The organism is Shewanella sp. SM23 (genome assembly GCF_025654295.1).
Taxonomy (GTDB): domain Bacteria; phylum Pseudomonadota; class Gammaproteobacteria; order Enterobacterales; family Shewanellaceae; genus Shewanella; species Shewanella oncorhynchi.
The window spans coordinates 57,672-115,342 of sequence record NZ_JAKKRM010000011.1 but is presented as its reverse complement, the minus strand read 5'-3'; the positions used below and the strand labels follow the sequence as shown (position 1 = coordinate 115,342).

Sequence of the window (57,671 nt, the reverse complement as noted above, 5' to 3'; positions counted from 1 at the left end):
TTTCTTAGGTCTTTTTGCTTGGGTTTATCAAAGCGAAAATAGCCAATTACAAATCCAACAACAGCAAGAACTGGATAGCTTTAAAACCAGTTTAACCCGCTACCAACAATGGCAAGGTGATGGCGCCGAACTCTTCAAAAAGCTTTCTGAAAATTACCCATTCCAATTTTTCCAATATATTGATGATACAGATGGCCAACTGAGTTATACCGAAGGTCGTTTAGACAGCCAACATCCTCATCCTTTAGCCCGTTTATTTTCTATTGAGCTCAGTCATACACAAAAATTGGCAACCGGTCGTTTACAAGTCAAACTCAGTGCAAACCAAGCGATTGAAACTTCGATTAGTCATACTCAAAAGCTCGGTGTCATGTTACTGGTGGCTTACCTTATCTTGCTGTTAGTGTTTATTCTGTTAATGTCAAAACATAGGGCGGCGATACGTTATGCTGCTGATTATATTTCAAAAATACCTGAGTTAGGGTTTTCTGCTGTCGCATCATCAAAACTCACAGGTGAGCTCAACCCCATTGGAATATCCCTTGAAGAGTGTCGTCTTCAACTTAAAGCCCAAATCGATAAACTCAATCAAGAGAATGAAAAGCTGCATAAAGCGGCCTATCAAGACACAGTGACGGGTTTTGGTAGTCGCCAGCGCTTTACCCAAAAATTAGAAACCATAAGTAATCCCGATATTCCTCAATTGGGGCTGATGGCAATGGTTAAGGCCACAGAGCTTGCGCAAATCAATCAAAAACAAGGGCGAACTGCGGGGGATGATTATCTTTCAAGGGTGGCAAATTGTATCCGCAAAGCCTGTAGTAAGTATTCAGATGCAGAATGTTTCAGGGTATCGAGCGCTGATTTTGCCATCTTTATTCCTGATGTCATGCTGAAGGATGCGCCAAAATTTTTAGATCAATTAAAAATTTATCTTGATGAATATTTGCAAATGACAAAAGCGGAATCTGTTGCCCATATCGGTTTAGTTCCCTATCACCAAGGCACCGATGCGGTTAATTTACTGACGATTGCGGATACCGCAGTCAGCATAGCGCAGACCCTTGGGCCTAATAGCTATCATATCCAAGAAAAACTCAATGGTGACGAGCAGTTTGGCGATGATCGCTGGAAAATGGCGATCAATGATTTAGTCACTCGCCAAGCATTAAAATTCTACCAACAGCCAATTCAGCCCTGCCGAACTGATGTAGAGGTTTACCGCGAGTTGTTGGCGCGCTTTTACAATAGCGAAGGTAAGTTTTTACCGACCACCACAGTGATCGCTATGGCAGAACGTCACGGTATGAGTTCTGAATTAGATAAACTGGTGGTGATCAGTGCATTAAGAATGCTTAAGGAAAACCCGACCATTTCGGGTAATTTCGGCATCAATATCAGCGCATTTTCTGCGCATCAGGATATGTTTGTCGCTTGGCTAAAGGACATTTTAGGCAAGCAAAAATACATCGCCTCGCGCTTAGTATTTGAGATCAATGAGTCAGGTATGCAGTCTAACTTAGGGGCAAGCTATAAGTTCGTTCGCGAAATACATAGCGTTGGATCTCGAGTGTCGATAGAGCGTTTTGGCATGAGCTTTACGTCCTTCAAATTCTTCAGCGAAGTGCGCCCAGACTACATAAAGCTTGATGGCAGCTACACATCGAACATCGATGAAGACAGCAATAATAAGTTCTTCGTCCGTATGATGGTGGATGTTGCAAGACGGATAGGCATTCGGGTTATTGCGACCAGCGTCGAACGCCAAGAAGAAAAACTCACCCTCGAAAAACTCTTAGTTGATGGATTACAAGGCTATTACATAGCACAGCCCCAAGCCATGGCGATTACAGATCAAATTTAATACTTTAACGGGTTAATTCGTCGCCAAAATTTACAGTAAAGATAGTTAACCCTGCATTCTATATGTTGTTTATGCAAACGGAAAAGTCGATAATACGGCCAAGATCCGTTTAGAAAAGTATTGAGATGACTGAATATCTCCTCTTGTTGATCAGTACAGTACTGGTCAACAATTTCGTTTTAGTGAAATTCTTAGGCTTGTGTCCTTTCATGGGGGTCTCCAGTAAACTGGAGTCCGCTATTGGCATGTCTATGGCGACCACTTTTGTGCTGACGTTAGCCTCGATTCTCAGTTACCTCGTCAACCAGTATCTACTATTGCCCTTTGATCTGAGCTACCTGCGAACCATGAGCTTCATTTTAGTGATTGCGGTTGTGGTGCAATTTACTGAAATGGTGGTGCAAAAAACCAGTGCTGCACTGCATCGCGCTTTAGGCATTTACCTGCCGCTGATCACCACTAACTGTGCGGTGTTGGGTGTTGCCCTATTGAACGTTAACGAGAAGCACGATTTTATCCAATCGGCTATCTATGGCTTTGGTGCTGCGTTAGGCTTCTCATTAGTGTTAATTCTCTTCTCGGCGATGCGCGAACGTTTAGCTGCCGCAGATGTCCCCTTACCTTTCAAAGGCGGCGCCATAGCGATGATCACCGCAGGTCTTATGTCCCTCGCCTTTATGGGATTCACAGGATTGGTTAAGTAAGATGTCCGGAATTTTAATTGCAGTCATATTGTTGACCCTATTGGCATTAGTCTTTGGACTATTACTCGGTTTTGCCGCCGTTAAATTTAAGGTTGAAGGCAATCCGATTGTCGATGAACTCGAAGCGATTCTGCCACAAACCCAATGTGGTCAATGTGGTTACCCGGGCTGTCGCCCTTATGCTGAAGCGATTGCCAACGGTGATAAAGTCAACAAATGCCCTCCCGGCGGCACAGCCACCATGGAAAAATTAGCGACCCTGATGGGTGTAGAGCCAGAGCCGCTGAATGCCGAGGCACAATCTCAAGTGAAAAAGGTCGCCTACATACGTGAAGACGAATGTATTGGATGCACTAAGTGTATTCAAGCCTGCCCCGTTGATGCGATTATCGGTGCAGGTAAGCTTATGCATACTGTGCTGACGACCGATTGCACAGGTTGCGATCTCTGTGTTGAGCCTTGTCCCGTCGATTGTATTGATATGATCCCAGTCACCCAGAATCTTAAAAATTGGAACTGGCGCTTAAATGCCATCCCAGTGACTCTCATTCAAGAGATTCAGAACCAAGACCCACAGTTAGAAGAGGAAAAGCGGTGTTAACTTTATTAGATCAATTAGATAAAGGAACCCTTTGGCGCTCACCCGGTGGTATACATCCACCCGAAGTCAAATTCCTCTCGAACGCGACGCCGATTAGCCAACTGCCCTTAGCCGCTACGTATTTAGTGCCCATCCCTCAAGTCGGTGAAAACTGCACACTTGCGGTAAACATCGGCGATAGCGTATTAAAAGGCACACCGTTAACTAAAGGTACCTCCATTTGGCATTTACCTGTGCATGCGCCGACATCAGGCACTATCGTTGCCATTGAGCCAAGGGCCAGTAACCATGCTTCAGCATTGCCAGTTAACACTTGCGTTATCCAGGCCGATGGCAAAGACACTTGGTGTGAGCTGGTGCAAAATGATCTTGATGACTTAAGCCATCAACAGATGATCGATAAGATCCGTGCCGCTGGCATTGCAGGCATGGGCGGCGCGGCGTTTCCAACTCATATTAAGCTTAATCCGGTCAGTGAAATTGATTTAGTCATTATCAACGGTGTCGAATGCGAACCTTATATCAGCGCCGATGACAGATTAATGCGCGAATACAGCCAAGATATCCTCGCCGGTATTGGCATTATTCATCGGTTATTAACGCCAAAACGCATTGTTATCGCCATTGAAGATAATAAGCCAGAAGCGGCCAAAGCCATGCAAGCTGCAGTCGTCCAATGTGGGCTCCCAGCGGACAGCATTCGGGTAACGGTCATTCCGACAAAATATCCTTCTGGTGGTGAAAAGCAGTTAATTCAAATCATTACTGGCCGCGAAGTGCCCTCGGGCGCGATTCCCGCCAAACTCGGTATCGTCGTGCATAACGTCGGCACTGCCTTTGCAATTCATCAAGCGGTTACCCAAGGTAAACCGCTGATTGAGCGCGTTGTGACTGTGACGGGCAAAAATGTCGGTAAACCTGGGAACTACTGGTTACCGATAGGCACACCTGTTGAGCATGTGCTGGCTGCGACTGAGTTCACGCCTGAGCCTGAACAAAAGGTGATTATTGGCGGGCCTATGATGGGCCATGCGTTGGCGAATATCCAAGTGCCTATTTTAAAAGGTACTAACTGCATTCTGGTGCCAAGCAGCCAAGAAATAGGAACTACGCCAGAAGAAAAAGCCTGTATCCGCTGCGGCGAATGCGCCAATGCCTGCCCTGCACTCTTATTGCCACAGCAACTCTTTTGGCATGCCAAGGCAGAAGAATATGACAAAGCTGCCAGCTACAATCTAAAGGATTGTATTGAATGCGGTTGTTGTAGTTACGTCTGCCCGAGTGATATTCCCTTAGTCGAGTATTACCGCATTGCCAAGTCCGCACTTAAACAAGCCGCCGATGAAAAGCAGCAAGCGGAGCGCGCTAAACAGCGTTTCGATGCCCGTTTAGCGCGTCTTGAAGAAGAAAAGCTTGCCCGTGAAGCTAAGGCCAAAGAAGCCGCAGAGCGCAGACAAGCAACTATGACTGGCACAGATAAAAATGCCGTCGCCGAAGCCATGGCACGGATCGCCGCGAAAAAAGCCGCAGCGGCACAATCAGCAACTGAAGAGTTGTCGACTGAAGAATCATCGAATCATCAATCAAACGTAACAAGCACTGATACGACAGACGCGCCCAAGGGTAAAGCTGCCGTTGCCGCAGCCATCGCCCGCGCTAAGGCGAAGAAAGCTGCCCAAGTGAATGTTGATGCCAGTGATGAATCCCTCTTAGCAACAGATGCAATCGCGCAAGAAGCGCCATTATCTCAGAAGGACAAAGTCGCCGCGGCCATTGCTCGCGCCAAAGCTAAAAAGGCGGCTCAGCAAGCCGATACCGCGCCGCTTGAAACGGCTGACAGTACACCAGAAGCCAGCGCTGCCGATGATAAAAAGGCCAAAGTAGCTGCCGCAGTCGCGCGGGCAAAAGCCAAGAAAGCGGCGCAGCAAGCAGAAACCGCCGCTAGTGATATTGAAGTTAGCAATACTGAAATTATCGTTAGTGACGTTAATGATTCAGAAGCGATTAAGAAAGCCAAAGTAGCCGCCGCGGTTGCCCGTGCTAAAGCGAAAAAAGCCGCGAAGCAAGTTGAGACAAATGCTGACAATGATTTAACTCAGACCGCGACTCCGGCAGTTGATTCCGCAACTAGCGTTCAAGCAGATGTGAATGATGATAAAGAAGCTGCCGCTACTGACGTTAACGACGCTGAAGCGATTAAAAAGGCGAAAGTGGCTGCCGCAGTTGCTCGTGCCAAAGCGAAAAAAGCAGCGGCGTCAATTGTTGAGCCTAAGTCTGATTTAGAGGCAGAGTCCACGTCAGTTGACGACATTCAAACTAAAACGAACGTGGCATCGCCGTCGATAGCAGCACTTGACGCCGTCGCAGCTAAACCCGAAGCCGTTTTACCATCCGCAGAACAAATTGCAGAACCCATTGAAACGGCAGCCTTATCAGGCGATGAGCTTAAAAAAGCACGGATTGCTGCGACCATAGCCAAGGCAAAAGCCAAAAAAGCGGCTCTCGCTCAACAAACCGAAGCTTCGAGCGATTCAAGTGTTGCTAATGATTAAGAACAGAATGATAAAAAGGGAACACAATGGCGTTTAAAATAGCCTCATCACCCCATGTTACACGTAATTTGCATACCTCAACTGTGATGCAAAGGGTGATTTTATGTTTACTGCCGGGCCTTGTGGTGCAATGCGCCTTTTTTGGCTGGGGCACGCTTGTTCAAGTGCTGCTTGCGATTATAGTTGCCCTAAGCTGTGAGGCTGCGGTGATGAAACTTCGCAATCGTAATATCAAAGCCAGCCTTAGCGATAACAGCGCCATGCTGACCGCAATCTTGATTGGTGTCGCCATTCCTCCCCTAGCACCTTGGTGGATGATCGTCATGGGCACCGCCTTTGCGATCGTTATCGTTAAGCACCTTTACGGCGGTTTAGGCCATAACCTGTTTAACCCTGCAATGGCGGCGTATGTATTGCTGCTAATCTCATTCCCAGTGCAAATGACCACTTGGATAGCACCGAGTACCGTTGCGCTGCATTCGCCTAGCCTAGCTGAGAGCTTGCAACTTATCTTCAACATTGGCGCCCACGTTAACTTGGAACAGTTTCGTTTAGGGATAGACGGCATCGCAATGGCGACGCCACTCGATACCCTTAAAACCAATTTATCCCTAGGATTAACCACCACCGAAAGCCTGACTAAAGCCATTTTTGATGGCAGCACAGGCGTAGGTTGGTTCTGGGTGAATTTAGCTTATCTGGCTGGTGGTTTAGTGTTACTTAAACTAAAAGCCATTCGTTGGCACATCAGTACTGGCGTGTTATTGGGGCTCTTTGTTGCATCGAGTATCGGTTTCTTACTGTCGCCCGATACCCAAGGCAGTCCCCTATTACATTTGTTTTCTGGCGCGACCATGTTAGCGGCATTTTTTATCGCAACCGATCCCGTCACAGCAGCAACCAGCCCCCGTGGTCGCATTATTTTCGGCGCGTTAATTGGTGTGTTGGTGTACATCATCCGCATTAAAGGCGGTTACCCTGACGCCTTTGCCTTTGCCGTGTTATTGGCTAACCTCTGCGCCCCCTTTATTGACTACTATGTGCGGCCACGCACCTATGGTCATTCAGCTAGCTAAGGCCATTTAGCGGACTACCGTCATGCTACAAGATAATGTCATTCTGCTGGCAACGAGAGCTTAAGGAAAAAGAGTTGAAAAATCCGATGATTAAAAATGGTTTTTTATTGGCACTGTTTGCCTTGATCTGCACGGGTTTCGTCGCCGCGGTCAATCAACAAACCTTTGACAAGATTAAGCAGCAAGAACAACAGGAATTGATGCGAGTATTGCAACAATTAATCCCTGATGAAATACATGATAACGAGCTTACCGCTCAGTGTACCTTGCTTTTAAACAAAGAAGCATTAGGCACGGATAGTCCAATGCCTGCCTATATTGCTACCCATTCAGGCAAGCCTGTCGCTATCGCCATGGAAGCCATAGCACCCGATGGCTATAGCGGTAATATCAAATTAATTGTTGGAATTAATATCCAAGGTGAAGTCTTAGGCGTACGTACCTTGTCCCACCAAGAAACCCCTGGGCTGGGTGACAAAATTGAACTACGTAAATCGAATTGGGTCACTCAGTTTGTTGGTAAAGTGTTGGGCTCTGCAGATGATAAGCAATGGTTAGTTAAAAAAGATGGCGGCGATTTTGACCAATTTACCGGTGCAACCATCACCCCGCGCGCTTATGTTAAAGCAGTCAAAAACGCGGTATGGTATTTCAGCACTAACCAAGCACAAATTTTCAGCCAGCCGCTAAATTGTGAGGCCAACCATGACTAATTATCGCGAAATTGCGTGGCAAGGACTGTGGAAAAACAACCCAGGCCTAGTGCAACTGTTAGGTTTATGTCCGCTACTTGCGGTTACAGCAACGATCACTAACGCCCTTGGCCTTGGTCTAGCCACTATGCTGGTGCTGATTGGCTCTAACATTTTGGTGTCACTGGTGCGCGACTATGTGCCCAAAGAAATTCGTATTCCTGTGTTTGTGATGATCATCGCCGCGCTAGTCACCACAGTGCAACTGCTCATCAATGCCTATGCCTACGGCCTGTATTTATCTCTTGGGATCTTCCTGCCATTAATTGTGACGAACTGCATCATCATCGGCCGCGCCGAAGCCTTTGCCTCCCGCAATAATGCGTTTAGTGCCGCCTTCGATGGTCTAATGATGGGCCTTGGTTTTACTTTAGTGCTTACAGTGCTGGGCGCAACGCGGGAAATCTTAGGTCAAGGCACACTGTTTGATGGTGCGGATCAACTGCTCGGCCCATGGGCTAAATCGTTAACCATGCATCTATGGCAAGTCGATACCCCATTTCTCCTTGCTATGCTGCCACCCGGTGCATTTATTGTGATGGGATTATTGATCGCATTGAAAAATGTGATTGATAAAAAAGTCAAAGAACGCCAACCTCAAGTCGCCGCAGAACCGAGCGTTACCCGCGCACGGATCACTAAGGTAGGTTAGGCTTTCAAGTAACGACAGGCATTATGGCGCTCGTGTTAACGCGTTTAATGTGTGCCTAGCACATGATGAGCGGCAAAACTCAAAGCATAAGAAAATCAGCGAACGTGGGTTGTAAACTCATCAATCATCATTAATAGGATATTAATAATGAACGGTTGAGAGTTGAACCCCACCACAGCGCAGGAATCGTACATGAATCAAGAAAAACGTATCCAGATCCTCACTCGTCTTCGCGATAACAATCCCAAACCTGAAACCGAACTCAATTTTTCAAGTCCCTTCGAACTACTAGTGGCTGTGACGTTATCGGCCCAAGCAACAGATGTGAGTGTCAACAAGGCAACAGACAAGCTCTTTCCTGTGGCAAACACAGCCCACAGCATTTATGCCCTTGGCGTAGAAGGTTTAAAGCAATACATAAAAACCATAGGCTTATATAACAACAAAGCCATCAATGTGATCAAAGCCTGTGAGATCTTGATTGAAAAGTACAATGGCGAAGTACCAGAAAACCGCGAAGCCCTAGAGTCTCTGCCCGGCGTTGGCCGCAAGACGGCTAACGTGGTACTAAACACTGCGTTTGGTTGGCCAACCATCGCCGTCGACACCCATATTTTTCGCCTCGCCAATCGCACTAAATTCGCGCCCGGCAAGAACGTAGTCGAAGTGGAAGAGAAAATGCTAAAAGTCGTGCCAGCTGAATTTAAAGTCGATGTACACCACTGGTTTATCTTGCACGGACGCTACACTTGCCTTGCGCGCAAACCCCGCTGTGGCAGCTGTATCATTGAAGACTTGTGTGATTTTAAAGAAAAAATTTATCCTGAAGAATAAACCCAAGCAGGAATTAACTGTGCCACCCACACAAAAAAATCTGCAAAATTTCTATGGGCACCTCATTAAATTTCGTAGCTCTGATGGCGCTGCCCTGCGCAAAATCACAAGAAACATTACTGGTATCATTCACCCAAAAGGTAATTCTTAAAGTGGGTGGCACCGTTAATTTTACTTGCAGCTTCAATGTCTTAATAAGCGCTAATTAAAGGTTCAAACAAGACTTTTTGTCAAAACCGGCGTTTTGACATAATTAATGCCAATTTCCATCCCGAAAGTAAAGTTGCCCATCAATGCCGCAGGGATGAGTTAACCCCCTTATAAAACTGTAAAATTAGTTTTTTAGTTCACTTATTGAAACACATACCGTTTTTTAGACAAGCGGGTCAACACCTGTCCAAAAGTGATGCTATGCCGTTCTGACAAATCTTTAAGTTCATTGCCATCTATAACGGTAACGTCTAATTGATTTGCAATATCTCTGGCACTTTTTGCAAGTTGAGTAGCGTTAGTCACAAAGATTAGTTTAGAAATCTCTCTACCTAAGTGCTTTCCGTAAAGCACTTTTGCATTCGATATTTCTTGAACGGCACTATGACCTTTGTATGCGCCGTGCTTGTGTTTAGCTTGAATAAGCATCGATTGATTGCTAGTTGCCAATATACCGTCTGCGCCAAAATCTGAGCCGTCTTTAGTGAGCCAAGCGCTATCGGCTTGGTACTCTCTTGCAAGCACCTCGAGCGTATAGGCTTCAAACTGTTTCCAGCTCAATCGTGGCATATCGTCAAAGGTGATTATACTATCAACGCCAAGGTGATTTCCGCCTGATCCGGTTGGATTAGGCATCACTTCACCAGGCGTGACCACGGCATCTTTTAACATAGACTTTTGAGATAACAAACGGTGCAGATTCACATCAAAAGATTCAAATGATGGATGATGAAGTATCGGCACATATATATTTACATCTTTCTTCTGACCAATACGGTACACCCTGTCAGTAGCCTGAGCCTCTTTAGCTGGATTCCAGTGTCTTTCGAAGTGGATGACATTATTTGCACCGACAACAGTTAATCCAACCCCTGCAGCAACTGGCGACATAATGATGATGTTAAAACCGTCTTTCGCCTCAAAATCGGCAATCAACGACTTACGGCTTAAATCGCCTTGTCTCTTAACAACTGCTTTTGTATCACCATTTATTACATGCAGAGGCCCCAAGCCAAAGTAACTTCCAAGCGCAATACTCAAGAAACGCTGAAGTCGTTTATTCACTGCGAAGATGATGCATTTTTCTTTTCGAGATTGGATCTCAGACAGCACTTCAATAGTTTTAGCCATTTTGGCCGATTCATCGAAAAGAGCCTGTATTTCGCGTTTAGAAGTTGGAGGATCGAGTCGACCACTATCAGCCAAACGTGGGTGAAGCGAACTATCGCGCAAGCGCATCAACGTTGTAAGCACATGACTGTCTTCATCTTCCAACTGTGCCTCAATCGCACCTTCGTATACTCTTTGCTGGTAAGCGGTCATAACGGAATGTAATTTTGGTTCATACAGCCAATCGGTAGATTCGATGCCAACCAATATGGTCTTCTGTGGTAATCCTTCCAGATTGTCTTCTTTGACACGACGTAGCATTAAAGCACCGACTTTTTCTCTCAACTGGCGACCCAAAGTAGCTCTTACGCGATCTACCTCGTCACCTGCGGCTTGCAAAATCGGCGTTATATAGGTTTGTCGGAAATCCTGATAAGTTCCGAGATAGCCTTGACATGCTGTATCCATCAGACACCAAAAGTCGGCAAGACTATTTTCGACCGGAGTACCTGTAGCAAGTAATTTGAACTTCGCTTTCAGACCTTTAGCTGCGCGAGTTTGTAACGCATTAGGATTCTTGGTGTTTTGTGCCTCATCAAAAATCGCTAAACCCCAGTCGATTTGAGACAACGAGAACTGATAATCGCGCAATGTCTGGTAAGTCGTGATCACTAATCTTCGAGGCAGATCTAATCGTTCAAGGCCATGCTGCTCACCAAACTTTAGCGAGTAACGAGGCTCTATGGTTTCCTCATCAAAATTAGATGCTCTAATTTCAATGCTGCCATCTCGAAAACGATTTAGCTCCCCATCTGATTGCAAGATGACAATATCTCTAAATGGTGACTCGTGAAATGTGACGCCAACTTCGTCTTTCCAATTCTCTAAAAGACTTAAAGGCGCAACGATCAACGTGGGTCGGCACGTTTCACCGTTGTCATCGCATATTCGGTAATAATGCTCAACGGCAGATAAAGACATAAAGGTCTTACCCAAGCCCATGTCATCTGCCAGCAAAGCACCATTAACAAGCTCTTTTTCGCGCGCCATTTCCTCAAGGCCAAGTATCCACTGTACTCCGGTTAGCTGATGCGGGAATGGCTGTCTTTTGTGGTTGCTCCAATCTAACTCTTCTTTGTAAAGCACATCGTTAAGTGCTTCTTCAACGATCTTCGACGGGCTATCTAATTCGTCGTCATTTAAAGCAATATCAATAACAATAGGACCATCATCCGTCAGATCTGGCTCATCAGGTTCAGTAGGACCGCTTGGCTCGCCGTCCCCATCGCCATCATCAGGTTGACTCCGAAGTTTGTAGCCCAGCTTTTCTAAAGTTTCATTTACTTCAGACTCACTACCGATATCATAGATTTTTCCCTCGAAGACTACTTCTGTAACACCAGTTGCTCTTGCATCGCTAATCACTTGCTGTAGCTGCTGCAAGTCCTCTAAAGTTTTCACAACTTTCGTCACTGCACTAATAGGCAGAATCGTTCCTGAAGCCTGACTTTGGCCAAACCAATTGATCCCCGATTCATCAGTTTCACCAAAATATGCGTGTTTAAAACGTGTCGCTCCTTTTACTCGTAAAGCAAATCCAACATCAAGATCGACTAGGCTCGCATCCAGAAATGCACCAGGAGCCTTCAAAAATTGTTCAACTTGAGATTTAGGTATTTTTCTGTGGGAGATAATTTCTTTGACTGCTTTGGCCGTTTTCTCGTCAAAGAGAATAATTTCGTTCCCAACTTTCAACGTTCGGCCCGCCTCAGACTGCAATTGCCCCAGCACTCGTTGAAGTTGATCGTGACCTGTTGTCTGCCCCATATTTGGGGTCAAAATCAAGTTGCCCCATTCATCAAGTTCAGCTTCTACAGTTATCTTATCTGGGACATGGATATTGAGCTTGTCGAAGTGACTAAGTGAAAGTTTGGCACCTGCTTTCTGTGCCAGTTGAAATCGATGAAGTAAAAGCAGATTATCTGATTCACTTTTGGCAGAATTCGCATGACTCTCCAACGCACTAAAAACATTGAACATTGGTGCCGTGAGAGTAAATTGACTATCACCAAATGTCAGGATGCTGCCCGATCTCTTGTAAACAGCCGTCATCCGCCCCGAAGGCGCAGTTACATCAATACTGACACTAAAAGACTCACTACCAGTAGTACCTCTGATATCGACTTCAGCACCATCATCCCATCTCTCTGGTAACTGTATTAATTGGAATACATCTTCATCCAGTGAAACAATAACTTCATGTGGCACAACAAATCCATTTGGAATTGCTTCAGCATTTCCCTCTTCAGCCAGCATTTGCAAGGCAACAAATTGAGCTGTGATAAATTCGTCGGCGTCACCTTTTTTTATCTTATTGAACTGATATTGATCGCAGAAAAAATCAATACTATCTTTGCTAATATCAATAGAAAATTTAGTATCGGACTCTTTAACCCCAAAAAAAGACGAAATCCAATTCTTCACTAGCTCACTCCATACAATCGTTTGTAAATTCGATAATCGTCTTCGGTTAGAACACCAGCGGCTCTGATCTTCCCACCTAACTCGTTAACAGCTTTGATTGAGCGTCGCTGCCAGCTGAAGTTTGCAGGTGAATGCGTAAAGTTATCGTGTGCTTCACAACCATACTCGTACATTTTCTCGTTTAATCCCGCCGTTAGCGAACGATACCCAACTCTTTGCTTACCAAACTGAAGCACTTGTGCTGAATCATGTAAGTTCCTGTAAAACCAAATCTGGCAGTTGTGGCTGCCTTCAATCATATGGCCATGGGTAAGTTCGGCATAAATAATAGAACGGTCACCATCCTCTACGATTGAGTAATCAGGAACATGCTCAGGTTTGTAGTTTTTGCGGATATACCAATCTGCTTTCTTTGAAAGATATAACTTGGTATGAACAATTGCGCCTGCCTGATGCAACCCTTCTAAGAAGTGCTTCCTAGAAGGAAACATTCTCATCATGTCAGCGTCTCGCGAACTATTCGAGTAATCTTCAAGGGCCTCAAGAAACAACTTGAGGTCTAATTTAGAAAGCCAACCTTGCACTTTCTTACTTTGCTGTGGCGACAGTTGGCTCCACCACTTAATAAAGCGAGGGTGGCTTTTAGGGATTCTGGGGTCGCCAGCGATGGCAATGACGGCGTTTTGCCAACTTTCATGCACTTGCTGTGCAGGTGCTCTATCAATCAAGATTCGAAGAGCTACGTGCCCGATAAGTTCGTTTGCATCATAACGACTACTTGCAACAAACGGCTTACTGATTTCTTCAAGTAACTGATGCGGTTTATTTACCGGAATGTTTTGTAATTGTTCAACAAAATAGACCGATTGTGCTCTTTTGAGGAAATCACCAGAGGCGTAACCATCTAATTTCCAGTGATTGATTTGCTGCTCGAATGTTGCACCTCTATTGATGGCTTGTTTGGCAAGAAACGTTGGACCATCTGCACATAATACTTTTTCTTCTTGAAGTTGATTTAACCCCTTACGCTTTCTCTCTCGGCAGAGCCAGTCGCCAATAACATCTGGGTCATTAATTGAGTCAAAGTCACTGAGAAAAAATTGGAACAATGATTCAATAAAAAGGTTACTCCCTTTCGGAATTATTGCAGAGACATCACTGAGCAAATGTCTTTCGATTCTAATGGCCTTACGTAAACCTAGTTGTTCCGTCAAGGCAATCGACAATGCCCGCGCATCAAAGCGATTTTCAATTTTGAAAAGATCAAACCTGTCACGGGAAAGTAAATTCAGTAATCGAGCCCAAGCGGTTTCAAACTTTGGGTTGTCTGTACCCGCCCTTTTAGCAATCGACTTTTGCTCTTGGGTGAGTTGCTCCATAACCTCAATGTTTTTTCGATAACTCGTATCAATTAAAACGAATTTCATTATAAACCGTCCTCAAAATGACAAACCTCAAACATCTTTAGCCTTTTTATAGTCCTCGATCTTAGGTTTTTTGACGGTAAAACGAATATCTATCCTGCGGTTTCGAGCTCGTTGATCTTCACTTTTCTCAACTAAATCGACTCTCCGGGTGTCGGCATAACCGCTTACAGAAAATAGCAGTTGGCCATTAAAGTTTTTTAGCTCGTTTAGTTTGGGTAACAAAGAGTTTTTTTCTTGCCAGAGCTTCCAGATTGATACTGCCCTGTCAGTTGAAAGACCCCAATTGCCTTTTCCGCGATACCAAATATTTACGCTGTCCGTATGCCCCTCAACAAAGACTGTATCTAAGTACTTCCAACGTTCCTCTTTGGTAATAGCTTTATGCAGAGCGTCACCAATGGCAGCAACTTCAGTTTGTGTTTTCTCGTCTTCGGGCAAGGTGTCTTTTGCTGATTTAAATGACAATGTACTTTCAGGGATCCGTAATACAGTGTCATTTTCTACAATCTCAACAATAATATTTTGTTTGGCTAAATCTTCTTTAATATCGACCAGTATATTGCGGCGAGCCTCTTCAGCCCGCTGAAGTTCCTGAATACTCGCATCAATTTTTTCAGATTTTTGTGTTAATTCAATAATCAATGCTACTGTCGCTAAAATGAAGATAACAAGTAGCGCCGACATTAAATCGGAAAATGACATCCAGTAAGGGTTCTCTTCATCTACGTTAGAATTTCGACGCGAGGATAGTCTGTCCATCTGTTACCCCAGCTTTGCTTGAATTTCATCAATAACACTCGATAACGCTTTCACTGCGTTATTCATTTGTGTCGAGTAGGCTGTTACAGAACTCGACCATACATTAAGGTGTGCTGCAGTTTGGCCATTAGCTTGCTCTGCATAATCTTTAAGTAACCCAGTCATTCGCTGATTTAAGCCCTCTACTTCAACTTTAAGGTCTCCAATAAACTCTTTGTGTGACCCTTTCAGCTCGCTAAATGTAGAACTTGCGCTGGAAATTAAGCCATTTAACTGTGCAGTAAGCTCGCCGAATCGAGAAACGTCACGAATCAATTCGTCACGCAGTTTCTCCATACGTTGCGCAGTCAACTGATTTTGACTTGCAAGATCAGAGGTACTCTCAACGGCATTACGAATAGCTCCTGAGAGCTTGTTTCCTGCTTCATTAATATGTGAACTTAAAACCTTCATGCTATCCGCAGAAACACGAAGTTCTGTTGAGGATTCCTTCATAGCTTGAGTAGCCTGAGCACTCGCTTCCACCGAAGAATTGATGCTGTTTTGAAGCTTTTGCCCTTGCACAAGAAGCTGTTCAACAGCCTTTACCTGTTGCGACACAGATTTTTCTACTGAACTCAGAATCTCAGTTGATAATTGTGCAATAGAGTTTGATTGCTGTTCAATTCTCTCATTGCGGGCAGTTTCTAACTCAGATGCACGCATTTCTCTGTCATCAAAGGATTGCACCAACCCACCTAGCTGCGACTCTACAAAACTACTCAATCTTTCGCCTTGGCTTCGTGAATTCAAGATGAGCTCATCGACTTGAACTTTAATCGTTTTAACTAACTCTTCATCTCGTTTGGCAGAGGCCGCCTCACGACTTTGCATTTGTGAGGTCATCTCACTAATCTGGCCTTCGACAAACGAGGTTAGTTTTTGATGAATTGATTGGGACTGCGTGGATAGGCTGTTTACTTGATTCGCGATGTCAGCTATCAGCGCTTTTTCGCGATCTCCCGATGCGGCTTGCGAATTTTGAAGCTGTTCAACAAAACTAGACATTGTTGCCTGCATTGCTTCAACAGATTTATTTACTCTCTCGGACACATCATCAAGAGCGTCGCGTTGTTGGTTTCCTGCCTGCCCAAAGCCCTCCATGAAACTTTGCAGAAGGCCCTCAAGCGCCTTTTGATTGCCTTCGGTTGTCGAGTCAACAAGCTTATTAATCGCAGGTGCCATAATTTCCGACAAACTTTGTTCCAAACTTGTTTGAATCCCTTGTGTGGCAGAGACTAAAGCTTCTTGCATTTTTTCGCCGATTTTTTCTGCCAAACCTTGCAAGACTTCTCTGGATTCAGAACTGTTGTCAGAAATGATCTGTAACTGTTCTTCAGGTCGAATACGAGGAAACAGCCAATCAACTAAAAATTCAATATTTCGAATTTTACGGCGAATTAATTGCTCACAAAGCTTTTCGAAAAAATTGAAAATAACACTTAATGCAACCCCCCACACCGAGGTTAAAAACGCAATTTTTGCACCGTTGACGACAGCGGCAACACCTTCTTGCATTTCATTGACATCGACACCGGCACCAAGCTTTAGATCTGCTAAACCTAATTGCAGCCCCATGAAGGTACCGATGACACCTAATGCAGTTAGAAATCCTGGCACAGCAGCTATAAGTCGGTTTTCGGTAACACTTCCCGCCAGTGTATATGGGTTAAAAAAATGACCGGCATCTAACGTATTTCGAATCTCAATTCGTCCATTCCTACAAATTTCGACCAAAGTTTCATCAAACTCCATCCACAAGAATCCAATACTCTTTTCCTTACTTTTTGCTTTTAAAAGTAGCGGCTCTCGTTGCTCAACAATATCTTTTCTATTTAGTGGCTTTAATACCTTCTCTAGCCAGCTCAGTCTGAACCAGGTCGAAACGCATTTTATGGCAAAAAATCCAGAAAATATAATAGTGACTACAATTAGTCCAAAAACAAAAAGTGTACTGAGTTCATCACCAGTTGTGGGAATCAAAGTTAATTGATTGAAATCTGGAATTAGCCAAGAAAGCTCGATTTTCTGCTCAGTAGCCATTTTTAGTCCTTTAATTTTTTAATTATTTTGAATTCTTAGATAGTGAATGCAAACACCACTTAAATGCTTAACAAAAGATGCTTAATCATTCGACTACATTCCCTCAGAACTTATGAAGAAAATATAAGCAGGCGAGACGGACTGCATTAGTCGGTAAGTTATGTTATTGATTACACCAAAATTCACGCCATCTGTCACTCATTTGAACATATTCAAACATTTTCTACATAACCAAAGCGCTCTATGTTGTCGATGTACTACCGCATCGATGCAAATACCTATTCATCGCTTATTGACGGAGCAAAACATTGGGTGACGACAAATGCCATAACTCGCTGTCTTTCAGTTGTTATTGCTGACCAGCACCAGGTTTGAGAAGCTACACGACAACAGAATTGGTAACCATCCTTTTGCCGTTATGGTAGGCAGCGCATCCTGTAGCCAGTACAAAGAGCACCGAAACTTAACGGTGCTACACACAAAAAAAATCCGCTAAATTTATCTGTGCGGCTCATTAAATGTCGTAGTTCTGATGGCGTTGCCATAAGCAAAATCACAAGAAACATTGCTGGTATCATTCACTCAACAGGTAATTTTTAAAGTGTGTTTTAAAGTAGCCCGTTAATTTGCTATTTCAGTTTCGCTAAACATCATCTTCAAATCCTAGTGAAGTTTTACGTGCACTGAATCACAGACAAACAAAAAGCCGCAATAGCGGCTTTTTGCTTAACTTGGAACTGGGTTAACTCAAACTTGTATTAGTCGTTAAAACATTGAAACAAAGAACGCACTGAAAAATAAAGCAATAACAACTGTGGTGCCTAAAGCCATTTTAAGTTCGGTGTTCATCATTCACTCTCCTAGTTAGTATGGCTACATTATTATCAACCCAGTGATAAAAACCCATATTTGTCTCTGTGTTTTGTGAGCGATAGCCAATTTATCGGCAATTTTCTCTCCTAAATCCTGAAAATTCCTCTTACAGACAATCATTTCCCTATCCTAAGCGTTAATCTGGGTCAAGCGCTGTAAAAACAATGGCTGACATTTAGCGAGGTCCATCTACGGATTTTTGGTATACTCCACCCCGTAATCTATTTAGAGAGAGGACCTATGTCGCAACTATTACATACTATGATCCGCGTCGGTAACTTAGAACGCAGTATTGCTTTTTATACTGAAGTGCTCGGCATGAAACTACTTCGCACCTCTGAAAATCCAGAGTACAAATATTCTTTAGCTTTCGTGGGTTATGGTGAAGAATCCACAGGCCAAGCCGTGGTTGAACTGACCTATAACTGGGGCACTGACAAATACGATTTAGGCACAGGCTTTGGCCACTTAGCGATTGGTGATGAAGATATCTACGCCCGTTGCGCAGCTATTGCCGCAGCCGGTGGCAAAGTGACTCGCGCCCCAGGTCCTGTCGCAGGTGGGACCACTGAGATTGCCTTTGTTGAAGATCCAGACGGTTATAAAATTGAGTTTATTCAAATGAAATCAGCGACCCAAGGTTTAGGTTAAGTCCTGCCAACTGAACCCGAAAAATAGCTGAGCAAGACTATATATTCAGCGAAAAATGCCGGATCTTCATTCGGCATTTTTGTTTTTATAATTTATATCTTGCGTTAAGCACAAAGAAACATAAATCAAGCCAGTGATTTACTGCTCACGCCATGCGTCTAAACCGACTTTATCGAAGCTTTATCTTGTGTCAGCTTTCGCTCAGTTTTGTTCGCCACTTTACGGCTGAAATGACGTTTAAACCAAGGCGTGCGCCACAGCAGCAACACACTAAAACCTACGATATACAGACTCGGTTCGATGATTTCTGATTTTACCGACCAGTAAAAATGGATTGACGCCAATATAGCGACTAAATACACCCCATTGTGCAAGGTTTGCCAACGACGTCCCATCTTACGCATCAAGGCTTTAAACGAAGTTATCGCCAAAGCGGTGACGATAAGATAAGCCACTGCGCCGACTAAAATATACGGCCGTTTTACCACCTCGCTAAACAGTAATTCCCAAGCAAACAACAGATCTAAACTAAAAAAGGCCAATATATGTAAAGTGGCATAGGCAAACACATATAACCCCACTAAACGGCGGGTCTGCATCAACAGCCCTTGTTTGGTCAACTTGGCAATCGGTGAGATCAGCAAGGTCGCCGCTAGTGCATTTAATGCGCCTATGCCTGTGTAGTGAATAATGTACTGCACGGGATCGCCACCCGCACGGCCAAGCACCACTGTGAGCACAAGGTAGACGATGGGCACTAAACCCAACAAATGAAATAACGCCTTTAGCCAAAACAAGTGCTTAGCGGTTAATCTCAACATACCTTGTCCCCGCTTAATGGCGAATATCCAAACAACAAACCAATCATCAATAGTATTTCCTCAGATCCATGCCGTCATACAGTGAAGCCACAAACTCGCCGTAACCGTTGAACGGCTGGGTATCGATTCGGGTTGCTGAAAACAATCCCCCCTCGCCGATACGACGCTCTGTGGCTTGCGACCAGCGTGGATGATCCACCGCCGGATTAACGTTGGCATAAAATCCATACTCGTGTGAGGCAAGCTGATTCCAGCTGGTCGGCGGTTGTTTATCCATAACGCGAATTCGCACTATTGATTTAATGCTCTTAAAGCCATATTTCCACGGCACCACTAAGCGAATGGGCGCGCCGTTCTGCGGTGGCAAGGTTTTACCGTACAAACCCACCGACATTAAGGTTAAATCGTTCATTGCTTCGGCTATCGTGAGGCCTTCAACATAGGGATAATGAATACCACCGCCCATTAATCGGCTCTTCTGCCCCGGCATTTGCTCGGGATCAAAAGCGGTTTCGAAGGCGGCATACTTGCCCTTACTGGTGACGCCAACCTTTTTTAATAACGCCGCCAGCGGGAACCCCACCCAAGGGATCACCATAGACCAAGCTTCAACGCAGCGCAGGCGATAGTTACGCTCCTCAAGCGGGAACATTTTAGTCAGATCATTAAAATCTAAAGTCATGGGCCGTTCAACTTCACCTTCGATACGCAGTTGCCAAGGATCGACTTTATAGCCTTGGGCATTATTGAAGGGATCTTGTTTGTCTGTACCAAATTCGTAGAAATTATTATGCTGCGTCACCTTATCAAACGGGGTTAACACATCGGCGTCACCGTACTGCTTATTGGATTGAAACGTCAGTGGCGTAGTGATAAATGAGGACTTAGGTTGATCGCCAAATAGATCGAATAATCCGGCCTGAACATAACCGGGCACGCTGGCACCGATAGCACCGAGTCCCATGGCTTTTACAATTTGCCGACGCGAGCGAAATACCGCTTCGGGCGTCACTTGATTGTCTTGAATGTGCCACTGCGCTTTTTTAAGAATACCTGGGGTAAAACGGGAATGTTTAGCCAATTGACACCTCTACCATCCAATGATTAAAGCCACCGAGTCGCGATAAAAACCTTCTCTGGCGCTCGTCTGTATCGCTCACTCTTATATAGACAGGTAAAAGCCAGAAAAACTTTCCACCCGTGAATAAATTCACCTTAAACGTATAAGACTTGCTCATTCAAGCATTAAGCGCAGATATAGTTGATTAAAGGGCTTGAAGCCTGTTGGGGGGCATGCGAACCTAAGCGCCAAAGCTAAAGGAGTGCTATTGATCATGCCATTTTCTCAATCTTTTTCTGTCGCCGAAATCATCGGCCTTCTCGCCATTGCCTTCTTAGGCCTGTTGATCGGTGCTCTGCTCAATCAAAGACTCACCCGCCAACGCTGGCAACTACACAAAGACCAACTTGAGCAAGAAATGCGTCAAGTCAATGAAGATGCAGAATTATCCTTAGCACAACAGCAAATTTTGGTCGATGACAAAGAAGCGCAATTACGTCAATACCAGCAACGCCTTGAGCTCAAAATTGAACAACTGGGCAAAGCCGAGGCCTTAGCCGAACGCGTTCCCACCTTAGAGCAGCAATTAAATGATAGCCAGCGCCGTCAGTTAGAGCTCCAATTAGCCCTTTCGAAATCCAATGCCATGCAGCAAACCATTCAAGCCAAGGCCGATGCCCAGCAAGAATCGCTGCAGGATAAAATTGCCAGCTTAGAATCGGCCGAAGTGCGTTTACAAACCCAATTTGAAAACCTCGCAAACCGTATTTTTGAAGAGCGTAGCGAAAACTTTAAGCACCAAAATGCCAGCCAACTCGAAGGCGTACTTGGGCCATTAAAACAACAGCTTGAAGGATTCAGACAGCAAATTCGTGAATCCTACACCCACGAACAATCCGAGCGCAGCGCCCTCAAACATCAGCTTGAGCACTTAAGGGAGCTCAATCTGAAGATGAGCCAAGATGCTATCAACCTGACCAAAGCGCTCAAGGGCGATAACAAGCAACAAGGTAATTGGGGTGAAGTGATCCTCGATCGCGTACTGCAGGAAAGCGGCCTACGTGAAGGCCATGAATACCATACTCAGCAAGATTTCAAGGATGATAGCGGTAAACGCTTTAAGCCGGATGTGATTGTGCATCTGCCAGAAAATAAAGATGTGGTCATCGATGCTAAGATGTCGTTGGTCAGTTATGAGCGCTACTTCAACAGTGAAGATCCGGCACTGCGCCAACAGGCCATTAACGAGCATGTCATTTCAATTCGCAGTCACATTAAAGGCTTAAGTCAAAAGGATTATCAACATCTGCATGGCCTTAAGAGTCTCGATTATGTATTGATGTTTATTCCTATCGAACCGGCATTCTTACTGGCATTGGAGCATGATCCTAGCCTAGTCAATTTTGCCCTTGAGCAAAATATCATGCTCGTTAGTCCAACTAATTTGTTGGTGGCCCTGCGCACAATTAACAATATTTGGCGCTACGAATATCAAAATCAACACGCACAAACCATTGCAAAACAAGCGGGTCGAATTTACGACAAGTTATGTGGTTATATTGAAGATATGGAAAAACTCGGCCGCGCCTTAGATAATGCAGAAAAAACCTATCACAGCGCAATGAACAAGCTGTCATCGGGCAAAGGCAATTTAGTGCGTCAAGCCCATTTAATGCAGCAGCTCGGGGTCGATACCAGCAAACAACTGGATAAAATGCTGCTAGAAAAAGCGCTCAATGAAGCCCAGGACGATAACGACACTCAGGATGACGACGCTGAACTTAATCTGTCGCATACCCGCGATCCTAAGGACACAGAACTCGAGCCTGTCGAGTGCAATGATAGATAACAAGAATTGAACACCCATTAATTACCTCAAATCGATACGGACATGTCGATTGATACCTTGATGCCCGGAGGCAAACGCTCCATGTGCAAAGCAGTTATAAATGTGGTTATATCCAGTGCAATATTGCTCGCAGGCGCATTGAATGCCCCTGCCGCACTTGCGTTAACGTCAACGCAGAAAACCTTTCTTGAGGCCGAAAAAGCCCTGAAGAAGCAAGATTATGCAACCTATAAACCCCTACGGGCAAAACTAGGTAATTATCCGCTCGCGATTTATTTAGATCATGATATCGACATAGGTGCTCTTAATGCCTTACAGGGTTATGCAGCTAAAGCCTTGATTGAAAAATATGAAACCACACCCATGTACAATAGGTTACGGTCTAAATATTTAAACAATGCTGGTAGCCAAAAACGCTGGAATGATTATCTTGCGATCACCCCAGAAGCGCCTACCGACATCCGCCTGCAGTGTTATTACTATGAGGCGAAACTCGCCAAGGGCGATCTAAAAACGGCTTATGCGGCCGCACAATCACTTTGGGTATTTGGGGGTTCGCGACCAAAGGAATGTGATCCTCTTTTCAACACATGGACCAAAGCGGGCAAACGCACACAAGATGTCGTATGGGCGCGAATGATGCTGAGTTTCGAGGCTGGCGAAACGAGTTTACTGAGTTTTTTATCCCAAAAAATCACCACCCATAGTAACGAAGCTAAGCGTTTAGTCGCCGTCTATAAAGATCCCAATAGCCTGCGCCATACCGAAAAGTTTAAAGATAAAAATCCCATTGTCGGTGACATTGTTGCCGCAGGATTAAAACGCCTTGCCCGTAAGGATCTCGACCAAGCCATTAATTTGTATGAACGGTATCAAAAGGCCCATCGTTTTACCCCAGAACAAGCGCAGCAGCTGGATAAATACCTTGTTCGCCGCATTTTAATTGAACAAGATGATAACTATAAAAACTATGTCGACAATGTGCTCACTGAGCTGAAAAATGACGACCTATTTGAGCGCCGTTTAAGATGGGCTATCCGCGATCACGACATGCGCAGTATTGCCCGTTACTTGAACCTACTCCAACCAGAAACCTTAGCAAAGGAACGTTGGCAATACTGGCTTTATCGCACCAATGCCAAAGAAGCGCCTGAAAGCGCCATAAAAGCGCTCGCGACAATCAGTAATGAACGTAATTTTTACGGTTTTGCTGCTGCGCAGTTCTTAAATAAACCGGTATCACTCAATCAAAGCCCTGAGCCTGTTGTTGATGCCAATAGCCAAAAGTTAACCGATGATCTGGGTTTTGTGCGCGTGCAAGAGTTAATGGCGCTCGACCGTTATTTTGATGCTCGCTATGAATGGATGTCGCTACTAAAACGCAGTGACAATACGATGCGAGCACGCTATGGACGCTATGCCCATGAACAGGGCTGGTACGATTTTGGTGTTGAAGCCAGTATTCAAGGTAAGTTGTGGGATGATATTCCCCTACGCTTCCCTATGGCACACCAAGCCGGTTTTGAGCACGCCAGCAAAAAGCATAGGGTTAACATCGATGAGATCCGTGCGATTAGCCGCCGCGAAAGTGCATTCTATCTTTATGCGACCTCGGGCGTAGGTGCCCGTGGCCTAATGCAAATTATGCCTGCCACGGCCAAAGCTACCGCCAAAAAACACGGGGCCAGATATAGCGATCCAAAGGATCTCTACAGCGCAGAGCTTAACCTCAATCTTGGTAGCGCTTACTATGCCCAGCTGTTGAAAGAGTTTAACCAAAACCGCATCCTCGCCACGGCGGCCTATAACGCGGGTCCCTCTCGCGTGCGTCGCTGGTTATCAAACTCAGATGGCAAACTCGATGCCATGGGCTTTATCGAGGCCATTCCCTTTACTGAAACCCGTGAATATGTTCAAGCCGTCCTCAGCTATCGATTGATTTATGAGGCGCAAAAGCAAAAAGCACAGCCATTATTCAGTGAAGCTGAGCTTAAGTTTGCTTACTAACTCGTGACATGAAAAGGAACTCGATACTCAGCTGCATCGAGTTCCTACTTTTCAGCATACCCTAGGGTAACGCTCATGCTTTAACCACCAAAAATTCTAAATGATATTCTCTAAATTCAAATAATTAGCAAAGCGAATAATTATTCAGCAATCACGCCGTTTTATCGAAAACTTGTTTGCACTGAAGGGCGTTAAATGCGAATAATTAGTATTAAAGCATTAAGAATCCCATTACACCCATGATTAACCTTAGTTCGTTAACCCTTAGCTGCGAATACCAACCCTTTGTCAATCCTCATACTTTAGCCATCGACGGCTATGAAGCCTTAGCGCGTTTTTACTTGCCTAATGGTGATGCGGTTGCACCTAATATTGTGTTCGAGCAGTTGCATGAATCCACAGAAATACTCGCTGCAGTTGAATATCAAGCCAAGGCATTTCAACTCATCCATGCGCCGAGTCAGCAGCGAATTTTTATCAATGTTGATCCCCACGCCGTCGATGGACCACATACCGCCAAGCTCATTCGTTTGCTGTCCCACTATGAACGAGTCACGGTCGAGATCATCGAAAACACCTGCATTAACGATGCCCAGCTAGCCAGTCAATTATTCACTCAATTTAAACAAGCTAAGATACATGTGGCGCTGGATGATATTGGTGCGCCCCACTCCATGCTCAGTGTCGATCTGATGATGAATGTGGATTATCTTAAGTTTGACCGCCATTGGTTAACACACATAACACACCCCGAGGGAGCCCAATTATTAATTGCATTGGTCAACTTTGCCAAAAAGACCCACAAACAGTGCATTTTAGAAGGCATAGAAACTGAAGCTCACTTAGCCTTTGCGCGGGATATCGGTGTCGACTTTGTCCAAGGCTTTTTGTTTAAATCCTGGTTTATTCGCCCCACCAGCAGCCAAGCACTGTGCCTTACGTAAGATCAGGCTAAAACGGTTTACATTCGCGCCACCAGCCCACTCAAGACCAAACCTAATGCTGTCGAGTAATTGATTTAGCACTAGAAATGCCACTGGATATACGGGCGATGATCCGCCATAGTGATAACGCACATCAGCTTGCAAATACACCTTAAGCACACTTCCAAATGTATTAGGAGTCGCCCGTGGCACAATCTGGGATCAGCGAATTACTACAACAACTCGAACAAGTATTGCTGGGCAAGCCTAGGCAAATTCGTCTCGCTTTAGCCTGTATTCTCGCCCGTGGGCACCTGTTGATTGAAGACTTACCCGGCATGGGTAAAACCAGTATTTCCCATGGTATAGCCCAAAGCTTAGGTTTGAGCTATCAGCGGATCCAATTCACCAGTGACATGCTGCCCGCTGATATTCTCGGGGTGTCGATTTTTGATAAACATCAAGCACAATTTATCTTTCATCCTGGACCGATTTTCAAACAGATGATTTTGGCAGATGAAATTAATCGCGCCAGCCCTAAGACACAAAGCGCTTTACTCGAAGCGATGGCCGAACAACAAATTTCCGTCGATGGCATCACCCACAGATTGCCCAATCCTTTCTTTGTGATCGCGACTCAAAATCCCACCGATCAATCCGGTACATTTTCGCTACCAGAATCGCAGCTCGACAGATTTATGATGCGTCTGTCTATTGGTTATCCTAGCCACGATGCTGAACTCGCTATGCTTAAGAGCAATCATAACCACTTAACCTTAGATCAATTGCCCCAATGCCTGACACCGATGGCCTTAATGCAACTACAAGAGCAGTGCGACAAGGTCAGCGCTTCCGATGCCTTACTCAATTATATTCTAGCCTTAGTGAGTTTTTCCCGTAGCCAAAGTGACAGCGTGGGGTTATCACCGCGTGCCACCAAAGCGCTATTACAAGCGGCTAAGGCATGGGCCTTTTTAGAAGGTCGACATTATTTAGTCCCCGAAGATGTGCAAGCGGTATTTTGTTGTGTAGCGGAGCATAGACTCAGAACCAGTAGCCAATTACAGGGTGAAGCCCTATCTGAGCGAATTCTCGCCAGTGTTAACCCTATTATGTAGCAAGATACTGTAATGAGAAGATATCGCTAAAGTATGCAGTTAACGCATTAAACTAAGGAAATAACTCAGAAGTGAAACGACTGATACTCCCGACTTTCATTCCGACGTTAGTCCCGATTTGGCAACGTTGGTTAGCAAGACGCTTGCCACCGAGTCCCGAAATAACCTTAAGCCATAGCAGCATTTTTATTCTGCCGAGCGGTTTTGGGTTAGTTTGGCTCGGTCTGGTTTTACTTTTATATCTATTCGGCACTAACTATCAAAATAACTTAGTCATTGGCCTCAGCATCTTACTCCTAAGCCTTTTTAATACCTGCATTCTCTACAGTTACAAAAATCTGGCTGGCTTACATTTACGGGCCACGGCGCCGCCCGAAGTCTATGCGGGCGAAACCTTAACCTTTCCCGTCCTCATCAGCACTCACCATAGTGGCCATAACATACAACTTAACTATCCGAATAATCGCACTTATACGGTGCAGAACCTTGGTACAGATGAACAACAAGCGCTCGTGCCCTTTGAGTATCATCAGCGGGGTCAAGTGTCACCGGGTCGGCTCAAAATTGAATCCTTCTATCCCTTAGGGCTTTGCCGCGCATGGTCCCATGTGGATTTAGCCATTAGTCACTTAGTCTTTGCCCAGCCGATTGAAGCGCCGCTACAGCTTGAGGCTGATCATACTCAGTCTGAGCAAGATCCCCTGTTACTCGCGGGTAAACATGTATCGGGGATTGATGAGTTTAAAGGCCTTAAACCCCATGTGCTCGGCGAATCCCTCAAGCAAGTGGCATGGAAACAATGGGCACAGGGTCGCGGCATGCTGACTAAAGAATTCCAGCAGCCTCAAGGTGATCCCGTCTGGTTAAGGCTCAGACCCGATGCCAAACGCCTCGAAACCCAATTGGGTCAGTTAAGCTGGCAAGTCAATAAACTCACGCAACTTGAGCAGTATTTTGGCTTACATCTGCAAAACCCAATGGGAGACGATGTCCTGATCGCGCCCGCGATAGGCAATCACCATAGGATCGCCTGTCAAAAAGCCATTGCCTTATATCCACAATTAGCGCCTTCAACGGCGAAGCCCCCATATCAGTCATCAGCCGCTAATCAGCCACAAAAAACGAATCAAGCTCCCCGCAAGCAGCATCATATCCCTACTTTGAGGGAGCAAGTATGAAGTTAACGGCCAATAGCACTACACCGCAAATCGGCGACAATATTAGCCGCCAGACACTTTTTTGGTTATTGATCACCAATATTGCGGTATTAAGCCCACTATTTGATAAAACCACGCCTTGGACCTTAGGCATTTGCGCTATCTGTTTGCTGTGGCGTGTGGGGATTTATGTCGGCAAAGTGGCAAAACCACCGCGTTTTTTGGTGACCAGTCTTGCGATCGGCGCCGCAACCACACTGGCACTCGTCTCAAAGGAAATAGGCTTACTCAATGCGCTAGTGAATCTGCTGCTGTTAGGTTATGCCTTAAAATACATTGAAATGCGTAATCAAAGGGATGTGCGTGTTGTCGTCCTCGCGGGCTATTTTATTATCGCGCTGACCTTTATCGACCATCAATCCCTGCTTAATACCGCGCACTTGTTCGTGGTGACACTGATCAATACCTGCGTACTCGTGACTTTGTATCAAGATAAGCAATCCTTAAAACACACGGCTTGGCAAGGTGGCAAATTTTTACTCCAGAGCCTTCCTCTCGCGCTGCTGTTATTTTTAGTGTTACCGCGTCTTGCACCGCTCTGGTTAGTGCCCAACATGAAAGAAGCCCAAACGGGCTTGTCCGATAGCCTGGCGATTGGTGATATAGGTAAGCTTACCCGTTCGACTGAACTTGCCTTTAGGGCGAGTTTTACCAATGCAAAGCCCATTAATGCCGAGTTATATTGGCGCGCCCTCGTGATGGAGAACTATGATGGTGTCACTTGGCGCCAAGACGCGGGGATTAAACAGTTGCAAAAAGATGCGCTGCTGTTTCCTCCCTCGCGGCCCAGCCCAGCATTGATGGTCAATAATCCTGATCCCATGAGCAATAGTCCTGCTTCGATAAGCAGCGAAGATCAAGAGATGGCATCAAGTGCGCAAGATAAGCATAGTATTCGTTATCAAGTGATTGCTGAGCCGAGCCACCAGCCGTGGTTATTTGGTCTCGATGTGGCCTACAGCCAAGATGATAGCGTGGTCAATATGCCCGACTATCGACTGTTAGCGCTGCGCAATGTCGATCAGCGAATGAGTTATCAAGTGGAGTCTTGGCCTAAGGCTAAAATGGATCTCAGGCTATCGGCGCGGCAAAGACAGATTAACCTCGAACTGCCGAGCCAAAGTAATCCACGCACTTTAACGTTAGCTGAGCAGTTTAAGACTCAGTATCCCGCGCCTAAGCTACGACTATGGGCCATGATGGGCCACTTTAATACCGAGCCTTTTTTCTACACTCTCACGCCGCCTCCCCTTGGGCCACAGCAAGTGGATGATTTCTTATTTGAAAACAAAGCCGGTTTTTGTGTGCACTATGCCGCTGCCTTCATTTTTATGGCGCGGGCCACAGGCTTACCCGCGCGTATGGTCACAGGCTATCAGGGCGGTGAATTTAATCCGCAAGCGGGTTACTACAGTGTGTATCAATATATGGCCCACGCATGGGCAGAAGTCTGGCTTGAAGATGAAGGTTGGGTGCGTTTCGACCCCACCGCTATGGTGGCGCCCAATCGTATCGAGCAAGGATTCGACGCCCAGTTTGATCCCGAGCAGAGTTACCTGCAGGAAAGCCCTTTTAGTAGCTTACGATTTAAATCAATGCCTTGGCTCAATGAGTTAAGACAACATTTTGCCAGCATAGATTATTACTGGAGCGTGTGGGTACTGGGTTTTAACCAAGAGAAGCAGAATCAAGTGCTCAGTGGCATTTTAGGCGATGTGACTCACACTAAAATCGCGGTCTTTATGGGGCTCTGTATCAGCCTTATCGTGCTCTATATTGCCTACAGTGCGGGCTTATTACATTTTAGAGTTCAAGGCGATCCTATTAGCACTCGTTATCAACAGCTCTGTAATCGTCTCGCACACCATGGCATTAAGCGCAAAGACAGTGATGGACCAAATCAATTTGCGCAGCAGATTATTGAGCAATACCAACACAGTGCACCAAAGCTTTGCACGCTGTTCCAAACCTTGACCCAAAGTTATGTAGCGCTGAAGTACCAAGATTTACCGGCTAAAGACTATCAAGCGCATTTAACCGCATTTAAAGCGGCGGCGAAGCAACTCAACTGGTTATTGCTCAGAGCCAAAGTGAAAGATAAGTTCAATCTAGCCTAGCATTTGTAAACTGAACATTAGCCGGCCAAGTTTCATCGATTCAAGGCTCAGTAAACACCTAAAATTGCGAGTTAATTCCACAGAAGCAGCAATAGTGTTGAATCTTATAAATCAAACACATAGAATTGTTTTATTGTCACCATGCCGAGTTGCACATGCTAAAGTTAATCCAGTCCAATCAGATGGAAGTGCTCTGCGCCCATTTAGCCGCTTACCTGACCCAACCCCTTGCTTTTGCACGTCTACTGAGTAACGAGCATATTCTGGTACAGAGTCCCGGCATGTCGACTTGGCTACGCCTCGAAATCGCCAAACAGAATGGAATTGCTACCGCACTAGAATTCCCGCTGCCATCGAGCTTTACCTGGCAGTTGTGCCATGACTTATTGCCCAATGTGCCTAAGGATAACGCCTTCACTAAGGCGGCGATGACGTGGAAGCTGATGCAACTCTTGCCGCGCATGTTGCAAGATGACGCCTTTGGGCCATTGAGACACTATCTAAGTCATCAGCAATCCAGCACAAATGCCGCCGACACGAGTGAACAGCAAAACACCCGTGATATGACGGCTGACGATATTAAGCTGTACCAACTCTGTGGCCGGATTGCCGATATCTTCGACCAATACTTAGTGTATCGCCCCGATTGGATTTTAGCGTGGGAGCAAAACGAGCATCCCGAATCACTCACCAAGCCGCTGAATGAAGACCAACGCTGGCAACCCATTTTATGGCGCGCACTGATTGCCTTTAATCGTGATGAGCTTAATCAAAGCCATTACCACAGGGCCAACCTGCACAGTGACTTAATTGCAGCGCTGAATCATCCCGACACGTCACTCGCCAAATTGCCACAACGCTTATTTGTGTTTGGCATTTCCTCAATGGCGCCGCAAACCCTTGAAGTGCTTTACCATCTAGCAAGTCGTATCGATGTGATCGTACTAGGCTTAAGCCCGTGTCAGCACTATTGGGGCGACATTGTTGATCCCCGTAATCGGGCTCGCATGGCGGTGCAATATGCGGGTAAACGCCAATTAGCCGAGCTGTGGGAAGATAAACTCGAAGTAGGCAATCCGCTGCTTGCCAATAACGGCAAGATGGGCCGTGAATTACTCGATATGCTGCTTGAGCTCCCCGCCGAACACTGCGACTTTGGCGACGATGTGTATTGTGAACCCTGTGACGATCCCAACTCGCCACACAGTCATGCCAGCATGCTCCACGGCGTGCAATACGATATTTTAGAGATGCAAACCTTAGACAGAGTACTAGGGCCTGATGCCGAGCTGTACCAAAATGTCGAGAACAGACGCCTGCTTAAGCGCGACGATGAATCCATTCGAGTCAAGAGTTGTCACAGCCCACTGCGGGAAGTCGAAACACTGCACGATCACTTGCTTGAGTTACTCAGCAATAATGTCGACCTGACACCCAAAGACATAGTGGTCATGATGCCCGATGTCGCCGCCTACGCACCCTATATCGATGCCGTCTTCTCGGCGAAGCAAGGCCTGCATTACATTCCCTACGCCATTGCCGATCGCGGCGCAGCGCAGGAATCACCGCTCATCAATAGCTTTTTAAATTTACTTGGAATTAATCAAAGTCGTTTTGGTCTGACCGACATTTTGAGCATACTCGAAGTGCCCGCCATTTTGCGCCGTTTCCAGCTCGATGACGATGAATTGCAACTGATCCGCCGCTGGTTAGATGAAGCGGGCGTGCGCTGGGGCCGCGATGAACAAAGCCGCCTTAAACAAGGTGTGCCAGCGTTTGAGCAAAACTCGTGGGCCTTTGGTATTAAAAGGCTGATTTTAGGTTACGCCTTGAGTGACGATGCGCCGCTCTACCAAGACCATCTTGTCGTCACTGGCATCGAAGGCCAATCGGCGCAGGCGTTAGGTAAGCTACTCAATTTTATTGAAGTACTCGATGAAACGGCGCAAATACTCGCCCTGCCGCAAGTGGGCGCCCTGCGTTTAGCGGAATTAACTGAGCTACTAGATGCCTTCTACGACACCGATGAAGACGAACGCGAACAATTACAGGAAATCCGCGATGCCATTGCCGCCCTAGAGCAAGAGTTACTATCGGCGGGCAGGCCATTAGATACCTCACCGTTAGCTTTTTCTTTAGATATAAGCCCGTTAGCGCCGCTAGCCCAAGGGAACATAAGCGGACTTAGCCTCAGTATCGAAGTGCTGCAGCAGTGGTTTAATCAACGCTTAACCGAATCTCGGGTCGGCCAGCGTTATCTTGCGGGAAGCGTGAACTTTTGCACCTTGATGCCGATGCGCTCGATTCCTTTTAAGGTTGTGTGTTTACTCGGCATGAACGATGGGGTTTATCCTAGGGTTCAACATCCCGTCGGCTTTGATTTAATGGCGCATTTCGGTGCCCGTAAAGGCGATCGCTCCCGCCGCCTCGATGACAGATATTTGTTTTTAGAAGCCTTATTGTCGGCGCGGGAACAACTGTATATCAGCTATATTGGCCGCAGCGAACGGGATAACTCTGAGCGTATCGCCTCTATGCTCGTCTCTGAACTGATTGAATATTGTCAGCTGTGCTATCTACCTGAAACGCTATTGGCTCAATCGCAAAACGCTTCAAGCCCCATAGACCCAGAGGATGCCGAAAAAGCCCTCTATAACGCAATTGTCAGCCACCAGCCGCTGCAACCCTTTGATCCCAAGTTGTATCAAGCCACAGTAAAAAATGATGACAAAGATGGCTCAAACATAAGCCAACATAACTCAGGCATAGGCCAAAGTTACAGCCTGCAATGGTGTCCGCCCAATGCGGACGCTGCGGGCACACATGCGGGCCGCTTTATCGGCGCGCAAACTCGCATCATGCTCGACGCGGATGAACAAGACTCAGTGCCCGATACAGAGGCACAGCCAGCTTCTGAGCACGAACAACAGCAAAGTAAGCAAGTGGATGTGTCAGCCCTGATCCGTTTCTTTCGAAATCCAGCGCAGTACTTCTTCAACCGAACGTTAAAAGTCGATCTCAGCCTTAATATTCAGGCCAATGATAATGACGAGCCCTTTAGCTTGAATGCCCTAGAGCGTTATATGTTACAGGCCCAGTTACTCGATGATGCCATAGACCAAGGCCTAACTGAGCCCGATATTGAGCTGATTAAACGCCTCAAAGCCAGTGGCACTTTGCCCATGCAGCCCTTCGATGATTTACTACTGCGCCAATATCAGCATGATATTAAGCCTTTGATTGGCAGAACTTTGTTCCTCAAGGGAGAACAAGCCAGCAGCCATGCGGATATTAAACTCGTGTTTGACTTGCCCATCACGGCGGGTAAATCCCAACAAGTGTTACTGCAAGGTCGTATCGATGACATCAGCCCTAAGGGGTTAGTGAATTACCGTCCTGGTAGCGCACACGGTCGCGATGTGCTGAGGTTGTACCTTCGCCACCTGTGTTTAATGGCAATGGGCCACACACATGCAAGCTATCTACTCGACATGGGGCATTTCCACGCCTTAGCGCCAATCACTGCTGAGCGCGCCCATGCGTTACTGGCCGATTTGTTAGTGTTGTTTTATCAAGGCCAGCAACACCCACTGTGTTTTATGCCGCGCACATCACTGGCCTACGTCAGCTGCGAGGGTGAGCACGATGAGCGTTTGCAGCAAGCGTTACCTGAATGGCTGGATGAGCAGAGTCAATTAGGCGAAGGGAACGAACCCCATTACCAGCGATTATTCAGTTTCCCGCAGGAGTTCTCTGAGGATAGCTTTGGCGCATTAGCCGAGCGTATCTATCGCCCTATGGTGAGTTTATATCTCAAAGACACGCTGGCTCAGCTTGAGGAATTTGCGCTCAACGATGGTATGAGCCAAGGCCCTGCTAATGAACACGCGACTGACACACAAGCTCTCGCACCACATTTGAACCGCGATAGCGCACAGGGAGAGCAAGCATGAGTGAACAGATGCCGTTGAACACACAAGCCTTACATTCAGCACCACAAGCGCTTGATCCTCTCACTCTGCCCTTTGGCGGTAGTCGTCTTATTGAGGCCAGCGCTGGCACAGGTAAAACCTACACGATTTCAGGTCTTTACTTACGCTTATTGCTTGGTGATGGCATTCCTGCGCCGCTCACCTGCGAACAAATTCTCGTGGTTACCTTCACCAATGCGGCCACCGAAGAGCTAAGAGATCGTATTCGCCGCCGTATTCAAGTCGCCTTTAAGTGCTTCTTAGGGCTAACGATTGCCGATCCCTTTGTGCAGGCGCTGTATGACAACACCCCAGAGAGTGATCGCGCCATTGCCCTGAGGCGATTCGATCTCGCCCTTAAATCCCTCGACGAAGCGGCGATTTTTACCATTCACGGTTTCTGTCAGCGAATTTTATCGGATCTCGCCTTTGAGTCTTCCTTGCTGTTCGAATCGGACTTTACCTTGGACGACAGCGAATTTTTGCACCATGCCGTGCGGGATTTTTGGCGTGAGGCCTGTTATCCGCTGCCCGATTACTTAGCGCAAATCATTGCCAAGGAATTTGGCGAGCCCGATGGGTTAGTCAAACAGTTGCGACCGCTCCTTGGCGCCAGTCAAGCAAAGCCTTTGAAACCCGCGCTTAAGTTTGATGCCTTAGCCCTGTCACTACGCCAAAGTTTAGAGCGCTTTAAATTAGCTTGGCCAAGGGGACGCGATGGCTTATTGGCATTGCTACACAGTTTGCCGCTGAATGGCACCCGCTTTGGCAAAGCAACGGATAAGTACCCCAAGCTCGCCGCCATGTTCGATGCGCTGGATAACTGGCTCGCCTTCGGTCATGGGTTACCGCCGCTGAAAGAGTTAGAAGCCTTATCGTTGTCTGAGTTAAAACTCAACAAGGGCGGCGTGATCCCAAGTGTGAGTGAAGCGCCGCTAATGGATCATATGGAGCAACTCGCCACATTGATTGCCGCCATTAAACCAGCATTTTTATATAGTGCGAAACTCGGCATAAGCGAGCGATTTGCCCAGCAAAAACAACAAAAAAATGTGCTGACCCCAGATGACTTACTCACGACATTAGCGAGCGCGTTAAACGCCAATAATGAAACCTTGCCCAAAGCCGTGGCAACACGTTTTCCCGTCGCGCTTATTGATGAATTCCAAGATACCGATCCGCTGCAATTTGCGATCTTCTCTGGTATCTACCAAGACCGTTACTCGTTTGAGCAGCAAGGCAAAAACGATACTGAAAATAAGCTCAGCCTATTGATGATTGGCGATCCTAAGCAAGCCATTTATGCCTTTCGCGGCGCCGATATCCATACCTATATTGAGGCCCGTCATCATACGCAGGCCCACTATCATCTGGATACCAACTACCGCTCAAGCGCAAACATGGTCGCTGGGGTCAACCATCTGTTTAGCCAGCATCACGATCCTTTTATCAGTCAATCGATCCCCTTTGATAGCGTGAAAACGCCCAGCAGTGCTAAAGGGAAAATCCTCACTGAAAAAACCGCAAACCCCGCCGCCTTAAGATTAAGACTCTTAAGTGAAAGCGCAGAAAACGGCCTCAACAAAACCACGGCAAGACACTTGCTCGCCGAAGATGCGGCGGCACAAATTACCCGTTTACTGACAGATGCAGCCAATGGTGAGTGCCACAGCCCGAAAGGGCCTTTGATCGCTAAAGACATCGCTATCCTAGTGCGGGATCGCAACGAAGCGGCAGTGATGAAAACCGCATTAAGTAAACGCCACATAGGCGCGGTGTTTTTAAGTCGCGACAGTGTGTTCGATACCCTTGAAGCGCGGGAAATGGCGTTAATTTTGCGCTCTCTAGCGAACCCAAAAGATGAACGGGCACTGCGCAGCGCCCTAGCCACGGCATTATTAGGTTATAACGCCGAGCAAATCCATGCCTTTAACCAAGATGAAGAGCACAGACAGCTATTATTAGAGCAGTTTTTTAACTTGCACCAAGTGTGGCAGAAACGCGGCATCATGCCTGCGCTACTCAGCCTTGCCAATAGCACTAAACTGATTGACCGTTTACTGCACACCGCCAGTGCAGAGGTAGATACTCAAGAGCAAGATGCCACAAACGGCGAGCGCCGCCTGACGGATTTTCGCCACCTTGCCGAGCTATTACAACAAAAAGCCACCGAACTTGATGGTATTAGCGCCCTGCTCAATTGGTATGAACAGCAACTGATTGATAACACAGGCACCGATGAACAGCAGCTGCGTCTTGAAAGCGAGCAGAATCTGGTGCAAATTGTGACTATCCATAAGAGTAAGGGCCTTGAGTATCCCGTGTGTTTTGTGCCCTTTGTTAGCCTAGCCCGTGACAATCGCCGCCGCCCGACGCCTATGCTGTACCACAGAACCAACGATGCAGGTGAGCAAGAACTCGTATGGGATATCGAAGGCACGGATGAGGGTTGGGAGCGCGCAAAACAAGAAACCTTGGCCGAAGACTTGCGCCTTTTGTATGTGGCGCTCACCCGCCCTGTGTATTTGTGTTACTTGTATATCGCCAACCACAGTCGTCAGCTTAAAAATGGTCTTAAAAGTCAGCTGCATGAAACCGCTATCGGCTATCTATTGGGCATAGGCGACTCAGAATGTGACTTTGCCCGTATCTGCAATGCTGCACAGCAGCTCGCCCAAGATGTGGAAGCCATAAGTCTTGATAAGGTGCCCGATGACATAGACGAGCGGCCATTGCCCTCAAGCCAAGACATAGCGCAAATACTGAGCGCGAAAACCTTAACCCGCCAATACAGCACGCCGTGGCGAGTCGGCAGTTATTCAGGTCTCGTTAAAAATACCAGCCATGGTAAAGCCGCGCCGGGTGCCGACGATGAAATATTAGGTACGCTTGAATATACGGCTGCGCAAACACTCTCTATTCCTAATGAGGCAAGTCATGATCTGCAGGATGACATGCTCAATCGCTTTAACTTTGAGCGCGGCGCCAATGCCGGTAGCTTTATGCATTTAGTGTTAGAAGAGATTGATTTTACGCAGGCAGAAATCGACTTACCGCTGCAATTGCCTAAAGCCATGTTGCAATACGGTATCGCGCCCGAATGGCAAACAGTATTACATACTTGGTATTTGGATGTGCTGCATGCACCGCTCTGCGCGATGCCGCACGCCTTAGAGTCGCAGGTCACGGGGCATGTAAGCGCCGTCAAACCTGCTCATCCAGATCTGTGCTTAGCCAAGTTATCGCCGCAGAATACCTTAGTCGAAATGGAGTTTTATTTACCCTTAAGCGAACTTAAAGATACTGAGCTCAATGCGCTACTGCAGCAGTTTGGCTATGAGTCGACACTTAAGTTTGATGATCTCAAGGGCATGCTCAAAGGCTTTATCGATTTAACCTTTGAATACCAAGGTCAATATTATATCGCCGACTATAAGTCGAATCATTTAGGCGACAACATCAATGCCTATCATCAGAGCGCACTGCAAAGCGCAATAACCGATCATAGGTACGATTTGCAGTACATTCTCTATTCATTGGCGCTACACAGGTATTTGAGTTTACGCCTGCCAAGTTATGACTACGACAGCCACGTCGGCGGTTGTTATTACTTGTTCTTACGGGGAATGTCGGCTCAATATCCCGGCTATGGTATTTATTACGACAAGCCGCCGAAGGCACTTATTCTCGCGCTAGATTCACTTTTTAATGACAATTTATTTCACAGCAGATTGGCTGGTGCAATCGATACAGGAGTCACGGCATGATGCGCTCAACCCAAGGGCTAAATGCACATTCACTCACAGCGGCGAAATGGATAGATCATGGCGCAATTCAGCTTGCAGCGCCGCTGCCAGAGCTGTTAAAACAGTGGGAGCAAGAACGACTGCTCACACCGCTCGATCGGCATTTCGCACTCGAAATGAGTCTCTTACATCCAAGCGACAGCCAACAGCCCTTGTTTATTTTACTGTGTGCGCTATTAAGCCAGCAATTATCTTCACAGCACAGCTGCCTAGTGCTCGCCCATATCGTGCCACTAAATCCCATGGCCGAGCAAAATAGCCATTGTAAAATCACCTTAAGCCTCGAAGCGCTCACAGAGACTTTGCAAACCTTTGATGCCGTTGGCCAAGCGGGCAGTAACAAACCGCTTGTTTTTGATAATGGCAGACTCTATTTACAACGTTATCATCAATTTGAAACCTCAGTCGCCACCTCATTAATCCGCTTGTCCGGAAGCATATCTAGGCAATTATCTGAAGAAGCAAACCACCAAGAGCAACCGCAAATCGCTAAGTTGAGGTCACTGCTAGATCAACTGTTCCCTGCCAATGTGCTCGCGCCCCATGCACTCACTACCAATGTACTAACTAACAGTGAAGACACAGCACCCATTGATTGGCAAAAGGTCGCCACGGCCACTGCGCTAGGTAAAAAACTGTCGGTGATCACTGGCGGCCCAGGTACGGGTAAAACCACCACTGTAACTAAACTTTTGTTATTGCTACAAATGGAATCACAGCAGGAAATCCGTTTAGTCGCGCCAACGGGAAAAGCGGCGGCTCGCTTAAGCGAATCAATCAAAGCCTCAAAAGCGCGTCTGGCGAAGGAACTCAGCGCCCATGCTAATGTTATTGATGAAGCTCGCAATAGAAATAGCCAAGACTTTTTAACGGCTCTGGGCCGCATTCCAGAGGAGGCATCAACCTTACACAGACTTCTTGGGGTGATCCCCAATTCGCCGCACTTTCGCCACCACCAAGGTAATCCGCTTAGGCTCGACCTATTGATTGTCGACGAAGCCTCTATGGTCGATTTGCCCATGATGTATAAACTGCTCAGCGCACTGCCTGAGCACGCCAGTTTGATTTTACTCGGCGATCAAGACCAACTCGCCTCGGTTGAGGCTGGCGCTGTGCTCGCCGATATTTGTGCGGGCCTTAAAATACCAATAGATCCCAATAACCTTGCTCAGAACAACATAGCGTCAAGCAGCCCTGCTCTGTGGCAAATGCGCTATTCCAAGGAACAAGCCGAGCGTCTGAGTGCTTTAACGGGTTTTGAGTTAACACCCTATATCAGCAATGCCCCTAAACTTGGCGATAGCTTATGTATGCTAATGCACAGCCACAGATTTAAAGGCGATGCAGGGATTGGACTGCTCGCCAGTGCCGTCAATCGTGCTGATCTTCAAGGTATTTTGCAGGTATGGCAACAGGGACCTGCAGAATTGAGCTGGTTAGAACACAGTATGATCGTAAGCCAAACCCAAGCCAAAGTAAGCGAGCCTGCTAATAATGTGGGACTCAATTTACTGCTGGAGCAAGCCTGCCAGCAATATGGCGCTTATCTCGGTGCCTTGAATAGCCATGCAAGTAACAATGATGCAAGTAATAGTGATGTAGGCACACGTCCAAGCACAGCTGACATCATTGAACGCTTTAACCAGTACCGTATTCTATGTGCTATGCGCTCGGGCGATTATGGGGTTGAAGGCATCAATCAGTATGTGACTCAAGCACTGGCCAATGCCAAGCTGATTAAACCACTACAGGAGTTTTATCTGGGTCGGCCGATTATCATCCAAAGCAATGACTATAACTTAGGCCTGTTTAACGGTGATATCGGATTGATTTTGCAGGATGAAGATAAACCCGAACGTTTAATGGCGCACTTTATCAAGGCCGATGGCAGCCTGTTAAAAGTCTTGCCAGCCCGTTTGCCCAGCCATGAAACCTGTTATGCCATGACAGTACACAAAAGCCAAGGCAGCGAATTTAGCCGTGTGGCCTTAGTATTGCCGCCGAGCCCCAGCCTAGCCCAATGGCAACTGCTGACCAAAGAATTGGTCTACACAGCCATCACCCGCGCTAAAGTCCACTTTACCTGCTTAGGCACCCAGCACGTATTCGAGCGGGCCAGTAGCCAAGCAACCCAACGCGCATCGGGTCTTGCCGACCGCCTTTGGGGGTGAATGAAGCTTTGTGGTCAATGGGAAACACTTTAGGAACTACATTTTAAGATATGACTTTTAGATTTACTCTAACCATGAAACTAAGGATTTAAACATTGATTAAAAAGGACATTATTACACTTAAGGATCTACAAGCCGTTATTGCCTTGTTTGACGCCATAGCACCAGATGCCGCTTTACCTAAGCGTTATTATGAAAAAACCCGCTATATCCAGTGGTCAGAATTTAAAGACATGCAGGTATATGCACTCGACTTTGAGCCCTATTTAACGATTAGCCAGCGTTGTAATATGACGTATTTTGGCATACATCAAAGTACGCGACGTTTATACCTAGCACACTGTAATGATGCTGGCCACGCACCGCGCTGGGAAGCGAGACCAGTGACCTTAGCGCAACTGATGGATGTCGAGTTAATGGTGAATTTACATAAAAACCATGCCTATAACTTAGGGCTAAACATCTGTTTTGATCTGAACTATTTACTCTGATCTTTTGTATTAATGTACAAATTCGGATGACTGAATATCGGTGGTGGGCCAAGCAATATCAATTGCTAAAATCAATCAATTTGAAATTATCAATGTCACCCGCAACGTTTTTCCGGTACCCGAAGGCACAAGGACAACGGATCTGATTATGCTCGCTCGAGCCAAGAATTAGCCGTTTGGTTCGCTCAACACTAAGCTGTAGCGAAAAGATGTTTTGGTAAACCCTATACTTTCATAGTATTGCTGTGTGGCAATGCGCTGCATCGATGTAGTGAGTTCGAGTAACTGGCAATTCTCTTGCTTTCCCCTTTCTTTCGCAAAGGCGATCAACTGAGAGCCAACGCCCTGACCCCGCATGTCGGCATCCACCACAATTGCGGTTATACGACAGATACGACTCAAGGCGGGGAAATAATCAAAGAACATTAAGGCCATCACAGCGACAACTTGTAGGTCACCCTGCGCATTATGTTGCTCATACACTAGTAATTCATCACTGCGGCGCAAAGAGTCATGCTGATATTGGCTTAACGTCTGGGCTAAAGCGGCATGGGGCAAAGAATAACCGAGTTGCTCAAGTAATACCTGCACACTATCTGTATCCTGTAAGCGGGCTAACCGAATGTTTTTATTCACCATGAGATACCATGCTGTAATCTGCCTAAAGTCAATGTCACTCGTACTGGGTTGCACAGTTTAGATGACGGTGACGAAGCAATAGTCCAACGACATTGCCATCTCACGCCACAAAAATCAAAATAAACCCGACAAAGGCACAAGCCCATATTTGCAATGCGATGTAATGCGTTAAAATTCACCACTTAATAGCCATCAGTCAGCAAAACCTTGCACTCATAGGGGCAAGAAAACTAAGATGACAGCGGCTGTACTATAGGATGATATTCGTATTGCCACAGGCCGATGTCATCCGATTTTGCTCACTTTGAGGAATCACTCACAATGTCTAAGATCAACCTGCTTTTGCTGTGCGGCGGCGGAAGTGCCGAACACGATATTTCACTCATGTCGGCCAATTATTTTGAAACCTCACTGGCAAAATCCGAGCAGTTTTGTGTATTGCGTGTCGAACTGGATAAATTTGGTCAATACCGCACCGCTGCGGGTGATGATTGTGAACTGACCAATAGCCGCGAAATTCGCTTCCGCGATGAGAGCAAAGCCCCATGGCCGGTCGATTACGTCATTCCCTGCATTCATGGCTATCCCGGCGAAACAGGTGACATTCAATCCTATTTTAACCTGATCCAACTGCCCTATTTCGGCTGTGAATCCGAAGCGAGCAGTAACTGCTTTAATAAGATCACCGCTAAAATGTGGTTCTCGGCCTTAGGTATTCCGAATACCCCGTATATTTTCCTAAACCAATTCGATGATGCAGCAATAGAGCAAACCCAAGCCGCATTAACACTATGGGGATCCATCTTCGTCAAAGCGGCCTCACAGGGTTCCTCAGTTGGTTGTTATAAAGTCGATGACAGCGATAAAGTCGCTGGCGTGCTTAAAGATGCTTTCGGCTATGCGCCCTATGTTATCGTTGAAAAAACCATTAAAGCCCGTGAGCTAGAAGTCGCAGTATACGAGTACAACGGTGAAGTGGTGGCGACAGTACCAGGTGAAATCATCTGTGATACCAACACCTTCTACACCTTCGATGAGAAATACGCCAAAAATAGTAAAGCACGCACCGATGTGGTGGCACAGAATGTGTCAGCTGAGATCAGTGAACAAATCCGCGCCTATGCAATCAAGGCATTTAAAGGTATGAAATTGCGTCACCTGTCGCGCATCGACTTTTTCTTAACCGCGGACAATGAAATTTTACTAAATGAAATCAATACCTTCCCAGGTTCTACGCCGATTTCTATGTTCCCCAAAATGCTGCAAAATCACGGTCATGACTTTACTGAATACTTGAGTCTAGTGATTAACAGCCAGATAACCGCTAAATCTTAGCGCTCGCCACCTGACTCAATGTGAACGCAGAGACTCAGTGCAACACCTGTTTTCAGTAATAAAAAGAGCGCCTCGGCGCTCTTTTTATTTATTGTCATCCCAAAACCACCGCCTCTGGCGGTGGTGATTGTTCCTTGAGGCTATAGCCTGAATTACGCCCATGCTAAAAGAGACTTCTTATTCACCACAAGTAAGAGGAAACGAAAAGCATGGGCGATTATAGAAGTTCATCACATGTTTATTGGCGTTGCAAATATCATATTGTTTGGACTCCGAAGTACCGTTTTAAAATATTAAAAGGAAACCTTGGTAAGGAGTTATACAGGTCAATTTATATCCTTTGCAATATGAAGGGTTGTGAGGTTTTAGAATTAAACGTTCAGATAGACCACGTTCACTTGGTAGTCATAATCCCGCTGAAGCTGTCAGTATCAACGCTGATGGGAGTATTGAAAGGAAGAAGTGCGATAAGGCTATTCAATAAATTCCCTCATGTACGTAAAAAGCTATGGGGCAATAGCTTTTGGGCCAGAGGTTATTTTGTAGATACAGTAGGTGTTAATGAAGAAATCATTAGACGATATGTGCGCCATCAAGATAAACAAGATCAGGAAGATGAGGCTCAATTGTCGTTGCAGATGATGTAGGTTCTTGGAATAGCCCCTTCCAGGGGCAAGTCAAAGCCGCCTTCTAAGAAGGCGGATTCTTTACTATGTTTCAATGTGTTATATCTAAAACTTGAATTATTACCTTACATCTAAACCCAATATTAAAATCAGACTGTCACTGATTAAGCCGCCCTCACATCTAGGTCAAACATCAAGGTCAAACATCAAGGTCAAACGTCAAAACCCTTATGCAGCTCAGCTTGCTTTGCCAACAGGGCAAAGAATGCAGCTTTGGGCATAGGCTTATAAAATAAATAGCCTTGAATTTCTTGAATATGATTCGCCATTACAAATTTAAGCTGGGACTCAGTTTCTACCCCTTCTGCCGTCACAGTTAAATCTAACGCATGGCTTAAACGCACTATGGCCTCCACCAACGCTTCGTGACGTTTGCCTTCATCTAATCTGTCGATAAAGCTCTTATCGATTTTAATTTGATCGATAGGGAAATTAGCTAAATAAGATAGAGATGAGTAACCCGTCCCAAAATCATCTAAGGAAATTTTAATCCCTTTAACTCGCAAACTATTAAGTACATCAATAAGATACGTATGTTGCTTCATCAATAAAGATTCAGTGATCTCAAGGGTTAATCTGTCATAGGGGAAATCTGTCACCTCAAGTTGCTCAGTAATCGCAGCAAAGGACTCCACAAAGGCATCTTGTAGTTCATGGGACCAAAACTCAAAGGTCGAGACATTCACGGATAAATTAATGGGCCAATTTCGCTCCTGCATCTCTAAAATAGTCTGCATAGCACCAAGGCGAACATCTCGACCAATATCAACGATTAAACCACTGTTTTCAGCGATGGGAATAAATTCATCGGGTGGAATAAACGTTCCCTCATGCTGCCAGCGCAGCAGCACTTCAGCACGGACAATCAGGCCAGTGGTCGCATTGACTATAGGTTGGTAATAAAGCTCGAAGGTATGCTGATCTAATGCCTGCTTAAGCTGATTATGAAGGCTAGCAACACGCTCGGCATTTAGCTGCATTTGTTCAGTAAAAAAATGATATCGATTACGACCATTTGCCTTAGAAATATACATGGCCTGATCGGCACAATTTAACAACTGTTCAAGATCGAGGGCATCTTCAGGAAAACGTGCAATCCCTATACTTACCGAGCTATAAACACCTTTTCCATCGGCTAGCACATAATGTTTTGCCACATTTTTGTTAATTGTATCTGCAATTTGTGCCAATTCTTTCTGGTTAACAACCCCAGGTAATAGCAAGGCAAACTCATCCCCTCCTAAGCGTGCAAACACCATAGTGTCATCGACACACTCGCTGATCTGTTTAACCACTTGCACTAACAGTGCATCACCTTTGTCATGGCCATGGGTGTCGTTGACTTGCTTAAAGTTATCTAAATCCATCAACATAAAACTAAAGCCGGGTGTCAAACTATCGGAGGTAATTAACGCCTGGATCTGCTTGAATAACGCATTGCGGTTAGCAAGTCCCGTAAGAGAGTCATTATTGGCCTGATACTTAATCAGCTGCGCCGCTTTCTTACGTTCACTAATGTCTGAAAATAGCCATGCAAAACAGGGTTGCTGACCATTGGACTCTCGGAAGGTCGTGACGATAAGGTCAAGATAAAACTCCTCACCATTTCCCCTAAGACCCACCAACTCACCCTGCCACATTCTGTCCTGAGCTAAATGCTCAAATAACCCCACTAATTCATTAGATTGGGATGATGCTAAAAAAATCTTAGGATGAAAGTTAGCGATATCAGTATCTTGAGGGATAACTATATGTCTGAAAGCAGGATTAGCATAGAGAACTGCATCGTCAGAATTGGAAATAACCAGAGCAAGGGGTAACCGGTCAAAAATTTTCACAGCTAAATGCTGAAATTCCATTGCACGACTGCGTTCAATGGCTAAACTCGCCAGTCTTGCCGCCTCTGAAATGAGTCCTAAATCCTGCTCTGTTGGGGACTTTATCGTATCATAGTACATGGCAAATGTGCCTAGCACTTTACCGTGAGTATTTTTGATAGGTTCTGACCAGCAAGATTTAAGACCTGCACGTAATGGCAGTTCTTTATAATTAACCCAGTAAGGATGTTGGGCGATATCTTCAACGATGACACGCTGCGCATAATAGGCAGCCGTGCCACAAGAACCCACATTGGGGCCAATTTCGACACCATTAATGGCTTGATTGTAACTGTCGGGTAAATTGGGGGCGGCACCTAATAACAGACGTTTACCGTCAGCACTGAGCAGTAACACAGACCCTCTGGTTCCTACTTTTTGAGCTTCGATTTTTAAGACTAAGGCGTGCAAGATTTCATGTAGCGGTGCGCCATTGAGCAGCATAGAAAGAATACTGCTATAACAAGCTATGCTGACATTGTGGGCGAGTTTAACGTCTGCATGATCGAGCAGATCTGGAAGGTTAACGCCGTACGCCATAATTTCCTTAAGAGCAAAGTTGCAATATAAATACTGATTAACAATGTTAAATATTTATAACTTATAAGAAATTCTAGGCACTAATGTTAATTAAGTAAACCCTTTACCTGCGCGGTAAAAGGTTTACTTTAGTCTAAAAAGCAATGCTTTATTCTTGAATACGTTCAAGTTTGGCAAGGTAAAAGCCATCAAAGCCGCTATCGGCTGGGCTGATACTTTCATCCTCAATCAGGCGAAAGTTGGGGTTCTCGGCTAAAAACGCATCCACTTGACCGCGGTTCTCGCAAGGGAAGATAGAACAAGTCGCATAGACGACTATGCCACCGACTTTGACCATGCGGCTGTAACTGCTCAAAATGTGTTTTTGCAGTTCCATTAACACGGGTAAACGCTCTACGGTATCACGCCATTTTGCATCGGGATTACGCTTTAATACACCCAAACCAGAGCAAGGCACATCAAGCAATACTCTATCGGCACTGAGCTTTAAGCGTTTAATGGTTTTACTGCTGGCGATAACACGGGTTTCGACATTGTGTGCCCCATTACGACGGGCACGCTCTTTGAGTTTGTCGAGTTTCCATTGCTCCACATCCATGGCCAACAAGCGTCCTTTACCCTGCATTTGCGCAGCTATGTGTAAGGTTTTACCGCCCGCACCCGCGCAAGCATCGATCACTTTCATCCCCGGCTTGGCATCAAGCGCCGCAGCTACGCGCTGAGAGCCCGCATCCTGCTGCTCGAATAAGCCATCTTTAAAGCTTTGGGTACGGAACAAGGCAGAATCGGAGGTCACTTCAAGGGCGGAATCAACCCCATCAACACAGAGCGTGCTCACAAACTCAGCGGCAAGCTTAGCGGCCAGTTCATCACGAGTCACCTTAAGGCTATTAGCGCGTAAAAAACGTTTCGGCGCTGTACTTAACGCGGCGCGCTCTTTTTCCCAAGACTCACCTAGTTGCTCACGGCCCATAACATCGAGCCACTCAGGGCAACCGTCCCACAACACAGGCTTAGTTTTCGCTTGCTCGATACGCTCAGCTAAACGCACCTCATCAACTTGCAGCGAATATTGCATTTTAGGCAGTTCAAGCCCATGAAATAAATGCCAGGCATTAAGCAATTTAGAGCCAAAACGCTCCATCTCATCTGGACTAATTTCCGCCAGATAACAATATAAATTTAAACGACGTAGGATATCACCCGTCGTTAATGCGATACGCGCCTGCTCGGCGGGTACCAATTGCAACCCAGAAAAATGCTGAGAATAGGCCCGATCTAAGGGTTTTCCTTGGCTCAGCACCATAGTTAAGATACTGATCACTAATTCGTTCGAGCTGGCAGAAAGCGGAGAATTCAACATTTAAAAGGTCACCATGAATGATAAAACCGGAGGATCATAGGAGGTCAGGCCCTAATACGCAAGCGCGCTGGCGCCGAGTTAAGGTTAAAGCCATAAAAAAAGCGATCCTAAGATCGCTTTTTTGCCACAGTCAGTTTAACCCATTACATTTTTGAGCCTTTAGCCCCGTAGAACAGGATAAAACCATAACAAATCACGGGCAGAATAAAGGCGAGCTGAACGCCAAGATTATCCGCTAACATGCCTTGGAATAAAGGCAAAATCGCGCCGCCCACAATCGCCAAACACAAAATGCCACTGCCCTGTGAAGTGTGTGGACCTAAATCACGAAGTGCTAAGCTGAAGATCGTTGGGAACATAATCGAGTTAAATAACCCCACCCCAAGGATTGCCCACATAGCAATGCTGCCACTGGTTGTCATCGCTGCAACCACAAGTAGTGCCGCCATAAAAGCATTAAATGCAAGCACTGAGCCCGCTGGTACTTTTTGCATCACCACAGAGCCAATGAAACGTCCCACCATAGCGCCGCCCCAATAATAGGCGATGTAATGGGCGGCTTCGGCTTCTGGCATACCCGCTATATGGCTTTCACCTAAGAAGCTAACTAAAAAGCTACCGATAGACACTTCTGCGCCGACATACACGAAAATACCCACAGCACCGAGCACTAAGTGCTTGCTTTGTAAGGCACTGGTTTTACCTAGATGGGTCTGAACTTCACCTTGAACACTTTCATCATGCTCACGGATCACAGGTAAATCTAACTTCGCAAAAATCAGCGCTAAAATTGCCAAGGCGCCAGAAAGTAACAGGTATGGCAGTTTAACTACTTCTGCTTCAGCGCTCGCTTGGGCTAAATCGCCTGATACTGAACTGGCGACAGACAGAATTAACATAGCACCAAAAAACGGCGCAACCGTTGTGCCTAAGGCGTTGAACGCTTGCGTTAAATTCAAACGACTCGACGCAGTTTCGCGACTGCCTAAGGCATTGACATAAGGATTAGCTGCCACTTGCAGGATTGTGATACCGGATGCCAAAACAAATAATGCACCGAGGAACAAGTTGTAAGTAGCGAGGGCCGCCGCAGGATAAAACAGCGCACAACCAATACTTGCAATCACGAGACCTGTAACAATTCCCTTTTGATAACCCAGCTTTTTCACTAAGTTACCCGCAGGGATTGAGACTAGAAAATAAGCACCGAAGAAACAAAACTGGATCAACATGGCTTGAGTATAATTCAGTGAAAACACAGCTTTAAGATGCGGGATTAGAATATCGTTCAAGCAGGTGATAAAACCCCACATAAAAAACAGTGAAGTCAATGAGATCAAGGCAAAACGATAACTGCCCGACCCATTTTCGCCAGTGCTGCTCGTGTAGCTACCAGTATTAATTGATGACGCCATAGTTATTCTCTCTGTATGTTTTTATTATCAGGAACTAATTAAGGTTACATTCCCCATGGTGCCCGTGGGCGGGTTTATATCGAACTGTGGGCTTGGGATCCCGTATCTATAACACTTCAACCGAATAAAAATGAATCATTTTCACTTTAACACTGCATAAAAGCTGGTAAATGCCGAAAACTTCAGCTGATTGTGTTCTATTTGTGCGGTTTTAAGGCCGTGTCCCGTCAGCGACTCACTGAGTTCAAATGCAGAGAAATCAAACTCGACCTCGGTATCACCTAAATTGAATCCCACGAGCACTTTTATATCGCCTAAGGTGCGAACAAAGGCCAAAATGGGCTCCTTTGTATCAACAAATTTAATATCACCTTCAACTAACACTGGGTGTAACTTACGCCAAGCCAGAAAACGTCGATAACCATTGAGCATAGAATCAGCATCAGATTCTTGTACATCCACAGCTAACGCTTGGTGCGCAGGTGGAATTGGCAGCCAAGGAGAAACATCACTAAAGCCACTAAAGTCAGCGCCTTGCTGCCACGGCATTGGCGTACGGCAACCATCACGCCCCTTAAACATAGGCCAAAATGTTTTGCCAAAGGGATCTTGCAGCTCATGGTATTCAATTGGCGCCTCGGTTAGACCGAGTTCTTCACCTTGATAACTACATATACTGCCGCGCAGCGAACTTAGCATGGCATTGAGCATTTTGACCATGTCTGAATTCTGCTTACCTTGCCCCCAACGACTCGCTACGCGCTGCACATCATGATTGCCGATAGCCCAACATGGCCAGCCATCACCTATGCTCGCTTCCAAAGCCTCTACGGTTTGGCGAATATAACTTGCGCTGTAATCATCAGTCAGCAGCTCAAAACTGTAGGCCATATGCAGGCGATCTTCGCCCTTAGTGTAGGCAGCCATTACAGCCAAAGAATCTTCGGCAGAGACTTCGCCTAAGGTCACCGCTCCTGGATAGCGATTGATGAGCTTTCGTAAATCTTCAATAAAAGCGATGGTTTGCGGACGGTCATTATTGTAGTAATGGTATTGATAGGCGTAAGGGTTATCTTCACTGAAACCACGGCCCTGACGTTTATCCTTAGGTTTTGCCGGATTGTCCCTGAGCAGTTCATCGTGATAACAAAAGGTAATGGCATCTAAGCGGAAGCCATCTACCCCMTTTTTAAGCCAAAATTCAACGTTATCCAGCACAGCTTGGCGCACTTCGGGATGATGGAAATTAATATCGGGCTGACTACGCAGGAAGTTATGTAAATAGTATTGCTGTCTGCGCGGTTCCCACTCCCAAGCACAACCGCCAAAAATCGCGAGCCAGTTGTTAGGCGCTGTACCGTCTTCCTTAGGATCGGCCCACACATACCAATCCGCCTTGGGATTCGTACGGTTTTCGCGGCTCTCGATAAACCACGCATGTTGGTCCGAGGTATGACTTAATACTTGATCAATAATGACCTTAATACCTAAACCGTGGGCTTTTTCAATCAATTCATCGAAATCATGCATAGTGCCAAAAAGAGGGTCAACTTCACGGTAATCACTGATGTCGTAGCCAAAATCTGCCATAGGAGATTTAAAGAAAGGTGAAATCCAGATGGCATCGACATTAAGACTCGCAATGTAATCCAGCTTTATGATAATGCCGCGTAAATCCCCGACGCCGTCACCATTAGTATCTAAAAGGCTACGCGGATAAATTTGGTAAATCACAGCACCACGCCACCACGTTAACTCACTCATTGTTGCCCCTTTATCATTATTCTACAGCGAACTTTCCCTAACACACTCAAGCAAACAGTTATCGTTTTGTTACTGCAGAGTAAAGTCATCGCGGCTTATTTTGTGTTACCGAGCATACGTGAAGAGGGAAATAAGGTTCAATACACCTGCATACGTATGCAGAAGATGCAGCCAATAGTCACATGGCATCACAATGAAATTTACTTTTAGTAACAGTCACTTGATTACAAAATAAAATCATTTTATTCCCTGAGTTCACCCTCTATCACAGTCTATTCTTAACTCTGCTAGGCATTGAATACGTATGCACTCTGTTGTTCAGCTAAGAAACTCGGGAGTAGTATCTTCACCGTTGCATAACAATTTGGTCATAAACGCAGCACTTATGCAGTCAATTAAGCGCCCATATACCAAAAAAAGGCCGCAAACATAACGCGGTGATAACGATAAAACGCTCTACAAAGCGATAAAGCGACTCCAAGGGGAAGAGAGATATGATGCGATTTAAACCCAGTTTGCTAACCTTAGCGCTCATCGCCGCAGGTGCCAGTATGCACTCCTATGCGGCAGATGAAGTGACCACAGATAAGGAAGCAAAAGCAAAAGAAGCTGCTATTGAGGTTATTGAAGTTAAAGGCTTTAGAACCAGTGTAATCAAATCACTAAATGATAAACGCTTTGGAGATACCGTCTCTGAATCGATTTCGGCAGATGATCTTGGCGCCCTTCCCGATCAGTCAATCGCTGATGCACTGACTCGCTTACCAGGCGTGACCGCAGTGCGCACTGGTGGACAAGCAAGCGGCCTCAATATTCGAGGTCTTGATGGTGATTTCGTCTTTGCAACACTTAATGGACACGAACAAGTGACAACGGGCGGTAAACGCGCCATTGAGTTTGACCAATATCCATCCGAATTAATTAGTCAAGCCGCCGTCTATAAAACACCAAAAGCCTCGCTGATTGAAGGTGGCGTCGCTGGTACGGTAGAATTAAAAACCGCAGATCCCTTAAAAAGCGACAAAGACCAATCATTTAATATCAATGCTCGCGGCAGTTTTAATGACAGAGCGGATGAGATTTCCGATGCCGATCAATATGGCAACCGTCTTAGCTTTGCCTATCAAGGCAAATTCCTTGAAGATACACTCGGTGTGGCACTAGGCTATGCCCATTTGTACCAACCTTATGTTGCCAGTCAATTCATTGGTTTACGTTTCAACGACGATAAAAAAGATGTCAATGGCGACGGTGCTGCCGAATCAATCAGTGAAGGTTTTGAGTTACAGCAAAAAGGCGGTGATGATACACGTGATGGTTATATGGCGGCTATCCATTGGCAACCAACAGACAATCTCAGTGTAAAAAGTGATTTATTCCATTCAAAATTCACTTCCGAAAACTTTGCCCGAGGCTTTCGCGTTAAGTCATTAAAAAACGGTACTATTAGTGATGCGGTTGTCGAAAATGGTTCTATGACAGGCGGAACGGTATCAACTGATGGTACTGATAACTTTGCCGTTTTTGTTATCAATGATAACGACTCAAAATATTCAGAACTGACATCAGGCTCAGTCAATATTGAGTGGAACAATGGCGGCGCATTAACTGTCGCAGGTGATGTGAGCTATTCAAAAGCCGATGGTGAGTTCGTCAACGGCGGTACTCGTGCCGTTTTATATGATGATATAGGTAATGAAGTACGCTCAGCCGAATCAATTAATTATCAACTACATGGTTTAAGCCCAGCCGATGTCAGTTTTTCAAACGACTATACCAATACCGCGACCTTGGGTTTAAAAGAAGTGGGTATGTGGCCATACGATCAACAAAATGATCTTGTCGCCTACAAGTTAGACTTTAACTATGCATTAGATTCTGGTTTCTTAACTTCAGTTGATTTTGGTCTGCGCTACTCAGAACGTGAATTCAACGCCCAGCGCTCTCAAGCAGGCTACGGCTTCGAATTTGACACTAACCCCGCCAATCAACCAGTGTTGGTGTTAAATGATGACATGACAAATATAGTCAATTTCGGTGGTGAACTTTCAGGCTACCCCAGCTTCCTATCGATCGATTTCGACAAGGCTGTGGAGCTGGTCAACAATCAATTGGCAGCGACGGGTCAAGGCCCATTTAATCCGACGGCTAACTGGTCGGATAACTGGACCATGATCCAAAGCGGTGCCGTTAATGAAGATATACTGGCAGGATATGTACAGGGCAATCTAGAGTTTGATCTGGGTGATGTCAAAGTAACAGGTAACCTAGGGCTGCGAGTGGTTCACACGGATCAGAACAGCACAGGTCTGCAACAAATCGGCTTCGGTTTGGGCGAGCCTATCGCGGACGAAAAGGGTGTTATCAGCGCTGACTATATCCGCAATGAAATCGGTCAGACCTACACAGACTACTTACCATCACTCAACCTCAACTTCCACTTGACGTCAAATGATCAACTGCGTTTCGCCGCAGCCTCTGTGATGGCTCGTCCACCGATCAATAAGCTGAAGTCAGGACGAGGCAACTGGTATTCCGACGAAAACAAAGGCTATAAGACATACAATGCCTGGGGTAACACCAGCCCTTTGCTTGATCCTTTCTATGCCGATCAATTCGATCTGTCTTACGAGCATTATTTCGAAGACAGTGAAGGCGCCGTGGTGATAGCTCTGTTCTATAAAGACATCAAGTCTTTCATCAACGATTTCACTATCACTGAATTTGATTTTGAATCTGAAGGTTTTATTGTCCCAGATACAGTAGTTGATAATGGCGTCACTTATCCTGTTAATAAAAATTTGGGTCAATATCAAACTGCAATCAACAACGACAATGGCGGCTACATTCGTGGTGTTGAGTTAGGTTATACCCAAATATTTGATTTCTTGCCCTCGCCACTCAGCGGTCTTGGCTTCACTGGCAGCTACTCGTATTCAGACAGTGAAGTGGAATTTACCACAGATTTAAGTGGTTCAAACTTAACCATTCCATTACCAGGTTTATCAGAAAGCGTACTCAACACCACCTTGTTCTATACTCTGGATGGTTTCGATACTCGCGTAAGCATGAGATATCGTAGTAGCTATGTTTCAGAACAAGTGGCAGTTGAATCACAACTCGCCTTCTTCGATGCCGAAACGATTGTGGATTATCAAGCTTCATACGCACTGGAGAATGGACTTAAGTTCTTATTCCAAATTAATAACTTAACTGATGAACCGAACAAAACCTATTTTGGTGAAGAACATCAAACAGGAACAATCCAATACTTCGGTAGACAGTACTTCCTAGGGTTAAGTTACTCTTTATAAACTACCCCAAATAAAGCCTGCTTCAATTAAGAAGCAGGCTTTTGCTTATGCAGATTTCAGTATTTCTAACATTCATCATGCCAGCACGTTTTACTTATTTATCTTTAAAAGGCTTACATTATGATCCGTCAAAACCTAATGATAGTGCTTTATTTATGTTTGGTTTGCTCTTCATCTAATACGGCCTATGCAAACACCTTTAAGCAAGATATATCGACGGACGTTAAGCTTGAACCCGCGTTTTGGTGGGCGGGGATGCAGAACCCTGAGTTACAGCTGATGCTGTATAGCCGCGAACTTCCAAGCTTACCGCAGCAGATTAAGGTTGATATACAAGGAAAAGGCATCACACTTAAAAGCCTTGAGCACACTGATAACCCTCACTATCTGTTTATCAATTTAGATCTGAGCCAAGCTGCGCCGCAAACCTTTGAGCTAATAATTTCCAACACTGACTCGGCTTCAAAAGCCGACACGCCTCTTTATCGCCTGCCCTATACGTTGCAAGGGCGTGCTAAGGGCAGCCGTGAGCGCCAAGGGTTTAGCAATAAGGATGTGATTTACCTTATCACGCCGGACCGATTCGCCAATGGCGACACGAGTAATGACAATCAAGCCGATATGTTAGAGCAAGTCGCAGCTAACTCTCCCAGTAATCTCAACTATCCCGATGCTCGCCATGGCGGCGATATAGCAGGGATCAGCCAGCACTTAGCATATCTGGCAAAACTTGGCGTGACTCAGTTATGGATCAATCCGCTGCTTGAGAATAATCAAGCCCAGTATTCATACCACGGTTACTCAATTACCAATTTATACCGCGTCGATCCCCGCTTTGGCAGCAACGAAGATTATAAAGCCTTAGTCGCTAAGGCTAACAAGCTTGGCCTAGGGGTGATTAAAGATGTTGTGGTGAATCATATCGGCTCTAACCATTGGTGGCTCAACGATTTACCTAGCCAAGACTGGCTGAACGATGCCACAAAAACGCAGCTACATAATCGCAAATCCAAGCCTGACTTGATGCAGTCTGCCGATACTAAATCCAGTGCTATTAAATCCAGCGTTACCAGCCCCGGTTTCACCAGCCATAGGCGCACGACAGTGCAAGATCCCTACGCGGCAGCGCAAGATCATATTGATTTTGTCGACGGCTGGTTTACCGACACTATGCCAGATCTAAATCAAAGCAATCCAAAACTGGCAACCTATCTTATCCAAAACAGTATTTGGTGGGTCGAGTACGCAGGACTTTCGGGGATACGTGAAGATACTTACTCCTACGCCGACAAAGGGTTTATCGCTAAATGGTCTAAGGCCGTGATGGCTGAGTACCCAAATTTTAATATTGTTGGCGAAGAATGGACCGCAAACCCCATCACAGTGTCCTATTGGCAAAAGGGCAAAATCAATGACGATGGTTATACCTCAGATTTACCCAGTTTGATGGACTTCCCGCTATACGAAAAATTGATTGCCAGCCTTAATGAGCCAGAAACCTGGGATACGGGTTTTATTAAGCTTTACGAGATGTTAGCCAACGATGTTGTGTATGCCTCACCCAGTAAGCTAGTGCTATTTGAAGGCAATCACGACACCAATCGTATCTTCAGTTTAGTGAAAGAAAATATAGACTTATACAAGATGGCCCTCACCTATGTGCTGACCGCCAAACGCATTCCGCAGCTGTTCTACGGTACAGAAGTGTTAATGACCAGCCCGACAGAAGGCCGTCACGATGGCATTGTACGCAGTGATTTTCCCGGTGGTTTTGCCAACAGTGCCACGAATGCCTTTACCGGCCAAGGACTGAGTGAACCTCAACGACAAGCGCAGCAATTTATCCGTACCCTACTGAATTACCGTAAACAATCCCCTGCGCTGCAATCGGGCGATTTACTGCACTTTGTGCCGCAGGATGGCATCTATGTGCAATTTCGCTGCTTATTAAATGATCCATTATCAGCTGAACAGAAAGCCGAAGCACTTAAGTCACTAACTCAACACAATTCTCAAACCCAACACAATGCCTGTACTCAGCCCTTAGCCGATAAAGTCATGGTGATTTACAATAAAAATGAAAAAGCAGTCACGCTAGATGTAAACCGCTTTGCCAGTGTACTTGGCGATAACCGCGCCGCTACAGATATCATCAGTGGCAACACAGTTTCACTCAATCAAGCGCTAGCATTGCCCCACGCAGGGGTCACTATCCTTGAGCTTAAAGCCAGACCGCAGCTAAATACTGGCTTACCTAGCCGTCAAACCTCTAATCATATGAGTTACTCAGCTAGCGATTTAACTCAGGCTCAAACAACTCACCCACAATCAAAAACTCAACCCTAAAAGGAATTCAGTCTTGAGCTTTTTATCGCCTATCTATTCCCGAGTGATTCAGTGCCCCGAAGAGGCTAAATTTCCCATAGTGGCTTTACTTATAACCAAAGCAGCAAAAACCCAGCAGCGCCGACAGTCATCACTCAGCTTATGTTTAAACGCTCTATTCAGTGCCTCTTTATTAACTGCCTCGCTTTTTAGCTTATCGGCTGATGTGAATGCATCGGCGCTGACGCTTGATAATAAGTTACTACCAAAGTCTGATAGTGAGGTTATGACGCTTAAACCTGTGGTGTATCAAATCTTTACTCGCCTTTATGGCAATAAAAATCCAACCAACAAACCTTGGGGCACGATTGCCGACAATGGCGTCGGTAAGTTTAATGATATCAATGATATTGCACTCAATAGTATCAAGGACCTAGGCGTTACCCATGTGTGGTACACGGGCGTTCCCCACCATGCATTGATTGGTGATTACAGCGCGATTGGCGTAAGTACTGATGATCCCGATGTGGTAAAAGGCCGTGCGGGCTCACCCTACGCAGTCAAAGATTACTACAACGTCAATCCAGATCTGGCGGTCAATCCCGCCAACCGTTTAGCCGAGTTCGAAGCGCTCATTGCCCGTACCCATCACCACGGCTTAAAGGTGATTATCGATATAGTGCCAAACCATGTGGCGCGCCATTATCAATCCGTTAATAAACCCCAAGGCGTGCGCGATTTTGGCGAAGATGATGATACCAGTCTGGAGTACGCCAAAAACAACAACTTCTATTACGTTGTTGATAAAGTTGATGTTAATAATGGCTCGGAGGGGGCAAAGGGAAAAGCGCATGCCTTTGAAGTGCCAAGCTTACCCGCAAATCTTAAACCGCTGGGCGGAGAAGCTCACCCATTAAGTGAAGGCAAATTCAACGAATTTCCCGCAAAATGGACTGGCAATGGCTCACGCTTAGCCAAGCCTGATGCCAATGATTGGTACGAAACAGTCAAAATCAATTACGGCGTACGCCCCGATGGCACGTATGACTTCCCTCGCCTGCCAGCCAATTTCGCCACTTTAACGCAGGCGCAGCATTACGCTTTCTGGCAACAACACTTAGCCGAGCTCCCAAGCGCTTGGATTAAATTCAATCAGATTGCCCAGTATTGGCTAGCGAAAGGGGTCGATGGCTTTCGCTATGATATGGCCGAAATGGTGCCAGTGGAGTTTTGGAGCTATCTCAACAGCCAGATAAAACACACAAATCCCGATGCCTTTATCTTGGCCGAGGTCTATAACCCCAAGCTGTATCGAGATTATATCCAACTTGGCAAAATGGATTATCTGTACGATAAGGTCGATCTTTACGACACCCTAAAAGCCGTAATGGCGGGTAAAACCAGCACAGCTAATATCGCGGCAGATCAGGCAAAAGTGCAGGATATTGAATCTCACATGCTGCACTTTTTAGAAAACCACGACGAGCAACGTATTGGTAATGCGGCATTTTTAGCATCGCTACACACAAATAAGCCCACGACAACCCAAGCCGTGAATCCACACTATGCCCTACCCGCTATGGTGGTGTCGGCAACGATAGGTACTTCACCGACGTTAGTGTATTTTGGCCAAGAAGTGGGAGAAGCCGCCATCGACAACCCAGGATTTGGTCATGCATCACGCACCAGTATTTTTGACTATGTTGGCGCCCCCGCCCATCAGCGCTGGATGAACAATGGCAAGTTTGATGGTGGACAATCAACCGTAAAGGAAGTCATTTTGCGGGCTTATTATCAAAAATTACTGAACCTAAGCACAGGTAAAAATGTACCTGCACTTTTAGGAGAATATTACTCACTCGATGCCGCCAACCGCAGCGCACAAACCGCCACAATGGATACTCATGGCAGTGCAACGGGTTATGATGACAGCACTTTTGCCTTTGTGCGCTTTGAGGAAAATACAGCCAATAAAACGGGCCAAAAACTGATTATTGTGAATAACTTTAATCAAACCCAAGCAAAGCCATTATCCCTTAAGCTGCCAAAGCCACTTATCGACCAATGGCAATTAACGGATGGTACCTATTCACTTAAGGATTTGCTGGAAGACAATAAAGCGCAGTTGGTTGTCAAACTAGGTGAAGGACAAGTTCAGATGCAACTTGCACCGCTGTCTTCAGCCATATTCGAGCTGGAAGATTAAACGAGCAAAAAGCCTAGGTGAGCTA

35 protein-coding genes (1 of these 35 only partly in view) are annotated in these 57,671 nt (G+C 45.9%); 24 read left to right on the top strand and 11 right to left on the bottom strand.

Features of this window, described 5'->3' with window-relative positions; genetic code table 11:
* The 8 genes from L5L98_RS14395 to nth all read left to right on the top strand — a co-directional run.
* On the top strand, positions 1 to 1,864 hold the 3' portion of the coding sequence (locus L5L98_RS14395; protein ID WP_105252446.1) for a GGDEF domain-containing protein. Its footprint begins 41 nt before the window's first position; the window shows 1,864 of its 1,905 coding nt (coding positions 42–1,905); its start codon lies beyond the left edge, outside the window; it ends in the stop codon at positions 1,862 to 1,864.
* Positions 1,865 to 1,989: 125 nt separating this feature from the next.
* Entirely contained in the window at positions 1,990 to 2,568 is a 579-nt protein-coding gene (gene rsxA / locus L5L98_RS14390; protein WP_006081543.1) for an electron transport complex subunit RsxA, read from the top strand.
* A 1-nt stretch (position 2,569) separates the two neighbouring features.
* The gene (rsxB, locus tag L5L98_RS14385; RefSeq protein ID WP_063884360.1) at positions 2,570 to 3,169 is read left to right on the top strand and encodes an electron transport complex subunit RsxB; all 600 of its coding nucleotides are present in this window, start codon (positions 2,570 to 2,572) and stop codon (positions 3,167 to 3,169) included.
* A complete protein-coding gene (gene rsxC / locus L5L98_RS14380; RefSeq protein ID WP_263141919.1) occupies positions 3,163 to 5,721 on the top strand; it encodes an electron transport complex subunit RsxC in 2,559 nt (852 codons plus the stop codon). Before rsxB ends, rsxC begins: the two co-directional genes overlap by 7 nt.
* 26 nt (positions 5,722 to 5,747) lie before the next feature.
* Entirely contained in the window at positions 5,748 to 6,797 is a 1,050-nt protein-coding gene (gene rsxD / locus L5L98_RS14375; RefSeq protein ID WP_263141916.1) for an electron transport complex subunit RsxD, read from the top strand.
* Between the two features lie 74 nt (positions 6,798 to 6,871).
* Positions 6,872 to 7,510, top strand: coding sequence for an electron transport complex subunit RsxG (gene rsxG / locus L5L98_RS14370; protein ID WP_263141914.1), 639 nt, complete (start codon positions 6,872 to 6,874; stop codon positions 7,508 to 7,510).
* Positions 7,503 to 8,201 carry an electron transport complex subunit E gene (locus tag L5L98_RS14365; protein WP_028760019.1) on the top strand — a complete coding sequence of 233 codons (699 nt, stop codon included), beginning with the start codon at positions 7,503 to 7,505 and terminating at the stop codon, positions 8,199 to 8,201. The genes rsxG and L5L98_RS14365 overlap by 8 nt, the downstream gene beginning before the upstream one ends.
* Positions 8,202 to 8,393: 192 nt before the next feature.
* Complete coding sequence (nth, locus tag L5L98_RS14360; RefSeq protein WP_113939645.1) at positions 8,394 to 9,035, top strand: endonuclease III; 642 nt, start codon at positions 8,394 to 8,396, stop codon at positions 9,033 to 9,035.
* Positions 9,036 to 9,386: 351 nt separating this feature from the next.
* On the opposite strand, the gene L5L98_RS14355 is transcribed toward nth, so the two are convergent.
* The 4 genes from L5L98_RS14355 to zorA are packed head-to-tail and all read right to left on the bottom strand — an operon-like array spanning position 9,387 to position 17,107.
* Complete coding sequence (locus L5L98_RS14355; protein WP_263141910.1) at positions 9,387 to 12,839, bottom strand: SNF2-related protein; 3,453 nt, start codon at positions 12,837 to 12,839, stop codon at positions 9,387 to 9,389.
* A complete protein-coding gene (locus L5L98_RS14350) occupies positions 12,839 to 14,266 on the bottom strand; it encodes an EH signature domain-containing protein (protein WP_263141906.1) in 1,428 nt (475 codons plus the stop codon). Before L5L98_RS14350 ends, L5L98_RS14355 begins: the two co-directional genes overlap by 1 nt.
* A 27-nt stretch (positions 14,267 to 14,293) precedes the next feature.
* Positions 14,294 to 15,025, bottom strand: coding sequence for a flagellar motor protein MotB (locus L5L98_RS14345; protein WP_113939642.1), 732 nt, complete (start codon positions 15,023 to 15,025; stop codon positions 14,294 to 14,296).
* Between the two features lie 3 nt (positions 15,026 to 15,028).
* Complete coding sequence (zorA, locus tag L5L98_RS14340; RefSeq protein WP_263141900.1) at positions 15,029 to 17,107, bottom strand: anti-phage ZorAB system protein ZorA; 2,079 nt, start codon at positions 17,105 to 17,107, stop codon at positions 15,029 to 15,031.
* Positions 17,108 to 18,220: 1,113 nt separating this feature from the next.
* Here zorA and gloA point away from each other — a divergent pair.
* The gene (gloA, locus tag L5L98_RS14335) at positions 18,221 to 18,631 is read left to right on the top strand and encodes a lactoylglutathione lyase (RefSeq protein WP_006087315.1); all 411 of its coding nucleotides are present in this window, start codon (positions 18,221 to 18,223) and stop codon (positions 18,629 to 18,631) included.
* A gap of 158 nt (positions 18,632 to 18,789) precedes the next feature.
* Here gloA and msrQ read toward each other — a convergent pair whose 3' ends face one another.
* Together msrQ and msrP are read right to left on the bottom strand one after the other, a co-directional pair.
* Positions 18,790 to 19,452 (bottom strand): protein-methionine-sulfoxide reductase heme-binding subunit MsrQ, encoded by a 663-nt coding sequence (gene msrQ, locus L5L98_RS14330; RefSeq protein ID WP_263141896.1) that lies wholly within the window; start codon positions 19,450 to 19,452, stop codon positions 18,790 to 18,792.
* Between the two features lie 46 nt (positions 19,453 to 19,498).
* Positions 19,499 to 20,533 carry a protein-methionine-sulfoxide reductase catalytic subunit MsrP gene (gene msrP / locus L5L98_RS14325; RefSeq protein WP_263141893.1) on the bottom strand — a complete coding sequence of 345 codons (1,035 nt, stop codon included), beginning with the start codon at positions 20,531 to 20,533 and terminating at the stop codon, positions 19,499 to 19,501.
* Between the two features lie 253 nt (positions 20,534 to 20,786).
* Between msrP and rmuC the strand changes: the two genes are divergently transcribed.
* The 10 genes from rmuC (at position 20,787) to L5L98_RS14275 (ending at position 40,182) form a co-directional block, all read left to right on the top strand.
* Positions 20,787 to 22,361: a DNA recombination protein RmuC gene (gene rmuC, locus L5L98_RS14320; protein WP_263141892.1), complete on the top strand. Its 1,575-nt coding sequence runs from the start codon at positions 20,787 to 20,789 to the stop codon at positions 22,359 to 22,361.
* Between the two features lie 81 nt (positions 22,362 to 22,442).
* The gene (locus L5L98_RS14315) at positions 22,443 to 24,368 is read left to right on the top strand and encodes a transglycosylase SLT domain-containing protein (protein WP_028760024.1); all 1,926 of its coding nucleotides are present in this window, start codon (positions 22,443 to 22,445) and stop codon (positions 24,366 to 24,368) included.
* 239 nt (positions 24,369 to 24,607) lie between these two features.
* Positions 24,608 to 25,312 carry an EAL domain-containing protein gene (locus L5L98_RS14310; protein ID WP_113939636.1) on the top strand — a complete coding sequence of 235 codons (705 nt, stop codon included), beginning with the start codon at positions 24,608 to 24,610 and terminating at the stop codon, positions 25,310 to 25,312.
* Between the two features lie 185 nt (positions 25,313 to 25,497).
* Positions 25,498 to 26,409: an AAA family ATPase gene (locus L5L98_RS14305; protein ID WP_028760026.1), complete on the top strand. Its 912-nt coding sequence runs from the start codon at positions 25,498 to 25,500 to the stop codon at positions 26,407 to 26,409.
* A gap of 71 nt (positions 26,410 to 26,480) precedes the next feature.
* Positions 26,481 to 27,587 (top strand): DUF58 domain-containing protein, encoded by a 1,107-nt coding sequence (locus tag L5L98_RS14300; RefSeq protein WP_263141887.1) that lies wholly within the window; start codon positions 26,481 to 26,483, stop codon positions 27,585 to 27,587.
* A complete protein-coding gene (locus L5L98_RS14295) occupies positions 27,584 to 29,743 on the top strand; it encodes a DUF3488 and DUF4129 domain-containing transglutaminase family protein (protein ID WP_263141885.1) in 2,160 nt (719 codons plus the stop codon). The genes L5L98_RS14300 and L5L98_RS14295 overlap by 4 nt, the downstream gene beginning before the upstream one ends.
* Positions 29,744 to 29,898: 155 nt before the next feature.
* Positions 29,899 to 33,696 (top strand): exodeoxyribonuclease V subunit gamma, encoded by a 3,798-nt coding sequence (recC, locus tag L5L98_RS14290; protein WP_263141883.1) that lies wholly within the window; start codon positions 29,899 to 29,901, stop codon positions 33,694 to 33,696.
* Entirely contained in the window at positions 33,693 to 37,481 is a 3,789-nt protein-coding gene (gene recB, locus L5L98_RS14285; RefSeq protein WP_263141880.1) for an exodeoxyribonuclease V subunit beta, read from the top strand. The genes recC and recB overlap by 4 nt, the downstream gene beginning before the upstream one ends.
* A complete protein-coding gene (recD, locus tag L5L98_RS14280; protein WP_263141878.1) occupies positions 37,478 to 39,691 on the top strand; it encodes an exodeoxyribonuclease V subunit alpha in 2,214 nt (737 codons plus the stop codon). Before recB ends, recD begins: the two co-directional genes overlap by 4 nt.
* A gap of 95 nt (positions 39,692 to 39,786) precedes the next feature.
* A complete protein-coding gene (locus L5L98_RS14275) occupies positions 39,787 to 40,182 on the top strand; it encodes a hypothetical protein (RefSeq protein ID WP_217363085.1) in 396 nt (131 codons plus the stop codon).
* A 168-nt stretch (positions 40,183 to 40,350) separates the two neighbouring features.
* Here the strand turns inward: L5L98_RS14275 and L5L98_RS14270 are convergent, their stop codons facing one another.
* Complete coding sequence (locus tag L5L98_RS14270) at positions 40,351 to 40,821, bottom strand: GNAT family N-acetyltransferase (RefSeq protein ID WP_105252433.1); 471 nt, start codon at positions 40,819 to 40,821, stop codon at positions 40,351 to 40,353.
* Between the two features lie 321 nt (positions 40,822 to 41,142).
* Here L5L98_RS14270 and L5L98_RS14265 point away from each other — a divergent pair, with 321 nt between their 5' ends.
* Positions 41,143 to 42,156: a D-alanine--D-alanine ligase gene (locus tag L5L98_RS14265; RefSeq protein ID WP_263141874.1), complete on the top strand. Its 1,014-nt coding sequence runs from the start codon at positions 41,143 to 41,145 to the stop codon at positions 42,154 to 42,156.
* Between the two features lie 209 nt (positions 42,157 to 42,365).
* Positions 42,366 to 42,803 (top strand): IS200/IS605 family transposase, encoded by a 438-nt coding sequence (tnpA, locus tag L5L98_RS14260; RefSeq protein WP_263141871.1) that lies wholly within the window; start codon positions 42,366 to 42,368, stop codon positions 42,801 to 42,803.
* Between the two features lie 191 nt (positions 42,804 to 42,994).
* Here the strand turns inward: tnpA and L5L98_RS14255 are convergent, their stop codons facing one another.
* The 4 genes from L5L98_RS14255 to L5L98_RS14240 form a co-directional block, all read right to left on the bottom strand.
* A complete protein-coding gene (locus L5L98_RS14255) occupies positions 42,995 to 45,259 on the bottom strand; it encodes an EAL domain-containing protein (RefSeq protein WP_263141869.1) in 2,265 nt (754 codons plus the stop codon).
* Positions 45,260 to 45,407: 148 nt separating this feature from the next.
* Positions 45,408 to 46,622, bottom strand: a complete 1,215-nt coding sequence (locus L5L98_RS14250) for an RsmB/NOP family class I SAM-dependent RNA methyltransferase (RefSeq protein WP_173245073.1) — start codon at positions 46,620 to 46,622, stop codon at positions 45,408 to 45,410.
* Between the two features lie 143 nt (positions 46,623 to 46,765).
* Positions 46,766 to 48,037: a sugar MFS transporter gene (locus tag L5L98_RS14245; RefSeq protein ID WP_173496672.1), complete on the bottom strand. Its 1,272-nt coding sequence runs from the start codon at positions 48,035 to 48,037 to the stop codon at positions 46,766 to 46,768.
* Positions 48,038 to 48,178: 141 nt separating this feature from the next.
* Positions 48,179 to 49,801, bottom strand: coding sequence for an alpha-glucosidase family protein (locus tag L5L98_RS14240; RefSeq protein WP_263141864.1), 1,623 nt, complete (start codon positions 49,799 to 49,801; stop codon positions 48,179 to 48,181).
* A 494-nt stretch (positions 49,802 to 50,295) separates the two neighbouring features.
* Here L5L98_RS14240 and L5L98_RS14235 point away from each other — a divergent pair, with 494 nt between their 5' ends.
* From L5L98_RS14235 to L5L98_RS14225, 3 genes are all read left to right on the top strand, one after another.
* Positions 50,296 to 53,115: a TonB-dependent receptor gene (locus tag L5L98_RS14235; RefSeq protein ID WP_263141863.1), complete on the top strand. Its 2,820-nt coding sequence runs from the start codon at positions 50,296 to 50,298 to the stop codon at positions 53,113 to 53,115.
* A gap of 120 nt (positions 53,116 to 53,235) precedes the next feature.
* Positions 53,236 to 55,461: a glycoside hydrolase family 13 protein gene (locus L5L98_RS14230; RefSeq protein ID WP_263141862.1), complete on the top strand. Its 2,226-nt coding sequence runs from the start codon at positions 53,236 to 53,238 to the stop codon at positions 55,459 to 55,461.
* A 13-nt stretch (positions 55,462 to 55,474) separates the two neighbouring features.
* The gene (locus L5L98_RS14225; RefSeq protein ID WP_263141861.1) at positions 55,475 to 57,646 is read left to right on the top strand and encodes an alpha-amylase family protein; all 2,172 of its coding nucleotides are present in this window, start codon (positions 55,475 to 55,477) and stop codon (positions 57,644 to 57,646) included.
* Positions 57,647 to 57,671: the final 25 nt, after the last annotated feature.

Bases quoted from the DNA above. Each gene is read 5' to 3' on its own strand.
- rsxA (WP_006081543.1), top strand. From the start codon at position 1,990: ATGACTGAATATCTCCTCTTGTTGATCAGTACAGTACTGGTCAACAAT.
- rsxB (WP_063884360.1), top strand. From the start codon at position 2,570: ATGTCCGGAATTTTAATTGCAGTCATATTGTTGACCCTATTGGCATTA.
- rsxD (WP_263141916.1), top strand. From the start codon at position 5,748: ATGGCGTTTAAAATAGCCTCATCACCCCATGTTACACGTAATTTGCAT.
- L5L98_RS14365 (WP_028760019.1), top strand. From the start codon at position 7,503: ATGACTAATTATCGCGAAATTGCGTGGCAAGGACTGTGGAAAAACAAC.
- nth (WP_113939645.1), top strand. From the start codon at position 8,394: ATGAATCAAGAAAAACGTATCCAGATCCTCACTCGTCTTCGCGATAAC.
- L5L98_RS14350 (WP_263141906.1), bottom strand. From the start codon at position 14,266: ATGAAATTCGTTTTAATTGATACGAGTTATCGAAAAAACATTGAGGTT.
- L5L98_RS14345 (WP_113939642.1), bottom strand. From the start codon at position 15,025: ATGGACAGACTATCCTCGCGTCGAAATTCTAACGTAGATGAAGAGAAC.
- zorA (WP_263141900.1), bottom strand. From the start codon at position 17,107: ATGGCTACTGAGCAGAAAATCGAGCTTTCTTGGCTAATTCCAGATTTC.
- gloA (WP_006087315.1), top strand. From the start codon at position 18,221: ATGTCGCAACTATTACATACTATGATCCGCGTCGGTAACTTAGAACGC.
- msrQ (WP_263141896.1), bottom strand. From the start codon at position 19,452: ATGTTGAGATTAACCGCTAAGCACTTGTTTTGGCTAAAGGCGTTATTT.
- rmuC (WP_263141892.1), top strand. From the start codon at position 20,787: ATGCCATTTTCTCAATCTTTTTCTGTCGCCGAAATCATCGGCCTTCTC.
- L5L98_RS14315 (WP_028760024.1), top strand. From the start codon at position 22,443: ATGTGCAAAGCAGTTATAAATGTGGTTATATCCAGTGCAATATTGCTC.
- L5L98_RS14310 (WP_113939636.1), top strand. From the start codon at position 24,608: ATGATTAACCTTAGTTCGTTAACCCTTAGCTGCGAATACCAACCCTTT.
- L5L98_RS14295 (WP_263141885.1), top strand. From the start codon at position 27,584: ATGAAGTTAACGGCCAATAGCACTACACCGCAAATCGGCGACAATATT.
- recC (WP_263141883.1), top strand. From the start codon at position 29,899: ATGCTAAAGTTAATCCAGTCCAATCAGATGGAAGTGCTCTGCGCCCAT.
- recB (WP_263141880.1), top strand. From the start codon at position 33,693: ATGAGTGAACAGATGCCGTTGAACACACAAGCCTTACATTCAGCACCA.
- recD (WP_263141878.1), top strand. From the start codon at position 37,478: ATGATGCGCTCAACCCAAGGGCTAAATGCACATTCACTCACAGCGGCG.
- L5L98_RS14270 (WP_105252433.1), bottom strand. From the start codon at position 40,821: ATGGTGAATAAAAACATTCGGTTAGCCCGCTTACAGGATACAGATAGT.
- L5L98_RS14265 (WP_263141874.1), top strand. From the start codon at position 41,143: ATGTCTAAGATCAACCTGCTTTTGCTGTGCGGCGGCGGAAGTGCCGAA.
- tnpA (WP_263141871.1), top strand. From the start codon at position 42,366: ATGGGCGATTATAGAAGTTCATCACATGTTTATTGGCGTTGCAAATAT.
- L5L98_RS14255 (WP_263141869.1), bottom strand. From the start codon at position 45,259: ATGGCGTACGGCGTTAACCTTCCAGATCTGCTCGATCATGCAGACGTT.
- L5L98_RS14250 (WP_173245073.1), bottom strand. From the start codon at position 46,622: ATGTTGAATTCTCCGCTTTCTGCCAGCTCGAACGAATTAGTGATCAGT.
- L5L98_RS14245 (WP_173496672.1), bottom strand. From the start codon at position 48,037: ATGGCGTCATCAATTAATACTGGTAGCTACACGAGCAGCACTGGCGAA.
- L5L98_RS14235 (WP_263141863.1), top strand. From the start codon at position 50,296: ATGATGCGATTTAAACCCAGTTTGCTAACCTTAGCGCTCATCGCCGCA.
- L5L98_RS14230 (WP_263141862.1), top strand. From the start codon at position 53,236: ATGATCCGTCAAAACCTAATGATAGTGCTTTATTTATGTTTGGTTTGC.